Origin of the sequence: Shewanella sp. 8A, from assembly GCF_023475945.1 — a bacterium.
GTDB lineage: Bacteria > Pseudomonadota > Gammaproteobacteria > Enterobacterales > Shewanellaceae > Shewanella > Shewanella xiamenensis.
Window position 1 is genome coordinate 1 of the sequence record NZ_JAMDJP010000008.1, and the last position, 57,671, is coordinate 57,671.

Sequence of the window (57,671 nt, forward strand, 5' to 3'; positions counted from 1 at the left end):
CGCCTAATTTAAAGGCTAAGGTGTAATCTCGTTGTGTGCGCTTACGGCTTGAGTTAATTGATGTTGTCATAAAGAAGTCCTCTTTATGTCAACGTATTTCAGGACGAGACACTCCATAACAATAAAGCTGGATTATCAAACACCTCGAGTTCCTCTGTGATTAGTGTTTAGCGCCGACCTGTTACTGTGCCATTTTGGTCAAACGATGAGCTAGTGCTGCGCCGCTGAATTGAGTCTACTGCTAAATATCCCTTGGCGTAATTAAGCTTTATTCATCTTAATCGTTGTGTGAATCCGCTATTTTAGTGCGCTGTTTTATTTACATTTTAATACAGCGAGGATTCAGGTTATAGCTCATATAACTCTAGGGGTAAGTCGTCTGGATCGCTAAAGAAGGTGAACTTTTTGCCTGTGTATTCGTCGATGCGGACGGGTTCGACGGCGATATCATGGGCCGTAAGATGCTCGATCGCCGTTTCAATCGATGCGACGCGAAAGGCGAGATGCCTAAGACCGCAGGCTTCGGGATAGCTAGGGCGCTTGGGAGGATTGTCGAAGGAAAACAACTCGATTTGGCTCATATCCGGCAGTTGTAAATCGAGTTTATAGGACTGGCGCGCCTCACGATAATGCTCTGCAAGCACGCTAAGGCCAAGAATCGTCACATAAAAGTGTTTGGACTTTTGATAGTCACTGCAAATAATCGCCGCATGGTGAATGCCGAGTAACATGGCTTGCCTCTGTGCTGTTTAACTGATGTTTACGCTAGTGTGTTTTAAAAAAGCCAGAGTCACAACTAAGTGTGACTCTGGCGCTAACCTAAGATTTTTATCTTACTTTGCTATCTGGCTAATGGACGAGTTCAAATATCGCAGAGGAGAGAGGTGCTAGCTGCAATTTAACTTGTCCTTCACCTTGTTCGACAACCAACTGCGCCTCATAGTCTTCCAGTAAATCCTTAAGCGGATAGGTTGCATCGGTTAACTGCCATTGCGCAATCAGAGATTGGGGCAGTTTAAGTGAAAATAACTTGGCTTGGGTTTGACTAAAGTTACTGACAATAATCAGCTTTTGGCCTTTGTTAGCGGTGGTATTGGCCTCAAAGCGGACAAAAGCGAAGGTTGCGTCATCATAACTCGTTGCGCTGCCATTGATTGTCATATTGTTGGCCTTATTGCTAGGCTTTGCGGCCGATACCGCGCTACGGTTGGCTGCATCTAGCGAGTAATATTGCCCCAAGAGCGCGGGCGCATTTTTCCCCGTGCTGAGGTTCAATAGTTTTTGATAGTAGGTGCGCAGCGCGGCTTCTGTTGTTGTCGATTGGCCGCCATCAAATTTACCTTGATTCATCCAGCGCTGATGGGCGGGGACGCCCGCATAATCAAAAATACTGGTGCGCGAAGCATGGCCAAAGCCTAGGTTTTGCGTCGCCGCTTCTCCTACTTCTTGACCAAAATAAATCAAGGTAGGTGAGGTACTTAAGGTTGCTGACACCACCATCGCGGGCAGGGCGTAGCGGGGATCGACCGCATCCGTTGAGGTGTTACCAGTTAAGGCGCCTAAGAAGGCGGCATTAGCGATGCGCTGCTCGTCGTGGTTTTCTAAAAAATGCAGCATATGCGAGTCGATATCTTGCACTTTGGCCTGATCTGCGGCGATCTGCGCGGTACTTTTTTGCCCTGCCATAATGGCTTTGAGGGTGTCGTAAAGATCGACCTTGTCGTAGAGGTAATCCATTTTGCCGAGCTGAATATAGTCGCGATACATCGCTGGGTTATAGACCTCAGCTAAGATAAAGGCTTCGGGATGGCTATGTTTTATATGACTATTTAAATAGCTCCAAAACTCGACGGGCACCATTTCGGCCATATCGTAACGAAATCCATCGACTCCCATCGCTAACCAATACTGGGCAATTTGATTGAACTTGATCCAAGAGTTAGGTAATTCACGGGTTCGTTGTTGCCAGAAATCGTAGTGCTGCTCGGCGCCGAGGGTGGCATAGCGTAGTGGCAGTGCGGGGAAATCATGGCTGCCATCGGGGCGGACACCGTAATTGATTTTAACGGTTTCATACCAGTCGTTCATATCTGGCTTGGCAAGGCGTGAGCCATTGCCCGTCGATTTGGCGGGGATCTCTTCAAATTGACCATCACTTAGGGGATGCGATTCGCCGCCTAACGGTTTGAGGCTCTCTGGTAAATCTGGCACTTGAAAGCCAGAGGATTGCTTTTTATCAGTCACATAGTAAAAGTTATTATGCTTTGCATATTCAAGGGTTTGGTTATCGTCTTCACCAAAATCGCGCACGCCCTCGGGCTTAGTGATGGAATGGTAATTACGCGCCACATGGTTAGGGACTATATCGATAATCACCTTTAAGCCTTGCTTGTGGGTGCGCTCGATAAGTGCCTGAAACTCCTGTAAACGCTTGGCGGGATCGACCGCTAAATCGGGGTTTACGTTGTAATAATCTTTAACCGCATAGGGCGAGCCGGCGCGACCTTTAACCACATCGGGATCATCGTGACTAACGCCAATCGCACTGTAATCGCCAATTAAGGCATGGTGTGGTACACCCGTATACCACACATGGGTAACGCCTAAGTCTTTGATACTTTTGAGCGCTGTGTCATCAATATCATTAAATTTACCCACACCGTTTTCGCTAATCGTGCCCCAAGGTTTATTGGTGGTGTTTTTATTGCCATAGAGTCGGGTAAAAATTTGATAAACAACGGGTTTAAACTTGTTTGCTTGCTCAGCATTATGATCGGCTGGCAGGATTTCACCTTCGTCGGCATTTAGATTGGCAGGCACAGTTTTAGCCGCCACTGCATCTAACGCCGTTACTTGAGTGCTGATTGCTGGTGTGGTCATGGTGCAAAAGGTGCTAATGCTGCTGAGTGCCAGTATGCTAAATCCCTGTTGCCAGCGATAAGCGCGACGTTTGCTGCTGTTAGATAATATAAAATTCAACCTAGGTTCCTTTACTGACTTGGCGGCCAAACTGTGGTTTGGCCGCGCTGTTAGCTAAGTTTGCTATTGAGTATGGGTTATTGATGATTGAGTTCAAGCAGCATAACGCCAGCATTGGGCAGAACAAGTGATTGATTCAGCTTGAACTTATCCTCCGAGAAGACAGAAATAGCAGAGCTCTTACCCGCCAATACCTTGTTAAATCGGCTTAAATCCAGGGTTTGCGCTTGGTCATTCTTGTTGTAAATCACCATCACTTTATCTGCATCGGCTTGGTAGCAGGCATTGCCCGCGAGGGCATGTTTTGCAGCACACCGAAATTGCACATAAATGCCGTTTTGCGGCACAAAGTGCAGTAAATCGCCCGTTTGCAGCGCGGCTGAATGCTTACGGTAATTGAGTAGGGTGCGCACAAACGCAAGTGCTTGCTGCTGTTTTGCATTTAGCCCTTTACCGCTAAAACCGTTGACTTTGCTATTGGTAAAGCCACCCGGAAAATCACTACGTACTACACCGTCGTGGCGATCTTTGGTCGGGCTGGTCATCAATACTTCGGTACCGTAAAACAGCTGTGGAATGCGTTTGGCCGTTAACACATAGGTGAGGGCCATTTGATACAGCGGCAGGTTTTCTTTAAGCAGACTATAAATCCGATTTGTGTCGTGGTTACCTTCAAAGAGGACTAACTGGCTTGGGTTTGCATACACCACATCATTCGCTAACATCTCGTAAAGCTTGATAAAACCAGTATCCCAGCCTTCTGGCTCGTTCAGGCTTTCAACCAGCTTTTCATAGAGCGGAAAATCCATCAGGCTCGGTAAATCTGAGGTATAGCCATCGGCATTGATTTTGCCTTTTTGCCAATAGGAGACGGTAATGGGATTGGCGGTCCACTCTTCACCGACAATATTAAAATGTGGGTACTCTGCCATTAATGCCTTAGTCCATTGGGTTAAAAAGGCTTTATCGGCGTAGGAGTAGGTGTCTTCACGAATGCCCGAAAGCCCCGCGTATTCCACCCACCAAATGCTGTTTTGAATAAGATAAGTGGCAAGCTTCGGGTTGCGCTGATTGAGATCGGGCATCGAATCGACAAACCAACCGTCGACAAAATCCTGTTTATCCTGCGTGTCGGCGTAGGGATCTTGCACTGTGGTGCGTCTATGGCTGGTAAAACTCGGACTGGTAAAGCTCGGGCTGGTAGAACTGGCCGCAGGGGACGTTGTGGCGTTTTTTGCATCGGGATGCTGCGGGACATTGAGCCAGTCACTGCTCGGTAAATCCTTTAGCCACCAATGATTTGAGCCAATATGGTTAAGCACTACGTCTTTAATCACCCCTAGGCCACGTTGTTTGGCCTCAGTGACTAACCTTTGGTAATCCTGATTACTGCCAAAACGCGGGTCGAGCCGATAAAGATTGGTTATGGCGTAACCATGGTAGGAGTACTGGGCTTGGTTATTTTCAAGCAGTGGGTTGATCCACAGCTGAGTGACGCCCAATTTGACTAAGTAATCTAAGTGCTGGCGAATACCTTCGATATCGCCGCCATGGCGACCATCGGAATTTTCTGGCGCCGCATGCTCAAGCATATCGGCTTGATTATCATTGCTTGGGTCGCCATTGGCGAATCGGTCAGGGGTGATCAGGTAAATCACATCTTTATTGCTAAAGCCTTGGCGCTCACTGCTGCCATCAGCCCGTGCAGCTAAAGTGTAGGGCAGTTGGAAGAGCTGCTTGTCGCCAGCGAGAATGCGGATGTCAAAGGTCTGCGGTTTGGCTTGGCGCAAATCTAAATTGATAAACAAATAATGGGGATTATCCGTCTGCTCAATCCCTTCAAACACCACATCTTGGCCAGCTATCTCAACCTTAAGCAGCGTTGCATCCGCGGGCAGTGCATCGCTGTGGAGCATCAGTTGCAACTTAGGATTATGCATGCCCGCCCACCAAGAGAGCGGCTCAAGATGCAAAGATGCTGTACTGCTGACGGGGCTATGGCTGGCCTGTGCTAGAGCATATAAGGGAGAAGAGGCGGTTAACACAAGGGCGAAGAGTAGACTGTGACGTATCATACTATGGGCCTTTTATCGGGTGAGGTTTTAAGAGTGACTTTTGAAATGAATGTCGGCGTGTCATCTCACTTTTGTTATACATAAAAAATGAAAAGCCTGCTTCAGTGTGAAGCAGGCTTTTTTTACTCTGTCTTACAGAGAGTAGGTTAAACCAAGGAAATATTGTCTACCGAAGTATTGAATCGTCCCGGTTTGATGTTCTTCACCAAAATAGGTTTTGCTTGGTTCATCAGTGAGGTTATTGATTTGGAATAGGAATTTAAGGCCATTATCCAGCGCATAAGAAGCCTGATAATCCACAACTGTTTCCGCATCGAAGAATGCCAATTGAGATTCAACAGCAACTTGTTCTGAAACATAGCCACTACGATATCTCATGCTGACTCGAGTATCGAAGCCATCCAGGGTGTAGAATAATGTGGTGTTTAACACATCTTCTGAAAGTCCTGGCAATGGAATGGTCAGGTTTGAACCACTTAAGTCGGTGGTAAATTCCACTTCACTATCGGAGTAAGAGTAGCTACCCGTGAAGCCTAAGCCATCCAATGGTGATGGTAGGAAATCAAACACTTGGGTATAGCCTAACTCGATACCACGGATATAGCCGCCTTTATCGTTGTTGATGGCTGTTTGATATTGACCTTCATTTTTTACAACTGGGAATTCAACACCATTATCGATAATGGTATCAGGTACGATAAATCCATTCGCTTCAAAATCAAACGGTTGAATAGTGAAGTTGTTGATGAAAGATTTAATATCTTTATAGAACAAGGCTACAACGACCGCACCTTCAGATTCTTCAAAGTAGTGCTCGTAGGACAAGTCATATTGATCCGCATAGAAAGGATCTAATAACGGACTGGTGTTACCCCACGCATTGTACTTTTTATATCCTGGTGTTGCTGAATCGTCGTACCAAGAACCCATACCAGACTTTAACTTATCGATAGGTGGACGTGACATTACAGATGCCGCAGCAAAACGCAGTTGATCGTTTTCTGTCAGGTGGAAGGTTAAGTTTAATGATGGCAGGTAATCAGTATAAGTTTTGCCGACCTTGTTACGGATATAATCTGTGCTCACAACACCCAGTTCATCGGTAATGGCCTCACCTAAACCATAACCTACTTGCTGTAAGCCAGTACTGCTTTGATCGGTATTAACAACACGAACACCTAGGTTACCAGTTACCTTAATATCAGCGATATCAAAGTCCAAGTTAGCTTGCACGTAGCCTGCCAATACATCTTCATTGACCGCGCCGCTTTGGATCATGGTCCAGTTATTTGACCAGTTAGCTGTTGGAGTAAAGGGTGATTGACCCGTTGCGGCTAACTGCGCATTGACCAGCTCGACAGCTTTGTTAAAGTCAATAGCGAGGAAACTTGGGTAACCTGAGAGTTCTCCTCCAAAATCAACCACTTTTGCCATATCGCCGTTGAGGCTAAGCACCGGTTGGTTGCTTGGGTTTTTACCAAATTCAAAGCCGTAGCCTGCTTGTGAGCGTTGAGCGTTAAACTCACGCTCAGCATAGCGCACACCAAAATCAACAGAAGACACAACGCCCATGTCTAAGACATAGTTAAAGTCGAGTTTGTAGGCAACCAGATCGTTTTGCTGATTATAAGGCCACATTCCCACTTCTTTTAAGCCCAAAGAGGCTGTATTGGTATAGTCGTTGGCAAAACTAATATCGGCAGGACTTAAACCATTAAGTTGGTATGTTATCGATTCTGCTGAGCGTACTTCATTACCAATGTCATCATACAACACGGCGCGGGTGCCGCCGTTAACGAATTCACCATCGGCTTTTGAATAGCTCACATCAGCTGCAACTGTCAGTGCGCCGCCGTTGTTCCATTCAACATTAAAAGAGCCAGAGGTCAGCTCTGAGTATTTGGAGTCATTATCGTTGATCACGAAAACCGCAAAGTTATCCGTGCCGTCGGTAGAGACGGTACCACCTGTCATAGAACCATTTTCGACAACGGCATCACTGATAGTGCCATTTTTCAATGATTTAACACGGAAACCACGGGCAAAGTTTTCTGAGGTAAATTTAGAGTGGAACAGATCACCTTTCAGGCTCAGATTATCGGTCGGTTGCCAATGGATAGCAGCCATATAGCCATCACGGGTATCGTCGCCGCCTTTTTGTTGTAGTTCAAAACCTTCGCTAATTGCTTCCTTGATACTGTCAGCGTTAACGTCTTTTTTATCATCATTAAAACGTAAACCAATGAACTGACTCGCAACGTAAGGCTGATACAGGTGGGCATAACCCACTGCAACCCCTAAGGTGTCTTCGAGGAATTTACCTTGATAAGCAAGGCTTAACCGATTGCCGTATTGCTCTGCATCAGAGATTTCATCAGCACGATCGTTAAAACTGCCACGGGTGTTGATATTGAATGATTGGTCTTTGTCACTTTTAAGTGGGTCGGCGGTTTTTAATTCAACTGTACCAGCAACACCGCCTTCGATCAGCGAGGCTTTTGGAGATTTATAAACAGCCGCTTGACTGATTAATTCGGATGGATATTGGTCAAACTCAATGGCACGTTTACCGCCAGTGGTGACTTGTTCATGACCATTTAGAGTAGCAAACACGAAATCGCCATCGAGACCTCGGATGTTCAGACCACTGGCTTGACCGCCAGTACGAACAGCTGTGACGCCTGGTAAACGGGTTAACGCATCGGCGATAGATTGGTCGGGCAGAGCGCCGAGATCATCGGCAGAGATAGATTCAGCGACGGTATCGCCAAAACGTTTATCATTGAGCGATTTGATTACACTGGTTCTGAAGCCTTTAACTTGGATTACTTCAATTTCTGCATCTTTTTTAGCTTTTACATCTTTATCTGTTACCGCATCTGCTGCGTAGGAGTGCATACTGGCGCCTGCAGCAACAAGTGCTAAGGTCAGCAAGCTGGGTTTAAATCGCATCATTTCTATCTTCCCCTTGAAGTCGCTTTTAACCGCTTATGTAGAGCGTTTTATCGTTATTACCGCATTGTATTTACGGCATTTTTTGGTATTTCGGCGCTTAATTGACTGCATAAGTGCTGCGTTTATGACCAAAATGTTATGCAACGGTGAAGATACTACTCCCGGTAATCTTGACGTAACAATATTGTGCATACGTATTCAATAGGCTGAAGACAGGATCAAAGTCGGATTTTGTATAAAAAATGTATTAGCTAAATCATAAATGGATATGCGTAACTCTATGTTAATAAAAATTAAATTCTTACCTGGTTGAAGCTTAGTATCTCTTGTCTCCTTTGCATACGTATGCAGATGTATTGAACCTTATTTCCTTCTTCACGTATGCTCGCTGTCACAAATACAAGCCGTAGCGCCTTTACTCCGCAGTAACATTGCTGTAACTGCCTGTTAGTGAGTTCTTGGGTTAGCTCGCTGAAGAATAAGGATAAAGGGGCATTATGAGTGAGTTAACCTGGTGGCGTGGCGCCGTAATTTATCAAGTCTATCCACGCAGCCTTTTAGATACCAATGGTGATGGCGTAGGCGATCTTCGCGGGATTATCACTAAGTTGGATTATATTGCCAGCCTGAATGTGGATGCCATTTGGATTTCACCCTTCTTTAAATCCCCTATGGCCGACTTTGGTTACGATATCAGTGATTATCGCGAAGTCGATCCCTTATTCGGTTCGATGCAGGATTTCGATGAGCTGATTGAAAAAGCCCATCAACGCGGTATTAAAGTCATTATCGACCAAGTGTTAAGCCATACCTCGGATCAACATGCGTGGTTTATCGAGAGTCGTGAGAGCCGTACCAATCCTAAGGCCGATTGGTATGTGTGGGCTGATCCGAAGGAAGATGGCACTGCACCCAATAATTGGCTAGCGATCTTTGGTGGTTGCGCTTGGGAGTGGGAACCGCGCAGGCAACAATATTATCTGCACAACTTTTTGCGCAGCCAACCCGACATAAACTTCCACAATCCTGAAGTACGTCAAGCCGTGTTAGATAATGTGGAGTTTTGGCTGAAGAAGGGGGTCGATGGTTTCCGCTTAGATGCCATTACCTTCTGTTATCACGATGAGCTGCTTCGAGATAATCCGGCAAAACCCAAGGATAAACGCCAAGGGCGGGGATTTAGTGAAGATAATCCCTATGCCTATCAGTACCATTATTACAATAACGATCGCCCACAAACGATTCAGTTTATTGAAGAATTACGCCAACTTATCAATCGTTATCCAGGCGCTGTGACCTTAGGTGAAGTTTCTGCTGAAGACTCACTCGCTGTAATGGCTGCCTATACCAAGGGCGAAGATCGGTTACACATGGCTTACAGTTTTGAGTTGCTGACCGATGACTACAGTGCCACTTATATTCGCCAAACGGTAGAAGCGCTGGAAGGCAGTATTGGCGATGGCTGGCCCTGCTGGGCAATAGGTAACCATGATGTGCAGCGGGTAGCGAGCCGTTGGGGGCGCGGTAAGCAAATACCCGATATGGTGAAAATGCTTAATGCGATGCTTTGTTCGCTGCGTGGCAGTGTCTGTAGTTATCAAGGGGAAGAGCTTGGCTTAACCGAAGCGCCAATTGAATTTCACGAGTTACAAGACCCTTTCGGCAAAACCTTCTGGCCGATGTTTAAGGGGCGAGATGGTTGCCGTACTCCCATGCCATGGGAGCAACATGCAGATTTTGCAGGCTTTAGCCAAGTAACCCCTTGGTTACCTGTGACGAGCGAGCATCGAGCTCTGGCAGTTGATGTACAAGAAGCTGACCCCGCATCTATGTTACATGGCTATCGTCAGTTCCTTGCATGGCGCAAAGGTTATCCTATTTTGATTGAAGGGGAGATTGAGTTTCTCGATGCGCCAGAGCCGTTATTGGTGTTTGTGCGTAAACTTGGGGAACAGAAGCTATTGGTTTGCTTCAACCTATTAGACACTGAGACTCAGTTGTTGCTAGCAGGGCTTAAGTTACAGCAAGAATTAACCGGACATGGTTTAAAAACCGCACACTTGCAGGGTGATAACTTGATATTTTCAGCCTATGCCAGCTTCTATGCACTATTGGTCTAGTTGGTTGTATAAGTTAGCGGTCTTCCTGCTATGACCTCAAACAAGCAGTGACAACTCGATTGTTACTGCTTGTTGTTTTACGCAAACGCCTAAGGGACATACCCTTTAGATAATAAAAACATGATTAGAGAGCACAACTATGGCGTCATCTATTAACACCAGCAGCCACACGACCAGCGTCAGCGGATCGGATAATGGCAACTACCGTTTTGCGCTAGTATCACTGACTTCACTGTTTTTTATGTGGGGATTTATCACTTGTTTAAACGATATTCTGATCCCCCACCTAAAAGCAGTTTTTTCACTCAATTACACCCAAGCGATGTTGATCCAGTTTTGTTTCTTTGGGGCTTATTTCTTGGTGTCTATTCCCGCTGGTCAACTTGTTAAACGACTTGGCTACCAAAAAGGGATTGTCACAGGCTTAGTGATTGCCAGTATCGGCTGTGGCTTGTTTTACCCTGCCGCATCCCTTGCAACCTACGGTTTATTTCTCGGCGCACTTTTTGTGCTTGCCTCAGGCATCACCATTTTACAGGTGGCAGCCAACCCCTATGTCAACGCCCTTGGTAGCGCAGAAACTGCATCGAGCCGTTTAAACCTGACACAAGCTTTTAACTCACTCGGCACCACAGTTGCGCCGTTTTTTGGCTCGATTTTGATTTTATCGGTGGCGGCAACGGCGTCTTCTGAATTAGCGCAAGCCAATGCCGAGGCGGAAGTCGTTAAACTGCCTTACTTGTTGCTTGCCGCAGCTCTTGCCGTACTTGCCATCATTTTTGCTAAGTTAGATTTGCCGGTGATCCGTGAACATACTGAAACAACTGGTGGGGTTCAAACCCATTTAGGTAAAACCAGCGCACTACAAAGCACACATTTAGTGCTGGGCGCAGTGGGGATTTTTGTCTATGTGGGCGCTGAGGTTTCTATCGGTAGCTTCTTAGTCAACTTCCTTGGTGAATCACACATAGTCGGTATGCCAGAAGAACAAGCGGCCCATTACATCGCCTATTACTGGGGCGGCGCCATGGTCGGACGTTTTATCGGCTCGGCTGTGATGCAAAAAATTCCCGCAGGCACAGTGCTTGCCTTCAATGCCTTTATGGCGGCATTGTTAGTGTTGGTGGCCATGACAACCAGTGGCAGCATTGCCATGTGGGCGATTTTGGGCGTGGGATTATTTAACTCAATCATGTTCCCGACCATTTTTAGCTTAGCACTGCGAGATTTAGGTCCCCATACTTCTCAGGGCAGCGGTATCCTCTGTTTGGCCATTGTGGGCGGTGCGATTGTGCCATTATTGCAGGGCGTGTTAGCCGATAACTTAGGCATCCAACTGGCATTTATTCTGCCTGTGGTGTGCTACGGTTTTATTCTATTCTATGGTGCTCGGGGCTCTAAAATGTAAGAGCATTTGAGTGTTTTATGAAAGCGATCCCTGTGGATCGCTTTTTTATTGGGCTTTTGCAGTGCTTAATAGCAACTGAGCATCTGTTTACTTGCGTATTCGTGCCTGACCTCCTATGATCCCTCGGTTTTATTACTCACGGTGACCTGTAAATGTTGAATTCTCCGCTTTCTGCCAGCTCGAATGAATTAGTGATCAATATCTTAGCTATGGTGCTAAGCGAAGGAAAACCCTTAGACCGGGCTTATTCTCAGCATTTTTCAGGATTAAAGTTAGTACCCGCCGAGCAGGCGCGGATCGCGACTGTAACGGGCGATATTCTACGCCGCTTAAATCTTTACTGTTTCTTAGCCGACATCAAGCCGGAAGAAATGGCGCGTTTAGGCTCAAAGCTACTTAATGTGTGGCACTTATTTCACGCGCTGGAACTGCCTAAAATGCAGTACTCACTGCCAGTGGATACTGATGATTTAGCCGCGCGTATTGAACAGGCTAAAACTAACCCCGTACTTTGGGACGGTTGCCCGGAATGGTTAGATACCATGGGACATGAGCAGTTGGGGGCTTCGTGGGAAAAAGAGCGCGCGGCCTTAAGCACGCCACCTAAACGTTTCCTGCGGGTTAATGGTTTAAAAGTCACCCGTGATGAATTAACGCAAAAATTAGCGGCCGAATTTGTCTCAACTCAAGCGGTCGAAAGCGTTGATTCTGCCCTTGAAGTGACATCGGATTCGGCACTGTTTCGTACTAATAGCTTTAAAGATGGCTTATTTGAGCAGCAAGATGCGGGCTCACAACGGGTAGCCGCTGCGCTCGATGCCAAACCGGGTATGCGAGTGATTGATGCCTGCGCTGGTGCTGGCGGAAAAACCTTGCATATTGCTGCACAAATGCAAGGTAAAGGGCGTTTGTTAGCGATGGATGTGGAGCAATGGAAACTCGACAATCTGAAAGAGCGCGCCCGTCGTAATGGTGCCCACAATATCGAAACACGGTTAATTGTCGGTTCTAAAACCATTAAACGCTTAAAACTTAGCGCAGATCGCGTCCTGCTCGATGTGCCCTGTTCTGGCCTTGGAGTATTAAAGCGTAATCCCGACGCCAAATGGCGTGATACCGCTGAACGTTTACCTGTGTTGATGGAACTGCAAAAGCATATTCTCAGCAGTTACAGTCGCATGGTGAAGGTCGGTGGCATTGTGGTGTACGCTACTTGCTCGATTTTCCCCTGCGAAAACCGCGGTCAAGTGGATGCCTTTTTAGCTGAAAATCCCAATTTCCGTTTACTCGAGGATGAAACGATCAGTCCAGCCGATACTGGTTTTGATGGTTTTTATCTCGCAAAGCTTGAACGCATTCAAGAATAAACCGCAGTATATTCGCCTAATTTCCAAGAGGGTTGACGCTTCGAGATTACATGAATGTGACCTTGCTAGGGCATGCTCGCGAAATACGCTGTGATGTATGGTTGTTCCTATAGGAGGTCGAGTGGTTTTAAAAGACTTTTAGTGTAGGGACTTGCAACCCAATTGCGGCAAAAATAATCCTTTAACGTCAATATTCCTTAGACTAAAGCAACCTTTGGTTACACATCGAAAGGTTGCTTTAGCTTGTTTATACTCCTAAAATTCACTTCTAATTTACAAAGGTTAATCACCTTAGTAATGTCGTTAACTTACACGCTAACTGACAAGGGTACTATGGACGAAGGAATGCAGGTTGTAGGTGCGGTTGGTAAGTTAAGTGCCCCGTTTAATCAAAACGTTAGCCTCGAGTGTTACAACGGTATTCTTTCAATGCTGCTCAATGGTGCGCCATTGGCAGAAATTCTCCATGCCTTAGTGTTAAAAATTGAAGATCAACGCCTTGGCACCCACGCCTCGGTCTTATTGCTCAGTGAGGACGGTAAAAGAGTGCTCATGGGGGCCGCGCCCCATTTACCTGATAGTTATAATCAAGCTATCCATGGCGTCGAAATTGGCCCTGAGGCCGGTTCCTGTGGTACCGCGGCCTATACGGGGGAAAGGGTGATTGTTGAGGATATTGAACATCATCCTTATTGGGCCTTGTATAAATCCTATGCACTTGTTCATGGATTAAGAGCTTGTTGGTCTGAACCTATTAAAGATTCTCAAGGTAAGGTGCTTGGCACCTTTGCAATGTATTACAAAGTCATTAAATCCCCAACGGCTGCGGATTTAACCTTAATCGCTGAGGCAGCAAGATTAGCGAGTTTAGCGATAGAACGTAGTCGATCGCTGGAGTTTCAGCGTCTTGCAGTGAAAATATTTGATCGTTTACCCCTAGCACTGGTGATTACTAATGAAAAGCATTCGGTACTTTATGCCAACGATGCTTTTAAACTGATGGTTTGGCCACAGCCTGACCCTATTTTAGATTTTAATCCTGAGCTGTTTTTCTCTCCCTCTGAGCCCCATGAAATTGCTTCCCTCTTTAACCATCTCTCTGAGGGGAAGATGTGGCAGGGTGAATTGGTCGGTCTGCGGAATAATGGTGAAACCTTTTATCTAGATTTAACTGTAACGGTTTTTCGTGAACCCCATAGTACAGATAATGGGTTTGCGTGGTTATTTTCTGACGTCAGTGAGCGTAAAAAAGCGGCTCAGTTAATCAAATATCAAGCGAATAATGATTCCCTGACGGGACTTGCTAACCGTAATGCCCTGTTTAGACAAATCCAAGAGCTTATTTGTGCCGATAGCCTAACGCCTGGCTTTAGCTTTATGTTGATGGATTTGGATAACTTTAAACAAGTAAACGATACCTACGGTCACGACAAAGGCGATGTCCTCTTAGTGCAGATGGTGGAGCAGGTTAAAACTTGTTTGAACGAGCAGGCGGTGTTTGCACGTTTAGGTGGTGATGAGTTCGCCATCCTACTGCCAGGGGTTGTGACTCAAAGAGAGTTGTCGCAACTCGCTGATAAGATCAATAAGCAAGTTTATCGACGTTATGAATTATCCCTCGATAAAGGCGTTTATAGCTCTGTGAGTATTGGTATTGCGCGATTCCCTGAAGATGCCCTCGATTTAGAGCAACTGTTAAACTGCGCTGACCAAGCGATGTATATCTCTAAGGCGAATGGCCGTAATAGATATCATTTTTTTACCGAACAAATGCAACAAAATGCAGAGCGTATTGCTAATTTACACACGCTACTCAAGCAAGCATTAGAGCAAAAAGCTTTCGAGTTGTACTTTCAACCGATAGTCGATGCGACAACGGGGCTCATTGTGCGTGCTGAGGTGCTACTGCGCTGGCAGCATGAAGGACAGTTTATTTCCCCCGATGAGTTTATCCCCATTGCTGAAAACAGTGGTTTAATTGTTAATATTGGCCGTTGTGTACGCCAAGCGGTGATGCAAACCATTATTGAAATGCAAGCGCTCGGTTGGCCGATGAGTTTAGCGATTAACGTGTCGACCTTTGAATTTTGGTCTCATGAGTTGCAGGATGAGTTTTGTGATTCGTTCGCCGATATTATTGAAGGTTTAGGGATAGAGGATTTTCCCTATGAGTTGATCACCTTGGAGATCACCGAATCCCTGTTAATGAAAAAACATACTCATTTAATTCAAGTGCTTAATGAGTTACGCGGTCGAGGTATTAGCATTTCCCTCGATGATTTTGGCACGGGTTATTCTTCGTTGTCTTATTTAGCGAATTTCCCTATTGATCAAATTAAGATCGACAAGAGCTTTATTGACAGGCTCGCGGAAGGTGAGCGACATCTTGCCTTGATTGAAGCGATAGTACGCTTAAGTCATGCACTTAATCTGCGAGTCACGGCGGAAGGGGTTGAAACTCAAGAACAGCTTAAGGTAATGATGGATAACCATATTCAAGAAATTCAGGGTTATCTATTTTATAAACCCATGCCCAAGGCAGCGTTTTTTGAATTACTGGCGAAACAAGCGGCCATGTCGCCGCGTTGATCATCATCACGATGTATCATCTCAAACAATAAGAGCGCCATTGGCGCTCTTATTGTGACTAAACCTTTCTCTGACTAAGGTGGTTACTTTGCCGCTAACTGGCTGTTAATCACTAAACTTAAGTATTGGGTGAAATCATGCCCATGATTTTGCAGCATCTTAGGGAACATCGAAATGGGCGTCGAACCTGGGAAGGTATTGATTTCGTTCAGCAGGATTTCATTGTCCGCGGTTAAGAAAAAGTCGATACGGGACAGGTGACGTAACTTCATGCCTTTAAAGGCTTTAATCGCATAGGCTCGGATCTGATCGCTGATTTCAGTCGGTACATTTTGCGCGACGACATCGGTTCGCGCCTTACTGTTTTTCGCGTACTTTTCATCGAAGGTGTAGAAGGTATTGCTATCGCAGATGATTTCACCGGGTAGGGTGGCGATCACTTCACCTTGATATTCGTAAACTGCGACTTCAAGTTCACGGGCTTTAATGGTTTTTTCAACAATCACGTAGGGGGCATAACCAAAGGCATCTTTGAGTACTTCGCTCACTTTGCTAGCCTCATCCACCTTATAGCAACCGACCGATGAGCCTTGAGATGCAGCCTTGACGAAAATTGACCCCCAATTTTCAAGTGCCGCTTGGGTTTGAGCAATGGCTTCATCATCGTATTGATTTAAAAAGATATAAGGTGTGTTGGGAATGCCTAAGGCGCTGAACCACATTTTGGCGGTGATCTTGTTAAAGCAGTTACTGCTCGCTTCAGATTCGCAACCAAAGTAGGGCAGTTGGATAAGATTAAAGTAAGACTGAATGTCGCCTGTCTCACCTGGGTAACCGTGAATGCAAGGGATCACATAATCAACGGGCCAAGGGGCTTTGCCCTCGTCACGAAAGCGGATCTCACGGTTATTGGTCAGCTCGCAGTTATCGCCTGCGGCGGTTTGGTATTGGCCAAATTTATCCAGTACCACACGTAGTACATTGAACTGTTCTGATTTTGCTAACGAGGTTTCAAAATAATTAGCCGACAGTAGGGAAATATCGTGTTCCGCACTTCCACCGCCGCACAGCAAAAGTAAATTGATCTTTGACATTATGATTCCTCGATTGAGCAAAATGCTGTTGAGTTGCTTCGTGCAACTACGCCACTAACATGCAACTGGGCTAAAAAATAACGACACTGTATTAGCCGCTGCCATCTTAGATTTCTTCGCCCCTAAAGCGCAAGGACTCTGGCTAAGCTGTTTGATTGAGTGATGAATTTTAGCGCAGTTTGACAGCAATAAAAAACGCGCTGTTAGCGCGTTTTAAGGACAAATTTCTAAGAAACGATATTAGAAGTTCGCGGTACGTGGTGCACGTGGGAAGGGGATCACGTCACGGATGTTCGATACGCCAGTGACGTAAGACACTAAACGCTCAAAGCCTAGACCAAAACCTGCGTGTGGCACTGTGCCATAACGACGAAGATCGCGGTACCACCAGTAATCCTCTTTGTTCAGATCCATTTCTTCTAAACGCATATCCAGCACGTCTAAACGTTCTTCACGTTGCGAACCACCGATGATTTCACCAATGCCTGGAGCCAATACGTCCATCGCGGCAACAGTTTTACCGTCTTCGTTAAGGCGCATGTAGAAGGCTTTGATATCTTTTGGATAGTTCTTCACAACCACTGGGGCTTTAAAGTGCTCTTCGGCCAGATAACGCTCGTGCTCAGAGGATAAGTCGATACCCCAAGACACTGGAAATTCGAACTCACGGCCACATTTTTGCAGAATATCTACTGCATCGGTATAGTCCACTTGGGCGAAATCGCTCGAGACGAAGGATTGCAGACGCTCAATTACGGTTTTATCCACGTGTTGGGCGAAGAATTGCAAATCGTCCATACGCTCAGCTAATACCGCGTTGAAGGCGTATTTCAGCATGCCTTCAGCGAGACTGGCGATATCGCTTAAGGTGGCGAAGGCCACTTCAGGCTCAACCATCCAGAATTCCGCTAAGTGACGGCTAGTGTTTGAGTTTTCAGCACGGAAAGTCGGGCCAAAGGTATAGATTTTTGACAGGGCGCAGGCGTAGGTTTCGCCGTTTAATTGGCCCGATACGGTTAAGAAAGCCTCTTTACCGAAGAAATCTTTGTCGTAGTCTACTTTGCCATCACTGGTGCGTGGCAGGTTTTCCATATCCAGTGTGGATACACGGAACATTTCACCCGCGCCTTCACAGTCAGATGCGGTGATCAGCGGTGTAGATACCCACACGAAGCCATTTTCGTGGTAGAAACGGTGAATGGCTTGAGATAAACAGTTACGTACGCGAGCAACGGCACCAATGATATTAGTACGTGGGCGTAAGTGCGCCAATTCACGTAAATGCTCAATAGAATGACGTTTAGCCGCCATTGGGTAAGTGTCTGGATCTTCTACCCAGCCAGTCACTTCAACTTGAGTCACTTGCAACTCATAGGCTTGGCCCGCGCCTGGCGATTCAACAATCTCACCGGTTACGATCACCGAGCAGCCAGCAGTTAGCTTTAACACTTCGTTGTCGTAATTTTCTAAGCTATTTGGCACGACACCTTGAATAGGATTGAAGCAGGAGCCGTCATAGACTGCCAAAAAAGAGATGCCAGCTTTAGAGTCACGACGAGTTCTTACCCATCCACGTACGGTGACTGTAGAACCGACTGCGTGCTCACCTTTAAATACAGAAGCGACTGATGCAATACTCATTGTTGCTTAGTTCTCCAACGAAACGTTTTATATGAAAATTTTGGAGGTTTATATTACCTTGCTGGTGGCTTTTCTCAAGCTGAAAAAGGTATCCTGAGGTGAATATTACCGCTATTAAGCAATATATACCCAATCAACCACAATCCGACATCTTTAGATTGTTTGGTTATCGTGCGTTAAACGTTTGGAGGCGATATGAGAAAAGTTAAAATATTCCAGCTCATCCTCGCGACATTATCTATTTTGGGTTGGACATTGGCGGTGTACGCGCTGATGGTGTTTGGCGAGGCTCGCCCCGAACGAGAGGTCGGGTCCTACTTGAGTCGCGGTGAAACCTTCAGGCACTATTGGGACCCAAGCGAAACCGAATTACTGCAATATATCATCTGGGGCTGTGGTGCGATCAGTCTGATAAGTCTGGCGTTTAACTACTATGTTGCCCACCACAGTAAACTGGGTTATTGGTTTAATATTCCCTTGCTGCTGTTAACGTCGTTAGTGGCGGGCTTATATGTACATTTTGTGATTTAAATTATCCAAAAGAGCAATGCGGCTTTACAGCATCTCCTCGGGCAGACTCACATGCCGACAGAGGTGATCGATGATCGCCGCTGTCGCTCCCCAGATAAAACGCTGTTGATACGGGATAAAGTGTACGCTGTAATAACGGCCTTTGCGTAAGAATGCGTTACGATGCCGATGGCTTGGTTCGATAAAAAAACTTAAAGGCACGGTAAAACAATCGGCAACCTCGCCTGGATCGAGCCTTAAGGTAAAATCTTGCTTGATGATCCCGACCACTGGGGTAATTTCAAACCCAGTAAAGGTATTGTGGGCAGGGAAAGTACCTATCACATCCACATTTTCTCGGCAAAGACCAATTTCCTCTTCGGCTTCTCGTAATGCCGCCATAATCGCACTTGGATCACTGGGTTCAATCTTTCCTCCCGGAAAACTGATTTGCCCTGGGTGCGCCCGAAGATGCATGGGTCTTTGGGTTAAAATCAGATTGAGCTCACCACGGATTTCCTGCAAGGGAATTAACACCGCCGCTTTTCGCAGTCCTTGGTGAGGGAGCGCCGCCGGATCTTGCTTAGCTAATGGGTGTAGATTGAATCTGAGTCTAAATTCCGCTTGATCCATAGGTTTCCCACTCATTCCTGTCGATTATTGAGGGCTATCTAACAAGGGTAAGATTCGACTGACTTTATCGAAGCTTTCTTGATATTCGGCATCGACATTGGAGTCGGCGACGATCCCTCCGCCAGCCCAACAATAGAGCTTGCCGCGCTCGGCAACAATAGTGCGGATGGTAATGCTCGTATCCATTTGCCCATCTTGGCTGATATAGCCTATTGAACCACAATACAGACTGCGGCGTGAGGGTTCCAGTTCTTCAATAATTTCCATGGCGCGAATTTTGGGGGCGCCGGTAATTGAACCGCCGGGAAAGGCTGCCCGCAGTAAGTCACTGGCGTGGTATTGTGGATCGAGTTTAGCGGTGACGGTACTCACTAAATGGTGCACAGCCGGAAAACTTTCTATGGCAAATAAGTGTGGTACTTGCACTGACCCAGGCGCCGCGACTTTGCCGATATCATTACGTAGCAAATCCACAATCATTACGTTTTCGGCGCGATCTTTAGGGGAGTTGGCGAGTGTTTGTGCCACCTGTTTATCCCGCTCCGGATCGGCATGACGTGGCAAGGTGCCTTTAATCGGTTTGGTTTGAATATCATCCCCGCGCAGCTGAATAAAACGCTCAGGCGAAATCGATAAAATCGCGTTGGCCTCAAGCCGCATAAAGGCAGAGAAGGGCGCCTGATTGGCACTGCGCAGTTTGCAGTAGGCGAGCCATTCATCGCCTTGATACTCAGCTTCAAATCGCTGAGTTAAATTAATTTGATAGCAATCACCGCTTTGTAGATATGCCTGTACTTGATTAAATTTTGAGGTGTACTGGGCTTTGGTGAGTTGCGCCGACCAAGGGCTTGTGAGACTAAACTCAGCCTGTTTTGTGGTGTTGGCTATTTTTGCTTCAATTATGTTCAATTGAGTATCGAGCGCGGCATCGCCTAAATAGTGCACCATAAACCAGCTTTGCTGCTGATAGTCAAAAATCAATGCCCAGTCGTAAAAGCCAATATTCATCTCGCCGAGGTGAATATCCTTAGCCGCTGTGCTGGGTAACTGTTCAATTCGGCGGCCTAAATCATAACTAAAACTGCCCATAGCGCCGCCACTAAAGGGCAAATCGCAGGCAAAGGATTGTGGGTACCAATGGCGCAGCAACTGATTAACTAGCGAAAAAGGGTCATCCTGCGGGCTGAGGTGAGTCGGTTTGGTTAATTCAGGCTGATGAACTTGAATGTCAGTCTGCTCGCCTTGGGTGATCAGGGTGGCGATGGGACCTGCGCAAATCATATCGAATTTAGCGTCCTGATGGGGCGCATTGGCGGAGTCGAGCAAGATGGCCCAAGGCTCGGCTGCAAAGTGTTTGAAGATTGCTGCAGTGCTGAATGTCCAGTCAAGTTGGCGTACTGCCAGCGGTAATGCCGCCCTATTTGCCATCAATTAACCCTATCTAAAAATGTGATGTAGCCCAAAAAGATGGGAAAGAGTATCATATTGGCCCAGAAAGAATTACACAAAAAACAAGTAAGGCCCTAAAGGCTGCTGGAGCGCACCTACTATGTCATCTCACCATGAAACGTCTGAAAATGTAGTGATTAAACAAGCCGACTTCATTGAAAGTGTGGCGGATGCCCTGCAATACATCTCCTACTATCACCCCAAAGATTTTGTCGATGCCATGAGCGAAGCTTATGAGCGTGAGCAGAGTGCGGCGGCGAAGGATGCGATTGCGCAAATTTTGATTAACTCGCGTATGTCTGCCGAAGGTAAACGCCCACTGTGTCAAGACACGGGTATCGTGACCACCTTCGTTAAGATTGGTATGGGGGTTAAGTGGGACAAAACCGATATGACCGTGCAGCAAATGGTCGATGAAGGAGTGCGTCGTGCTTATACCAACCCTGATAACCCATTGCGTGCATCGATTGTGGCTGATCCTGCGGGTAGCCGTAAAAACACCAAAGACAACACCCCATCCGTGGTGCATATCGATATGGTGCCAGGCAACCATGTTGAAGTGGCTATTGCTGCCAAAGGCGGCGGCAGTGAAAACAAAGCCAAGATGGTGATGTTAAACCCATCTGATGATATCGCTGCTTGGGTTGAAAAAACGCTGCCAACCATGGGCGCGGGCTGGTGTCCTCCAGGTATGCTCGGCATCGGTATTGGCGGCACCGCTGAAAAAGCCGCGGTGCTGGCGAAAGAAGCGCTGATGGAAAGCGTAGATATCCACGAGTTAATGGCGCGCGGTGCACAAACCAGCGAAGAAAAACTGCGTTTAGACATTTTCGAACGTGCTAATAACTTAGGTATTGGTGCGCAGGGGCTTGGCGGTTTAACCACAGTGTTAGACGTGAAAATCAAATCTGCGCCGACTCATGCAGCATCCAAACCTGTGGTGATGATCCCGAACTGCGCGGCAACGCGCCACGTTCACTTCCATTTAGATGGAACTGGTCCTGCTGATCTTACTCCACCATCACTCAGCGACTGGCCAGAAATCACCCGTGAAGTGGGCAGCGATGTGCGCCGTGTTAACTTAGACACTGTCACACAAGCGGATATCGAGCAGTGGAAGAGCGGTGAAACCATTCTGTTAAGCGGTAAAATGCTCACCGGCCGTGATGCTGCCCATAAGCGTATCCAAAGCCTGATTGAAAGCGGCGAAGGTTTACCAGAAGGCGTCGACTTTACTGGTAAGTTTATCTACTACGTGGGCCCAGTTGACCCAGTGGGTAATGAAGTTGTGGGTCCTGCTGGCCCAACAACCGCGACCCGTATGGATAAGTTCACCGATCTGATGCTAGAAAAAACGGGCCTGATGGGCATGATTGGTAAGGCTGAGCGTGGTCCTGCGACCGTTGAGTCTATCAAGAAGCACAAAGCGGTGTACCTGATGGCTGTGGGCGGTGCGGCTTACTTAGTATCGAAAGCCATTAAGAAATCCCGCGTTGTGGCTTTTGCCGATTTAGGTATGGAAGCGATTTACGAGTTTGACGTTGAAGATATGCCTGTGACTGTAGCGGTTGACTCAAACGGCGTGAATGCCCATGAAACGGGGCCAGCGGTTTGGAAAGTGAATATCGCTAACGCTAAAGCCTAAGCAAATGGCCTTCTTGCAAAAGTGTCGTTTTTTTAAGCGGGATTTGAGCAAGATAGCAAGGCGAGTGGTACTCAATCAGACTATTCTTGATTGACTGACAATTTGTCACAAAAAAATCCGCTCAAGTACGCCTTTTGGCTTGCTTGAGCGTTTTTGTTTCGTTAGTGTGGCAAACTTATCTTCATAGAGACGATTGATGTTCGTTTTGACCGTTCATTCGGTACAACTACCGAATGTGTTTAACAAAAGATGGATATAACAATGAAAATAGCTCCTCTCCTATTGGCGCTTGGCGCGGCAGGTTTGGCCTGCTCTGCCCATGCGGCCGATCCTAAGCCTTTTACTGTGCAACAGCTGGTTAAACTCAACAAATTGCATTCAGCCGTGGTATCTCACGACGGTACAAAACTGGTTTACGGCCTGAAAACCGTTAATGACAAGGGAGAGGCAAGCTCGGATTTATATCTTCTCGATCTGACGCAAGCAGACGCGAAACCGCTGCAGCTCACCTCTGCCGCCGGTACAGAGCACGATGTCAGCTTCGCAAACGATGACAAATCGATTTATTTCCTCGCCAGCCGCAGCGGGTCAAGCCAACTGTTCCAACTGCCATTAACCGGTGGTGAAGCGCAGCAAGTTTCTGATCTGCCACTGGATATCGATGGTTACAAACTGTCAAACGATGGCAAGCAAATCGTGCTTAGTATGCGCGTCTTTCCAGAGTGTAAAGACTTAGCGTGCTCAAAAGACAAATTTAAGGCCGAAGAAGAGCGTAAATCGACGGGCCGTGAATACAAGCAGTTGATGGTACGTCACTGGGATACGTGGGAAGACCATGCCCGTAACCACTTATTTGTCGGCGCCCTCAACGGTGAAAAGCTGACTAAAGTGGTTGATATCACTCAAGGCTTAGACACCGAAACGCCGCCTAAACCGTTCTCAGGCATGGAAGAAGTGACTTTCACCCCAGATGGCCAATATGTGGTGTACAGCGCTAAGGCGCCAAGTAAAGATCAAGCTTGGACCACCAATTACGATTTGTGGCAGGTGAGTGTGAATGGCGGCAAAGCCACTAACTTAACCGCCGATAACATCGCTTGGGACGCGCAGCCAACATTCTCAAGCGATGGTCGTTATATGGCGTACCTCGCGATGACTAAACCTGGCTTTGAGGCCGATCGTTACCGCATCATGTTGCGTGATACCAGCACCGGACAGTCGAAGGAAGTGGCACCGCTGTGGGATAGAAGCCCAAGCTCGCTGATGTTTGCACCGGACAACCGTACTCTGTATGTGACGGCGCAGGACATTGGCCAAGTGTCTATTTTCAAAGTGAATACTCAGTTTGGTGATGTGCAGTCTGTCTACAGCGACGGCAGCAACAGTCTGATTGCGATCGCCGACGATCAACTGATCTTCGACAGCAAAACCTTAGTTGAGCCGGGCGATCTGTACCGCATTAACACCGACGGCCAAGGCCTGAAGCGTCTGACTGAAGTCAACAAAGACAAGCTGGCCGAAATCAAATTCGGTGAATTCCAACAATTTAGCTTCAAGGGTTGGAATAACGAAGATGTTTACGGTTACTGGATCAAACCTGCTAACTACCAAGAAGGCAAAAAGTATCCTATTGCATACTTAGTCCACGGTGGTCCACAAGGTTCATTTGGTAACGCCTTCAGTGGTCGTTGGAATGCTCAGTTATGGGCAGGCGCGGGTTATGGCGTTGTGATGGTGGATTTCCACGGTTCAACCGGTTATGGCCAAGCCTTTACCGATTCTATCAGCCAAGATTGGGGCGGTAAGCCATTAGAAGACTTACAAAAAGGTCTGGCTGCGGTGAGCCAGCAACAAAAATGGCTCGATCCACAAAATGCCTGTGCCTTGGGTGGCTCTTACGGCGGCTATATGATGAACTGGATCCAAGGCAACTGGAACGATGGCTTTAAGTGCCTCGTTAACCACGCGGGTCTGTTCGATATGCGCTCCATGTACTATGTGACCGAAGAAGTATGGTTCCCAGAGCATGAGTTTGGCGGCACTTACTCAGATAACAAAGCCTTATATGAGAAGTTCAACCCAGTATACTATGTGGAAAACTGGAAGACACCAATGCTGGTTATCCATGGCGAGAAAGACTTCCGCGTGCCTTATGGCCAAGGTTTAGCCTCATTCAGCTATATGCAGCGTAAGGGCATTCCATCAGAGCTGTTAATTTTCCCTGATGAAAACCACTGGATCTTAAAGCCAGAAAACCTAGAACAATGGTACGCGAACGTGTTCCGTTGGATGGATAGCTGGACGAAAAAGTAATCGAGGATGATGGACTAAATACTCGTGTATTTGGTTCCTTTATCTTGTTGCCTAAGCCAGAACTCTGTTCTGGCTTTTTAATCATCGTATTATTTATATCCAGCTAATCACACCCTTGAACGAATGGGGTTAAATACTGGCTACTGTTATCTATCAAGGAATGAAGATGCTGATCAGAGCGGCGAGTACAACAGATATTGAGGCGATAAGCGCGTTAATTACGCAGCTTACACAGGTTTATATCGCTCCTACGTGCACAGATGATGGCGCTGAAACCTTAGTTAACGCCATATCGGTTGAGTCGGTGGCTCATTATTTTGCCTTAGGTTATCAATATCATGTTGCAATGAATGAGGCTGGCGAACTCGTCGGTGTGGTGGGGATGAAGGATAACAGTCATCTTTATCATCTATTTGTGGCGGATATTGCCAAGGGGCAAGGCCTGTCGCGTCAGCTGTGGGAGCATGCTAAAGCTGAGTGTCTCGCGAAGGGTAATCCCGGCTGTTTTACCGTTAATTCGGCGGTGAATGCGCTGCCTGTCTATCAGCGCTTTGGCTTTATTGCGCAAAGTGATATTCGTGAGCGTGGTGGGATCCGCGATATTCCGATGCAACTCGTGCTTTGAGCTATAACAATCTTTAACCATAAGACCAAAACATAAAATCAGAAGAAGAGAACCTATGGCGAATGTGAGTTTTTACCCAATCGGGACAGTCGGTGAAAAATGGGGCGATGAAGAAAAGGCCGCATGGTTTGCTAGCACGCAAATTAAACGTTCTTACCAAGACAATGTTGTCGCGCCACTAAAAGCGATGGAGTCACAACTGGCCGAATTAGGGCTGAATGTGGTGCAATATGGCGCTTTATCGATTGATCCAGCGCGTTACCCGTTATTTGCGGTCAAATCAGCAAGCTTTGATCCGAAAAAGATAACGGTATTAGTAACAGGGGGCGTACACGGCTACGAAACCAGTGGCGTGCATGGCGCCTTGGCTTTTTTGGCTAACAACGCGGCTCACTATGCTGAGCGGGTAAACTTAGTGGTGGCAGTGTGTGTAAGCCCTTGGGGTTATGAGACTATTAATCGCTGGAACCCGAAAGCTATCGATCCAAACCGCTCGTTTTATGCTAATAGCCCAGCAGAAGAGTCTGCAGCACTGATGGCACTGGTGGCAAGCGTTCCACAAGGTTTTGATGTGCATGTGGATTTACATGAAACCACCGACTCGGATGAGGATGAATTTCGTCCAGCCTTGGCCGCGCGTGACGGCAAAGACTTTATTCCCGGGACGATTCCTGATGGTTTTTATGCTGTAGGCGATACCGAAAATCCGCAGGATGCGTTCCAAAAGGCGATTATCGATGGCGTTAGCAAAGTGACTCACATCGCGCCTGCCGATGACAAGGGCGAGATTATCGGCTCAACGGTAGTGCAACACGGGGTGATCAACTACCCGTTGAAAGCGCTAGGTTTATGCAGCAGTGTGACGGGGTGTATTTATAACACCACCACGGAAGTGTATCCCGACAGCCCATCGGCCACGCCTGCTGAGTGCAATTTAGCTCAAGTTGCGGCGATTACCAGTGCCATCGACTATGTGTTAGCACTGAATTAATTGAGTTTGTTACTTATTTGATATCAAGCTCGCAAGTCAATCGTAACGTTGTGTACTGTGTCATCAATTGATTTTGCTTAAGTTAAAACGATAAAAGCCCTCAAACGAGGGTTTTTGCATTTAACGATTTTTTATTGCCTAGACTTTATATCTATTGAGCACTATTGCTCGGTAAAAGGGCGGCCATAGTAGCTATCGAGTAGTAGCTGTTTTAGCTCGCTAATTAGCGGATAGCGAGGGTTGGCACCAGTACATTGGTCATCGAAGGCATCCTCGGCAAGCATATCTACTTTGGCGAGGAAGTCGGCTTCGTTAACGCCGGCTTCTTGGATTGACGCAGGAATGCCCAGCGTCTTCTTGAGCTGCTCGATTTTCTCCAGCAATTTTTCAACTTTTTGCGCATCTGAGTTGCCACCTAGGGCTAAATGATCGGCAATGGCCGCGTAACGACACAGGGCTTTTGGTCTGTCGTATTGGCTGAATGCAGCTTGCTTAGTCGGTAAGTCCGTCGCATTAAAGCGGATAACGTTACTGATCAGCAGCGCGTTCGCCAGCCCGTGGGCTAAGTGAAACTCGGCGCCCAGCTTGTGAGCCATAGAGTGGCAGATCCCAAGGAAGGCGTTGGCAAAGGCGATACCGGCTATGGTGGCGCCATTATGCACTTTTTCACGGGCGATGGGGGATGCGGCGCCGAGCTGATAAGCATCAGGCAAATATTTGCACAGCAGGTCAAGAGCTTGCAGGGCTTGACCATCGCTGTACTCGTTCGCCATCACGCTGACATAGGCTTCGAGCGCGTGGGTGATCGCATCGATTCCGCCGAAAGCGGTTAAGGATTTCGGCATATCCATCACCAGATTTGGGTCTACAATCGCCATATTAGGGGTGAGTTGATAGTCGGCAATGGGATATTTTTTGCCGGTTTTTTCATCGGTGACCACAGCAAAAGGTGTGACCTCAGAGCCAGTGCCGGAAGTGGTCGGTATCGCCACCATAGTGGCTTTGACGCCCATTTTAGGGAATTTATAGATACGTTTACGGATATCCATAAAACGCAGCGCTAAATCGGCAAAGTCGACATCTGGATGCTCGTACATCACCCAAATAATCTTGGCTGCATCCATGGGCGAGCCACCGCCTAAGGCAATAATCACATCGGGTTTAAAGCTATTGGCCACTTTGGCACCTTGGCGCACTGTGGCTAGTGTGGGGTCGGCTTCCACTTCGTAAAAGACTTCAGTTTCAATACCTTGGGCTTTTAAAATCTTTAAGGTTTCGTCGCAATAACCTTGGTTAAACAGGAATCTGTCGGTCACTATCAGCGCGCGCTTTTTATCACTCAATTCTTCAAGCGCAATAGGTAAGCTGCCGCGGCGGAAGTAGATAGATGAAGGAAGCTTGTGCCACAGCATGTTTTCAGCCCTCTTAGCGACGGTTTTTTTATTGATTAAATGGCTTGGGCCGACGTTTTCAGAAATCGAGTTTCCACCCCAAGAGCCACAACCTAAGGTGAGTGAGGGGGCGAGTTTAAAGTTGTACAGGTCGCCAATTCCGCCTTGTGATGCTGGAGTGTTGATTAGAATTCGCGCGGTTTTCATTCTAAAACCAAAGGTTTTTACCCGCTCGGTTTGGGTATCTTGGTCGGTATATAAGCCTGATGTGTGGCCAATCCCGCCTAAGGCGACCAAAGCTTCAGCCTTATCGACGGCGTCATTAAAATCGGCTGCGCGGTACATGCCAAGTAAAGGAGATAGTTTTTCGTGGGCAAAGGCTTCTGTCTCTGTGATATCGGTGACTTCACCAATCAAGACCTTAGTGGTGTGGGGGACATCAATGCCCGCCATTTGCGCTATGGTCGCGGCGCTTTGGCCGACGATGTCGGCATTTAAGCCGCCATTTTTAAGGATGACTTGTTGCATCGCAGCGGTTTGCGCCGCATTTAAGAGATAACCACCATGGGTGGCAAAGCGCTCTTTGACTTGCTCGTAGATGCTATCGACGACAATCACCGCTTGCTCTGAGGCGCAGACGACGCCGTTATCGAAGGTTTTAGACATCAAAATCGAGCTGACCGCGCGTTTGATGTCGGCGGTTTCATCAATCACAATCGGGGTATTACCTGCGCCGACACCAATGGCAGGTTTGCCTGAAGAGTAGGCGGCTTTCACCATACCTGGGCCGCCCGTAGCGAGGATAAGATTCACTTTGGGGTGCGTCATTAACTGGTTTGAGAGCGCCACACTGGGCTCATCAATCCAGCCGATAATATCCTTGGGCGCACCGGCGGCTATGGCGGCATCTAACACCAGTTTAGCCGCTGTGGTGGTCGAGACTTTCGCCCTTGGGTGAGGGGAGAAAATAATCGCATTACGGGTTTTAAGACTGATTAATGCTTTGAAGATGGCGGTAGAGGTGGGATTGGTGGTGGGAACAATCCCACAGATAATGCCCACGGGCTCGGCGATAGTGATAGTACCGAAGGTGGGGTCCTCGGATAAAATTCCGCAGGTCTTTTCATCTTTGTACTTGTTGTAAATGTACTCGGAGGCAAAGTGGTTTTTAATCACTTTGTCTTCAATCACCCCCATTCGGGTTTCGGCGGCGGCCATTTTCGCAAGTGATATGCGTGCATCGGCGGCGGCGAGTGCGGCGGCGCGGAAAATCGCATCGACTTGGGCTTGACTGTAACTGGCATATTCGGCTTGCGCTTTGGCGACGCGCTCGACCATGAGATCCAGTTCTTGGGCATTGGTTACTGTCATGATTAAGACTCCTAAAAAGATTTAGGGAATGCACGATTCGCTAACTCTTCTTTATGGTGAAAAATTACACCTAAAGCCTAAGGTAAAGTGTGATCTTGCGGTCAATTTAGGGTTTTTATGTAATAAAAATACGTCAATTGCGATCTTATGTGTCTTTTGTGTCTAAAATAAGCCGAGTACAGTAAACAGATATTACTCAAACTTGTGATTTAACCTCAAAAATCTCATTTTTCAGTCATCTGTGCTTAAGCTACTATACTTGCCCTTAAGTTTAGTTTGATGAAATTGGCGTGACACGCTCAATAAGGATAGTCACTTGGAGTTAACACTTTACGTTAAATTTTTTCTTGGCCTGGTTGCCATTATCAACCCTATTGGTTTGTTGCCAGTGTTTGTGAGCTTAACCAGCCATCAAACTGAAGCCGAGCGTAACCATACGGGTAAAGTGGCTAACTTTGCGGTGGTGGTGATCCTGTTGGTGACCATAGTCGCGGGACAACATATTTTGAATATGTTTAGCATTTCACTTTCGGCTTTCAGGATCGCGGGTGGCACGCTGATCGCGATTATTGCGATGTCGATGTTGCAGGGTAAATTGGGCGAAGTAAAACGTAACCAAGAGGAAGACCGCGAATCTTCGGCTATGGAGTCCGTGGCGGTTGTGCCGTTAGCCTTGCCGTTAATGGCTGGTCCAGGGGCTATTAGCTCGGTGATTGTGTTTGCCGCTGAGCATAATTCATTATCCAATTTTATTGCGATGTTTATTACCGTGATTATTTTTGGTTTGGTGAGTTTCGGCCTGTTTCGAATGGCATCTATTATCTATAAAATTCTAGGTAAAACAGGAATTAACGTGATTACCCGTCTTATGGGATTATTAATGCTCTCGATTGGTATCGAAGTCATTGCCGCTGGGATTAAAGGCTTATTCCCACAACTTTTTAGCTAAAAATCGGAATGCGGGAGGCCATTTCCTCCCGCTGTTGCGGTTGCAGTTTTCATTTGTTTTTATCACACGAAATTTTCTCCCTTGGCCTTATTTATAGCCTTATCTCGAAAAGCCGTTGTAGCCTTGTATTGTCGCAACCATTTGTTTTTAAATAATTAGTATTTTCTAAATTAGCGTTATTCTATCGTTATCATTAACATCCTGTGCTATATAATAGGTTAACAATTTAGCCCTAAGTCGATTAAGGATATCCCTATGAAATGGCAATGGATTGGCAACCTCAGCTTAAAGCAAAAATTACTCATGGTTGTATTGCCCCCTTTATTTGCGTGTTTTTTATATGGCGCGCTATTTCTCATCGAAAAGTATGAATATCGTCAAGAGCTGAAAGTCGTCGTGCAGCTAAGCGAATTGGCGGTGACAAACAGTAACTTTGTCCATGAGTTGCAAAAAGAACGGGGCATGAGTGCCGGATTTATAGGCTCAGCGGGCAAGGCATTCGCAGGCAAAATACCCAGTCAAAGGCAATTGACAGATACTCAGCTCAAATATTTCCAATCTTTTATTGAAAACCACAATTTACCCGCAGTGTTTGCGCCGAAACTGCGCGATCTAAATACTCAACTCAGTAAATTAGCTTCAATTCGCTCGCAGGTTGATAACCTGTCAATCAGTGTTGCCGATGAAGTAGCCTATTATACGGCGCTCAACCGAGAGCTACTTGCGATTGTTGATGAGACTGCTAAAACGGGTGCTAATCAAGAAATTGCCATCAAAGCAGCTGCATTTAGTGCCTTCCTACAAATGAAAGAACGGGCAGGGATTGAGAGGGCAGTATTAAGTTCGACATTTGGACAAGCAGGGTTTAAGCCTAAGGTTTACGCAAAGTTTATTACCCTAGTTTCTGAGCAAAATAGCTATTTAGAGCGTTTTATTGCATTGGCAACACCTAATTTGGTTGATGCCATTAACCGCATTCAAAATTCTAATGAAGTCAAAGACGTTGAATCGCTAAGACAAATTGCATTTGACCAAGATAACCAGAAAATTCAACAACAAAATCCAGAAGACTGGTTTGCTAAATCATCAGCTCGGATTGACAGCTTGCGGGATTTTGAGCAGCAAGTTTCAGCTGATCTTTTGAATATCACCCATGAACGCCTTGCATCTGCCAATCAACAAATGTTTTTTGTGTTGGCGACGTTAAGCTTGGTGCTGATCATTGTACTTTTGCTCAGTTTATCGGTGATCCGATATTTACATACGAGTGTTCATCATCTTTATTCCACGGTTACACAAGCACGAAAACACTACGACCTCAGTGTTCGGTTAAACCACAGCAGCCAAGATGAATTTGGTGAACTTGCCTTAGCTTTCAACGAGATGATGAGTGATTTTGAAAACGTTATCTTACAAGTTCGCGCTAGTGCTAGCAAACTACAGCAGGCGGTTGAACAAATGGATGTTTGCACCCATGCTATGGAGCAAGATGTGATGGCTGGCCACAGTGAGGCTGAGCAAGTGGCATCGGCGATGACAGAAATGAGTGCAACCGTTGCCGAAATTGCGAGCAATGCAGTACAGGCATCAGAAGCATCAAATTCGGCTAACCAAGAGGCCAAAACCGGTAACCTTGAAGTTGGCAGAACCAGCAAAGCAATTAAAGCACTAGCGGATGATATTAATGGTGCTTCACAGGCCATCAATGAACTCGATAGAGAAATTCACGGTATTGTGGTGGTATTAGATGTAATTAACAGCATTGCAGAACAAACTAATCTGTTAGCACTTAACGCCGCAATTGAGGCCGCCAGAGCTGGTGAGATGGGTAGGGGTTTTGCCGTGGTAGCCGATGAGGTCAGAAGCTTAGCGCAGCGTTCGCAGACATCGACGTCTGACATCAAGAATATGACTGACAGATTAAAGTCCAGCGCTAATTTAGCGGTAAAAGCCATGGATCGCGGATTAGCACAGGCCAATACCAGCGTCCAAGAAGCGGAGCAAGCAGGCATTGAACTTAAACGTATTGTTGAACAAGTCGATATCATTAACCGCATGAATGAGCAAATTGCGACAGCCACCCATGAACAATCCGCAGTGTCTGAAGATGTAAATCGTAATGCGTTAAAGATCAGCGATATTTACTTAAACACTCAACGTATCTCCGATGAGCTAAGGGAATTGACTAAAGCATTGACCTATGACTCCGAACTCATGTCTAAAGAAGTCCATAAATTTACTGTAAAATAGTGCGTTGGTTAATTTTAGCGCCTTGAACGAGGGCGGTTTGTCTAGCAATTGTGCAACCGCCTGAAATCGATTCTTTTTTACTTGACCATACAAAGGCTTTTGCGTACAGTACCGCTCCGTTAACGATGAAAGCTTACACGTTAAGCACTATTTAACTCGATTAACCGTGTTCATTGGCACGTAAAAGTTAATGATAACAATCTGGTGAGATGTCCGAGTGGCCGAAGGAGCACGCCTGGAAAGTGTGTATACGGAAACGTATCGAGGGTTCGACTCCCTCTCTCACCGCCAAATTCAAGTTTAAAGACGTCCTAGGACGTCTTTTTTCTTACCTGTATTTTATTAAAATCAATAACTTATCATCCTATATTGTTTGATGACATCCTACTGCATCCGAAATTTTTAGTAATGCCAAAAGTAATGCCAAGAAAATTTGGTAAATTTTGGCATTACTTTTGGCTTCAAAAACACCCTTTTTTTATGCCGTTTTTTAACTTGATTTTCTCGATTTTATGGCCCAAATTTAACTTGGCAATATCCTGATTTGTCTGAACTTATTCAGTTATAAGTAATGCTTGATTTTCGAGTAAAAAATGATGCCAAAATCAAGCATTACTTTTGGGTTTAATTTGAGAGGGTAAAACGGTATGGGAAGGAGTACAAATAAGCTGACTGCAAAAGCGGTGCTCAATGCTAAAGCGGAAGCAAAGCCCTATAGATTGTCAGATGGTGGCAATCTCTATCTCTATGTGCGCACTGCAGGGAAAACTTGGGAATTTAGATACATACGTCCCTCCACCAGCAAACCCACCTATTTTGGTTTAGGCTCATATCCTGACGTATCCTTAGCTGAGGCGCGAGATAAAGCGCTAGAAGCGCGAAAAAACTTGGCCGAAGGCATCGACCCTCAATTACTTAAAGTTGAAAACAAATTAAAAGCGGCAACAGAGAACGCTCAAACTCTCAAGCATATTGCGCAAATGTGGATGGACTCTAAGCAGGGAAGCATTAAGCCTAAAACCATCGAAGGCAATTGGCGTAAGCTTGAGCTGTATGCCTTCCCTAAACTGGGGAGTATTGCGATTAGCAGACTCACGGCTCCCATAGCCATTGCCGCGCTAAAGCCCCTAGAGCAGAAGGGGCATCTTGAAACGGTTAAGCGTACCGCTCAGTTGCTGAATGAAATCATGAACTTTTCAGTTAACTCTGGTTACATTCACGCCAATCCGTTGTCAGGTATTCGAGAAGTTTTTAGAAAGAGCAAAGTAGAGCATCTGAAGGCATTAAAACCAGCAGAGCTAGCTGAGTTGCTGCAGACTATTGCAAACGCCAATTTATTGTTAACGACCCGGTGTTTGATTGAATGGCAATTGCACACAATGACCAGGCCAAATGAAGCGGCCGGAGCCCGTTGGGAAGAAATCGATTTTGATGCCAAACTTTGGACTATTCCTGAATCACGCATGAAAATGAATCGTGAGCATATTATCCCGCTTACAGAGCATACCCTCGCGATACTCGAAACTGTTAAGCCGATTAGTGAACACAGCCAATTCGTTTTTCCGTCATCTAAAGATCCCAAAAAGCACACAGACTCAGAAACCATCAACAAAGCATTAGGGCGCATGGGATTAAAGGGAAGAACAACGGGTCATGGTTTACGCTCGCTGGCGAGCACTACCTTAAACGAGCAAGGCTTTGATGGTGATGTTATTGAGGCCGCGTTAGCCCATGTTGATAAAAACCAAATCCGCAGTGCCTATAATCGCACGACCTACCTAGAGCGACGGACCAAGTTAATGGAGTGGTGGAGCAATCATATTGCCACTGCAGCAGTGGGCTCTTTGTCAGTAACAGCGGGTTCAAGAAAATTAGGGGCATGACCTGTAAGGCCGAATAGAGATTATCTCCCTGAGTCAAAACGTTAGGGGACGTGACAAACGAATCTAACCTGTTAAGTCCGACTCAGGGTTGGTACACTTACATCATGACTAACCTAAAGCCAAACTAATGACTATCGAGCAGAGCCAGCATTTGCACCAACTAAACGCTTTAGCTGCAAGCCATCCTGAGGTGGCGGTATTATGGCTTTATGGTTCGCAGGCGAAAGGAAATGCTAGCGAGCATAGCGATTGGGATTTAGCCGTCGCATTCGATCCGGTAAAGGCGGACAGTGTGCTTGATACTCGTATTAGAGCTGAACTGCTTGCTATGGATTGGCAAAGAGCATTGGGGCTAGCCGAAGGAAAGCTTTCCGTTGTCGATATCAACCTTGCACCAATCCCTTTGGCCTTCGGTATCATTAATGCCAACAAACTTATTTTTAGTCGAGATGAAGGTCGAAGAATGCAAGAAGAGTCCCGCATTATGTCGCAAATGGAACTCGATTATTCTGCCCAAAGTCTATAAAGGAATAGTTGTATTATGTCGGATAATGCCTATATCACGTCATTGCGTTTAAGCCTTAGCCGGTATCAAGCCGAGCTTGGAGAGTTACGTCAATTACTTAGTCAGCGTTCCTTATCTAATCTCGAATATCGAGCAGCAGAGCGAACACTACAGGTCTCTATTGAAGCTTGCATTGGCATTGCAAAACATTGGGCTAAGGCACTGGCTGGACATAGTCCGCAGGATGCCTACCAAGCATTTGAGATCCTGTGTCAACGAGGAGCACAACCAGCTGATGAATTAAATGGCTGGCGTAAAGTGATAGGCCTGCGTAATGCACTGGTACATGATTATCTGAATATTGACCCTGAGATCATCCGTAGTGTGATCTCTCAAGGTTATATTGATAGATTATTTGTCTTTGCAGAGCAGGGGTTAGAGTGCTTATCACTGAAGAGTGACTAAAATGGGCCTCCTTACCTTTATATGTGCCGTGAAAAACTCTCTTGCCAAGTAGGAGCTTTTCAATATATTTTCGCAAAATTTGTCTTATGCTTGCTCTGCTCTAATGCTTTTGTACATTTTCGCCTATTCACTGAAGTCAATTCATACAGAATGCCTAATACTTGCCATGATCTCCAACTCATCATTATGCTGGGTTCGTCCCAATACCTTTTTAAATGTCCATCGGGTAACTCATGGGATTTGTGATGCAATGCTGGTTTTTATTGTTGTCTAATCATGATTTTCCAATGAACAGGTATAGAAATTTGTCTCATTTTTTAGAATTAGAAGTGATTTTTGATGCTATTCCTGCTATTAGTAGCAGAAATAGCAGTTTATTTGAGTGGAGTACCAATGGACAACATCGTAAATCTATCACTTTTAGACGCAGGGAATAAATTAAAAATTTCTTTATCTGAGATACTCAAAAACCTGAATGAAGATAATAAACCGGTATTGGCTAGTTTTCATCCAAATGTAAATGTTTGGGCTCTTCATAAAATAAGTAAGAACTCTTCAGTTGGTTTTAAGGAATTTATATCTATTAAAGATGCAAATGGTAAAGATAAAACAGAAGTTTATAAAAATGAGGTGGTTTGTGATGTGGAATTGATTAAGGATATTAACTTTTTAAAATTATCAGGGGCCTGTGTTAATGCTATTGCTCGGCATGGGAATTTTGAAATAAATACATCAGACGCCATTTTTTGGTTAGATTCTGATGGTGAAATAAATGAAATTAACTGTGTTGGAAAGCGTAATGATTTTTTGAGGTTAGGTAAGTATGAAAATGCAATTAAATATTCGCCACAGTATATGATTAATAATTTCGTTAAAATTGACGGTGAAGTTGATTTTGTTTTCACTGATAAAGCAGTTAGTGTGTGGTTGCCAGACAATAGTACTTTAAATAAATTGACAAGTATAAAGGTTGGTGTTGATTCAATATATGTGTTTGAAAGTGATGTTCAAGAGTTTATGGTTGATGATGTTGACTTAATTCCTAGTACTAGTCCCTATTACGTTGATAAATCTATCCGAAATCAATCTGATCTTGATAAGTTGGCCTTTAAAGGTTTTTGTTTGTTTGAAATGCAAAATAAATCTGATATTGCAATTATTGAATTGGAGTCGTGGATGGAGAAAGAACAGGGTTATCCTGTAAAGAAAGCAAAGACTGCTGCTTTCTGTCTTCGTCCAAAAACAAGGGCAAATAATGATGCTAGTAAAGAAAATTCACAAATTTGCAAATTTAAGTTTTTAACTGAAGCACTTAGTAAATTTTGGCAAGGAGAATTTCCAGAACCTAACGACAAAAAGAAGCTAGATCCAGAACGTGACCATAAATTGATCTCTCAAGTTAACGCTGTGATTTGTGAGGTATTCAAATTTTTAGTGAGCAAGCATTTTTCAGAGGAGAATGCCAATTACGCAGAACAAATTTTAAGGCCAAACGTTTACAAGAGTATGAAAAGTGCAGAAACTCTTAGAAAAATTTAAAAATAAATTCGGGAGATAATTATTCTTTAAAACCCTGTGCTGCCGTAGATTTGGGAGAAAATGGTCTCGATTTTCTCCCTGGAAAACGCTAAAGACAGGCGCATATCATTGCAGCTTCTTACACAACAAAGAGGCGCATATGGAACTGATCATCACTAACAATTCAATCATTCGATTGAAGACATTAACCCAGTTAACAGGGCTTTCACGCTCTACCATCTATGACAAACAAAACCCTAGTTCTCCGCGATACGATCCGACTTTCCCTAAAAAATTGACACTTGGGGCCAGAGCCGTAGGCTGGTACATGCAAGAAGTCGAACAGTGGCTGCAAGGTAGAAGATTTTGCTGATCTTAAAAAGTCACTAACTTATAGAATAGAGGTTAATTATGAATTTTTCTCGATATCCATATTATTTTCCTATCTCGGATGGCAATGTTCCAAATTTATGTGCTGCTCCGCTAATGCGCGATGCTTTGTTTGAAACTTTTGAATCTGTTCAGGCTCCAGAGAGTATGATCGTGTTAGTTCAGCTAAGCACAATATCAACTGCTTTACAGGGTGCAATTAATGTATCGCTACCAATTAATAAAATATGTCCTGTGTCAATATTGGCAATTACGATAGCCGAATCTGGTGAGCGAAAATCAACTGTTGAAAGCCAATATATGGAAGGGCTTAAGGCAGTACAAAAAGAATTGCTGATAGAATACAGAAGCATACTTAATAAATATAAAATAGAAAAGGAAATTCATGATGAAGAAACGGTAAGGCTAAGAAGACGCCTATCAAAGGAAAAAGATGATGAAAGTTATGAGTTAGCACTTAATGAATTGCAAGCACATCGAGATGCTGAACCGATAAAACCAAGAACACCCAAATTTCTTTATGAGGATATAACCAAAGAAGCATTGCTTTTGGGATTATATGAAAACTTACCAAATGCATTTCTAGGTTCAGATGAAGGTGGGGTTTTATTTAAAAGTTCTATTATGCGAAATTCCCCAGTTATTAATTCATTATGGAGTGGAGGGGATGTTAATATAGATAGAAAAACATTAGAGTCTTTTGTGGTGTCTGATGCAAGACTGACGATACATATCATGACTCAATGGAGTGCATTACAAGATTTTCTTGGCCGGTCGAAAGATGACTTGAGGGGAAATGGTTTTTTTGCTCGAGCAATAGTGACTAATCCTATTTCTTTATGTGGTTACCGACAAGTTAGTGGATATGAATATTCTAAGAAAGCGACTGAAAAATTTAATGATAGAATAAAGCAGTTACTATTAAATGCCATTGCTATGGAAGATTATAGGAACAGGATCACTGTCACATTCTCAAATGAAGCTAAAAATGTGTGGTTAGATATTGCTAATGACATTGAAACTAAAATGGCCCCCGGTGGCATGTATGAATATGCAAAAGACCACGCATCTAAGGTGCCAGAGAACATTGCTAGGGTTGCAGCCTTGATCCATTGCTTCGAACATCCGGACGATTTTGAAATATCTGTAGAATCCTTGTGGTTAGCCGTTGAGTTGTTAAGTTATTTCTCAAGAGATTTTTTGCGAGTCTTTTGTCCTCCACCTAAATATGTGCTGGACGCACAAGAGCTGTTCGAATGGCTGAAGCCATTTATTGATTCTGGAATAAGATATATGATGAAAAATTATATTTTACAATACGGTCCAAAATGCACTCGTAAAAAATCCGACTTACAAGCTGCATTAGATTACTTAAAACAAAGCTACCCAATGGCGGAAATTATGAAAGGTAAGACTAGAGTGATAGACTTTTTTTACTCTCTACCTCCTAACGATGTTCAATTAGCTGAAAATCTGGCGCGCTATTCATGAACGTGCTTTTTAAATTACAATAAATCGCTTTAATTTTTATTATGCTATGCATATTAATTCAGAGTGGTGATAACTGTTAAATATAGTGATTTTCTTGTATAAACTTAAAATATTGTTTTAATCTGGTTGGTTTTGGATAATTTTCATTTAGGGTTTAAGTAGTATTATATCTGTGTTTTATTTATTGCTTTTTTAAAGTTTTAATTAAGTTGTCTGGTGTTCTACATGGGTGTTTTTATTCATCGGAATTAATGTGTTAATTTCGAGTGGTTAACTACACCCTTAAAATAGTGATTGGGAAAGGAGAGTTAGAAATGGGTAGTATTTTTAATAGAAATTTAACGGTGATAACAACACCTCAATATGATGGATTGCAAACACTTTCTTTTAAGAATGGTGCTATTGAAGAATATCTGAATAAAATTACAAAGGTTATAAATGGCGTGGTTATGGAGTATTCAAAGGTATTTGCGGTAAGAGTTGATCTACGATTTCCTGATACGTTTGAATCGGCTGATACAGCAGTGATCACCCGTTTCTTCGAATCGTTGAAGGCTCAGTTAAAAGCAGATCATCTGGCAAAATTACGAGATACTTCCTTAGGCCAGGTCCACGAAAGTGAACTATTTTACATCTGGGTTAAAGAGATCAGCGGAAGGGATAAGTGTCATTACCATGTCTGCTTGTTCTTCAATGGCCATGCGTATAAAAGTTTAGGAAAGTTTGAATTGGGCCGGGCTAATATGTATAACCGCATACATAAAGCTTGGGCGAGTGCACTAAGGTTAGATATTTTCAATGCTCAAGGGTTGATCCATTTCCCAGAAAATGCTCAATATTTACTGTGCCGTAACCAAGCTGATTTCACTTACATTTACCAAGACTTGTTTAAAAGATTAAGTTATTTTGCTAAAACTGACACGAAAATTTATGGGAATGGCAATCACAACTTTGGTTGTAGTCGCGTATCAGCATGATTACCAAGTGATTCGCTTACTAAATGAGGTTGCTGGTGGAGTGAGTCAAAATAAAGGAGTGATGAGCAAGGGATTAAGCCCCCTTGCTTTAGCGTTCATATAGAGCAATGGCATTTTCACAATGCAGACTTGAGACATAGTTCACTAAAATACTCCGTAGCGCAGCCAGATCAATAGCCGGCTTCCTTTTGATGTCGAACACACAATACGGTCAATCGCTCGCCGCCATTATAATGGTACATTGCCAAATAACCCGTGTCACCAAAGTCAATCAGCAGTTCCCTAAAGCTAAAGTCATTGTCATCGATAGGCCGGCCAATATCTGGATAGCTTTCCAGTTTTCTAATGGTATTGATTATGGCGCTGGCAGCCCGTTGTGCGGCAGGGGGATTTTTACTGCGAAGAAACTCACGTAAGCGTTCTAAATCACGTAATGCAGTGGCAGTGAAGATTATTTGTGGCATGTAGGGGCTGCCTTTTCATTTTCACTTCCCCAGGACTCCAGCCAACTCACCACTTCGTCACCGGTAACGTGCAAGCCAGATGTCTGGTGTTCTTCCCATGCGCGTAACGCTTCTTGCTGCAACGCCTCGCGTTTCTCTTCTCTCTCAACGTATTCACGGATCGCTTCACGCATCATCCAGTGTGATGAACGTTTACGCGTTTCGGCTAAATGCTCGACTCTGGCTTTAATATCGGCATCTAATTTAACCGACACGGGTTTGATTGTGCTCATCTGTTACTCCATAGGTAATGCTTAGTACTACTAGGTAATACCTTAGCATAACGTTGTACAAAAAAATAATGATTACACGGTTTACTCGTCAGCTCGAGCAACGCCATAAAGCTCAAGGATGATAGAAGATAGTTTGTATCGCTTAACTGGGCAAACCTGTTACGCCTTTATCACGCTAATCTTCAACGTAATCGCAATAGGGATAAAAACGATAGCGGCGAGTGATGCCGCTTCGTTTATAGGGGGGGCTAATGGTTGACTTAGCACTCAATACCGTCGCAGAAGCATCATGACCTTAACCAATGCCATGCATCGGCTATCAGCTCAGCACCGGCTTTTACACCATTGATGCCCACTTCTGCTGTCGTCAACACGGTGTTTAAGCCCGTTTCTACACTGCCGGTGACGAGTTTGATCCCAGCATTAGTTATTTCACCTTGGCGTAAGCAAGCATAACTCTCACCCAGAGTTTGGCTAGTGCCTTTTACTAGGCATTCAGCAGGTTTAGCCACAAGATCTCCAGGCGTCCCTAGCAGCGTGTTGACGTTATCGGGTAGCCCTAGGTACTCACCGGTCATTTTGATGGCGGTAGAGGCTAACACGACGTTTGCGACAGTCCCCGTGGCCAGCTTTGACGCAGTACTTCCCAGTAAGCCTGCTCTGGCAGAGCCTTGCAGGGCAACGTGAGTGAGATTACTGACTTGATTGGAGGTACTACTTCCCGCTAAGCATTCATTAACGAAGTGCTCGCAATTATTGGTAGCTACGCCGTATGGACTGTGACCCAGCTGACTGCGTGCAAGTTCAATGGCCTGATGGGGATACAGGCTGGACTTTTTCACTCTAACGCTATGGCCACCAGCAAATTGCTGCAGATCGATTTCTTCGATGATGCCCTGTTTAGATAAGTGGATCACATGGCCATGACCCACATACAGGCCATGGTGTTCGGTTAAGCCAAGCGGATCGATATTGGTGACCAGATGATCACCGGGTTGAAATGTATACATGGTATGGACTCCAAGAAAAATAACGCAGATACCCCTAGGTCTCATCTGCTAATGGGTTGCATAGGGTGAAATGGACGTGCTGATTGACTTAGATTTCCAACTCGACAAAGTCCTTATCGATTTGCTGCTGAGTAATGCCGATATAACGCAGGGTGACCGCTTCCGATTGATGCCGCAGCATGCGCATCACCCGGCCAATGTCTTTGCAGGCTTGATACAGGTGATAGCCGCGGGTTTTACGCATCGAGTGGGTGCCCAGGGCTAACTTGATATCGTCACCGACAAAGGCAAACGCTTTGGCGACTGCACGCCGTGTCAGTGGTTTCGCGGGGGCCTGCCGGTCTTTGGCTTGGCTCGAGCGGTGGGATTGGAACAGGTAGATATGTTCAGGGTGACGCTGGTGAATAGTCTCAATCAATGCCAACGTCTTAGGGTTGAGTTTGATGCTGGCGCGTTTACCGGTCTTCTGCTCAATGATATTTAAGCGGTCGCCGTCGATATCGCTGAACTTGATGGCCAGTAAGTCAGAGATCCTAAGGGCCAGGTTAAGGCCGATATTCCAGACATCGGCCATCTGCTCACCAAAGTGACGTTCGAGCAGGTAACTGATAAGCTTGATGGTGTCGCGGTTCTTGACCGCTTCGACTTCGTTCATGCTTGGTTCCCTCAATTGGCTATGTGATGAATGTGGGCACCAGCACATCGCAAACCCGCATCGGGCCTGCGTTGCTTGGTTCCCAAAATACCTTTGTGGGCACCAAGTTCAGTCGGCGCTGATCTGAACCTGGTACACCTCCATCTCGATGTAGTTACAGAAGTTCTCCAGTAACAGTCGTACTAGGCTGTCGGCATGCTCGAGGTAGCTACGGCCAAAGAAGCTGTTGTAGACCTGCTTCTCCTGAAACAGCACTTCCATTTCTTTCTCAAGCTCAGGAAAGGGGTCGCCACAGTAAGCAAAGTCGGTAAAGTAATTGAGATACCAGCAATCATCTTGGCGGTAGAGGTTGAACTCCACTGGGTGATAACCGCCGCTCTCTGCGTTGTAGTCGGGATCGCGGTAGTTAAAAGTGACGCTGTTTAGGTTAGGGTTATTGAGTGCTGCCAGTTGTCGTTCTAACACTTCATAAAAGTGCTCTGGCAGTGGCAGGATGGTTTCGCGGTGTATTTTCATGGTGGACTCCAAAACAAAAAGCCCGCTAACGACGGACGTTGCGGGCGAGGTTGGTTGTTAACGATATGGGTTTGACGCAATGAATTAGACTGATTAGCGCGGGTGTGATGCGCTTGGCCTGTTGCTGGCGATAGAACTGAAACCGGTAGATAGGATAGGATGTTCGCGCGAAATGACGGCGAGGCGAGTTAATCCAAGCTCACCTGCACTTGATAGGCTTCCATCTGGTAGTAACTGACAAAGTTATCGCTAAACAACTTAATCAGCCCCTGTGATTCCCGCTCAGTAATCCAGCCACTAAACAGGCTATAGACCTGCTTGCTGTTAAAGCAGATATCGATGTCTTTAACCAGTTCAGGGAAGGGATGGCCACGAAACGCAAAGTCGGTGACGTAGACGAAACGCCAGTGATCTTGCTGTTTCTCAAGTCGTACTTCGACGGGATGAAAGCCACCATCTTCGGCGCTGTAATCTGGATCTCGAAAATTAAGGGTGATGGCGTTGGCGTCTTTTGGTGTGACTTCAGCCAGTTCCTTTTCGATCACTTGGTAAAAACGATCAGGCATCGCTGGCAGTTGATTACGCTTGATAGTTAATGTCATGGAATATTCCTTATTTAAAAACGGGCATACGCAAAAGCCAAGGCGCAGTCACGCCTTGGCTTTTGCTGTCTATGTGGTTTGGTTAATAAAACGGGTGTTTGCTAAGCGGTTTAATGTGAGTCGCTAAGGGCTACTTGCTAAGGCTTTTGAGCAGGGAGATTAAAGTTTGGTGGTTATGTTTAACGGATTAGTACTGGCTTACGATAATGAATGGGTTATCGAGGCAGGACGAAGTTGCTGGTGGTCAGTGGCTCAGTGGCTCAGTGGCTCAGTGGCTTAGCTTTGGTTTAGTTTCGGTTTGATAAATCGTAATATACAAATAGCCATGGCTGCCTAATGTGTCGGCCTCACAGGTAAAGCCAACGTGCTCAATGGTGACGCAGTGCTGCTCAGTGGCATCAATATCGCCGGTGGCCACCAGCCGTTCAAGCTGTTTAACCATGGCGGGAAAGGCCTCGATAAATTGTTGTTTAATTGCTGGTGGAAATTCACCGACAAAGCTTGAACGGTCATTGAGATAATCCAAGTGCAGACCACGTAAAATCAGCCTTGCACCAAAGCGGGGAGACACTTTACGGGGCAAGCCCCAGGCGTGCTCAATATCGAAAAGTTTTAGCGTTGTCATAGTGACCTCAATGGTTGAAAAGAACTTTAGGGAGTAGGGGGCTCATTAGCTGACTAGCGAGAGCAGTGATAAATACCTGTGCTAGTTAGAGCGGTTAATACAGCCGACTAGTGGAGTGGGTGATGACATGAAACGGTCTTTAGGTGTGTACGCTCCAATTAGGTTGCTCGTTGCTGCCATGGTTGAAGTACACACCGTTGATCACACGCTGCCATTCACCTGTAGGCACACCATAACTGTCACAGGGGCAAACATAGCGGCAGAAGCTGATCTCCTTGGGTAAGTGCTCAACCACATCACGGTGAAACACACTCAATACGGTTTTATGCAGCTTTGGATTTGGTGCCACAATCGGCTTGCCAATCACTTGGCCCATGGCATTAAGTGGTCTCACAAACATCGGCAAAATGAGTTCAACCGCTAAACGGTTACGCAGTTCAGGAAACGCGGCACAGGCCTCGGCGACACAGGACTGTGAAAAGCTATCGGTAAATTCGATCATGATGGACTCCTTGATTTGGCGTGGTAGGTTTATACGCTGGCTAGAGTAAGCCGCGCTCAGCAAAGGACACTGGCGTGCGGCCAACCACGATATGGTCAAGCACGCGCACATCGATAAGTGCTAATGCATCGGTTAACCGTTGAGTGATGTTCTTATCTGCAGCCGAAGGTTCAGACTCGCCAGACGGGTGGTTATGGGCAAAAATCACCGCAGCGGCATTGGCGGCCAATACAGCCTTAACCACCTCCCGTGGATAAACACTGGCGGCATCTAAAGTGCCAAAGAACAACTCTTTAAACTCGAGTAATTGATGCTGATTATCGAGCAGCATCACCGCAAACACCTCCCGCTCATAACCACCGAGTTTGTAAGTTAAAAAATCCTTAGTGGCTTGAGGGTTGGTATAGGCGTCTTTCTTTACATAGCGCTCGGCAATGATATTGGCGGCAGAGGCAAGGATCGCTTCGGCAGTCTGCGGCCACTGATTGATCGGCTGATTTATCGAGTCGTTAGGTTCAGCTTTGGTGGGTATCGCTTTTGTTGACATTTCTGGCTCCTTGAAAGCGTTAATGGGCTTATGCACAGGAGTGATATATATCTGAAAAGATTTGGAAAAGTTGAAAGTTACTGGCATAGCTATTCGAATAAAAGACGTGATTGACACAACTGGCTTAGCCCGTTCAACCATTTACAAGTACCTTGATAAAGGTATTTTCCCAAAGCAGTGAAACTGGGCAGTAGAGCTGTTGCATGGGTAGAAAGTGAAGTAAAAGAGTGGATATTGGAAAGGATCGTGCAGAGAGGTCAGAGGGAATAGCGCTAAAGCTATGAATACACCACTGAAATTTCAACTCATCAAAGAATACAAAATTTCTGCTTCAAATCACAATCTAACATTCGATAGCAGTAGCAGAACAATAAACTTCTTGTTAATATCAACCTACTTTAATTCAGTAGGCAGTGTAACAAATCTCAGTTTGTTGTACCGTCAGCATGAGTAAACTAAGGATAGCTTTTGACTCAACTGCCTTCGATTCCGCTTACATTGGACAGTTTAACGCTTGCACAGCGCGAGCGACTGGCTCACATTGATTTTGTGTTAATGTTCAAAGGTGAAGCCCGCCGAAGAGATCTTATCGAGCGCTTCAATATTGCCCCTTCCGTTGCGACCCAAGACTTTGCCCGTTACAAAGAAATTGCGCCGCAAAATGTGGTTTATGATGAAAAGCGTAAGCAACATCTCAAGGCTGCGTCCTTTATATCCCTTTTCGATTTTGACGTGATCAGAACTCTAGCTACCTTAAGCCAAGGGTTTGGAGATGGTTTTTTACGGCAAGGCTTTCCGACTATTACCTGCGAAAGTCCATATCGTCTTAATCGTCCTGCTATCCAAATTGTCGCGGCAATTAGTGAGGGCATTTACAAAGCTTCTTCGCTAAAAATCACTTATCACTCCTTATCATCGGGTAAATCGGTGCGTGAGATAGTTCCCCATACACTGGTCGATACGGGCCTTCGCTGGCATGTTCGTGCATATGACAGAACGAGCAATGAATTTCGTGATTTTGTACTCAGTCGTATTGAGGCGGCTATGCCGTATGGTGATGAGCCAGTGGACCATGAGCTGCAAGCCAAGGACAAACAGTGGAACCGCATCGTGGAATTGGAACTGATCCCTCATCCCTACATTAGTCATAAGGAAGCGATTGAACGGGATTATCAAATGCAGCAGGGCGGGTTAAAAATTGATATCAGAGCCGCCTTGGCAGGTTACTTACTCAGATTATGGAATGTTGATTGTAGCCAAGATCATACCCTTAAAGGGCCAGAGCTACATCTGGCGCTCAAAAATCATCAGGCGCTCTACGGCGTTGAAAACCTCGTATTAGCACCTGGGATGAACTCCCATTCTGGAAGTCCAATTTTATGAATGCAAAAGCATACTTAGGCGACATTATCGGTGGCAGCATCATGCTTCGTGAAAGCAGGGTTATCGCCAAGCTACTTAAGTCGTACCCAGATGATCAGCAATGGCTACAGGCCATTGTTGATGAAAATATATTACAAAAACCTTCAGTTCACAGCGCAAAACGGATGGCAAGCACAGTCCGAAAACGTATTGAACCCTTAGGGGAAGCGTTTTGGGCGGACCTCGAGGTTGCTCAAGATGAGCTAGCGAATCAGCTCCTGTTATTTTCAGTGATGAAACAATCACCAGTGCTATCAGATTTTATGATGACAACCGTTTCTGACGCGCGTCGCATGTACCGCGAAGTGCTCAGATTAGATGATTGGCAGGAATTTATTGACTCAAGATTTAGGGTAATCGAGGGGCTTGAAAAGTACTCAACTGCCTCGATCCAAAAAATTGGCTCGAATATATTCAAAATCCTTGCGGATGCAGGCTTTCTCGAGTCTGGCCGCAGTAAAAAACTCAAAAATGTTTATCTGCAACCCGAGCTTACTGATTGGTGTAATCAGTTCGATTGCACCCATATTCTTAATGCCATGGAAAGTGCACGATGAACTTGCAACAGGAAAGCAAAACCTCGCTGATAACGCGATTAGATGCGATAGAAGAGCGCCTCAAAAGTGACAGCTTTTTAAACAACCAAGAACTGGGTGGTGAGATTGGTTTTTATATTTTCGATTACCCACCCCAGTACGAGTTAATGATAAGGGATCACCTTGCAAGCACTTTAGGCAAGCTTGAGCGTCAGAGTTATCGATTACTACATCTGAACCTGTTTGAAGAAATCATCGAAATGCTCCGAAGCCGAAAACTTCTAGATAAAGCCTTTGAAATGGAAATACAAAAGGGCACCGAAGCACTGGCAAAAGCCCTCAAGGGCCCACTGGAGCAAGGCAAGGTCGCGAGTCAATTATCCGAAAAAATTCAAGCCCTGCAGCCTCAGTTTGTGGTGCTATCAGGCCTTGGGCAATGTTGGCCATTACTTAGAGGTCACAGCCTATTAAATGCACTGCACGCCAAAATGGCACACACACCTTTGGTGCTGATGTACCCAGGGCGTTATACGGGGCTTGAGTTATACCCCTTCGATTTTGATTCTGCTGAGATCTCACAGGCAAACTACTATCGGGCATTTCCGTTGGTGCCTAGAGCAAAGCACTATTAACCAATGAATGTAAGTAAACAGACTAAACCATAAAAACCAGCAACGGAATGCCAGATAAAAATCTGAGCCGTCATTTTCGGGAAGACATTATGCAATTAAAAGACTTATTCAACAAAGAGCTAGACCGTCCAATCAATGGCGTTGTTAAAGCCGATCAGCTCGATGAACAAATTGTTTGGAGCGAACTGGATGAATATGTAGTCACCCGAGAGCTTGACCGTCACTTGCGCCGTTTTTTTGAGTCCTACCTGCCTGGTATAGCCAATCCCGATGATCCTGCTGTTGCCGGTAAAATAGGCATATGGGTATCGGGTTACTTTGGTTCGGGTAAATCGCATTTTATTAAAATTTTGTCTTATTTGCTGGGCAATCAAAAGGCCGTTAACAAGGGTGAAACCCGCGCTGCGATAGAGTTCTTCAAATCAAAAATCACCGACAGCCTGCTGTTTAGCGATATCCACGCCGCAGTAAATCGCGACACCGATGTGATCTTATTCAACATCGATAGTCGTGCAGATACCGAAGATAAAGAAGATGCCATTCTCAAAGTCTTTCTGCGAGTGTTTAACGAGCGCTTAGGGTACAGCGCCGATCACCCCCATATTGCGCACCTTGAGCGCGAGCTCGATGAACGCGGTCAATATCAAGCATTTAAAGACAAGTTTTTTGAGGTCAAGGGCGATCACTGGGAAGATGAGCGTGATGCTTATGGTTTCTGCCGTGACGAAATGGCCATAGCTTGGTCCCATGCCACAGGGCAGTCTGAGGCATCCTCGATACAGAGTATGGAAAACCTCGAGTCGATGTTTACCCTCGACATCGCCAACTTTGCTAAATGGGTGAGGGAGTATTTAGATCGCTGTGGCGATAAGCGCATTCTGTTTTTAGTCGATGAAGTAGGCCAGTTTATTGGCAGCAACACACAGATGATGCTCAAACTGCAAACCATCACCGAAAATCTTGGCACCGCCTGTGGTGGCCGGGCATGGGTTATTGTTACCTCGCAGGAAGATATTGATGCTGTCCTTGGTGATCTCAGTGCTAAAAAGGGCCAAGATTTTTCAAAAATTCAAGGTCGTTTCCATACACGGATTTCTCTCTCATCATCCAATACCAGTGAAGTGATCCAAGCGAGGTTGCTCGAAAAGAGTCCAACAGCCAAAGATGAACTCGCAGCCTTGTATGCAAGAAAGGGCGATATCCTCAAAAACCAGCTCGCCTTTGACAGCAATACCACGGTAGAGCTCAATAGCTTTGAGGACAATGTCCAATTTATCGACCATTATCCGTTTGTACCTTATCAATATTTATTAGTGCAGAAGGTGTTTGAGGCTATCCGTAAAGTCGGCGCCACAGGTAAGCACCTCTCCCGCGGTGAGCGTTCATTGCTAGATGCGTTTCAAAATGCTGCGCGGCAATTTATGCAAGAATCCGTAGGTGTGCTCATTCCGTTTCATGCCTTTTATCCCGCTATCGAGTCGTTTCTAGATACCAACGTCAAACGTATTTTCGAGCAGGCTGCCGAGAAAAAGACCCTAGAACCTTACGATGTATGCATTCTAAAAACGCTGTTTTTAATTCGCTATGTCGATATTCTTAAATCGACCTTAGATAATTTGGTGACGCTGTCTATTGAAGAAATCGACACCGATAAAGTAGCCCTAAAAAGTCGGATTGAAGCCAGCCTTAACCGTTTGGAAAATCAGTTACTGATCACCCGTAATGGTGATGAATATGTGTTCCTCACCGATGATGAGAAAGCCATCGAACAGGAAATCAAACATACTCAAGTAGAGTCTACTGAAGAAAACCGCCAACTGGCGAAACTGGTATTCGACGAGGTCCTCGGCGGCAAGCGTCAGTACCGTTATCCGGTCAATAAACAAGATTATCCCTTAAGCCGGTTCTGTAATGGCCACCCAATTGATGGCAGTTTGCAAACCGATTTAGTGCTCAAAGTGATTTCCCCCTTGGATGCCAATTATGACACTTACCATGAGCAAGCCTGCAAAGCCATGAGTAGTGAAGGGCAGGGTTGTGTGCTATTACGATTACCCAGCGATAAGCGCCTTTGGGATGAGTTTGATACCTGGCTTAAAACTGAAAAATTCCTCTCAGGGATCCGCGGCCAGCGCCCAGAGCAAGAAAAATTGCTCGCCGAAAAAGCCATGGAAAACACCAGTCGTCGCAAACGCTTAAGCTTGGCCTTTGAAGATCTGGTTAAGCAAGCGCCTTGCTATGCCCTTGGCAGCGAACTCAATGTTAAAGCCGCCAATGTGGTGAGCATTATTGACGAGTGTTTTGCCTATGTAATTGAAAACTCATTCCAAAAACTTAACTTGCTTAAAAATTCAGGCAACGCACCATTGCAAGAGCTTAAGGCCGTCGTCACCGCCGATGATCTGGCTCAGCTCAATCTCGGCCTTGGTGAGCAAGATCCTAATGCGGGCGCTAAGCAAGAAATTGCGCTTTTCTTGGATGTGGCAGATTCAGCCAATAAGCCAGTGTATTTAAAGGATATGCTGGAGCGATTTACTGGCCGTCCTTTTGGCTGGAACCGTGACGAAGTGATACTGCAACTTGCGTACCTAGTACTGCAAGGTAAGGTGGCGCTGTCAACGCCTGCGGGGGATTTACCCCTTAAACGCAGTTATGAGCAATTTACCTCAGTTCGCAGTTTTGCCACCTTGCGTCTACGGCGCGTGAGGCAACACTCCGAGCTGCAAATTAGCAAAGCGGCAAAGCTTGCCAAAGAGATTTTTAACAAACCCTTTGATGTGAGCGAAAAAGAACTAGCCAAAAAACTGTTGGAAGAACTTAACAGCTGGCAGGCGCTGCTCAGAGACTTCACCCAAAAAGCCAATTTATCCGATTGCCCCGGCAAAACGGTATTAGAGCAGGGCACCCGTTTAGTGGCTACCTTGCTGGAGCAGCAAAACAACAGTTTTAGCCTAATCGAACAATTACAAAGCCACAGCAATGATCTGCAAGACTTTGCCGAGGACTTTGAAGAAGTCGAAGAGTTCTTTACCCGCCAATTTGAGACTTGGCAACAGCTCAAGCGCGCGATAGGCGAGCAATTTGCCGCTAACCGCCATGCCTTGGAACAAGATACCGAAGCCGTCAATGCCTTCAATGAGCTTGAGCTTATCGTCAAGGCGGCCGCGCCCTACGCTAAGCTGCGTACGGTCGCAACTCACATTGATACCCTAAAACGCGTCAATCAGCGCTTGATCGAGACTCGCCGTTACGCCGCAGTGGTTAGCATTGATACCGTTAAGCAAAGTTGTGTCAGTTTACTGGCAGGTTTACCGGATGAGCTTTGCAATCGCGCCCTGCATCCCTTTGAAGACCTAAAACAAAAGGTCGCCCAAAGCCACTCGCTGCATGAAATGTTGAGTTTTGAGAAACAAGCCGATGAACTCGAAGATGATGTCATTGAGATCATCAACACGTACAGCGCTGCGCAGCAGGCGCAGTTAGACCAGGCACAGTTAAAGCAGGCGCAAGCGCAGCAGGGCTCAACGGTCACTGAGCCAGGCGCACAGGTCGCAGCGGGCGGCGCTGCAATAGGCACAGCAACCACTGGCACAGTAGCAATGGCGCCGTCGGGTTCAACCGTGACACCGCCGTCAGTTAAACCTGTGCCTGTTAAACCAGAGCCTGTTACACCACAGCCCGTTAAACCCGCGGCCCCTGTCGCCAAGCCGATTGAAATAGTCTCGCCCACCGAGCTGTTAGGTGCCAGTCATATGTTTATTGAAACTCGAGACGATATCGAAGCTTATCTTGATAAGCTGCGCAGCCGCTTAAACGATGCCATCAGCGCTGGTAAGCGGGTACGGATTAAGTAACGGATAGCTCATAACGGATAGCTCATAACGGATCCCCTGTGACGGTTCCTTGTAATGGATGAAATATGAACACCAATAACCTTAAAAAAGTCGCGCCTCGGGCCCGCACTGCGTTTATCAAGGCCATCGAGGCGCGGGCCGGGGAGTTTGGCTTAACCGCCAAGGGCATCACAGCGCCCAGCATCAGTGGCGATGTGCTGCAGGTCGCGGGTTACACCCATTCGGCCCGCTACAGCACGCCGCTCAAGCGCTTGAGCCAGCGGATTGCCGATGAGGGCTTTAGCGCCGTGATCGAGCAGATGGCCTACACCTGGTTTAACCGTTTTTGCGCTATCCGTTTTATGGAGCTCAAAAGCGAAGAGGGCTATCTTGAGCACGGCGTGCGTATCTTATCGCACCCCAGCCAGCCCCAAGGCTTCGAAGTGCTGGATCGCGCCACCGAGGTGATCGACTCGTTAATCAGCGAAGGCGTTGCGCTTGATAAACCTGCGCTGCTCGACTTACTGCTGGCCGGTAATCAGCAAGAGACCTTGTTCCGTGAATTGCTGCTCGGCCAGTGCCACCGCTTACATGGCGCCATGCCGTTTTTGTTTGAGGCCATCGACGATGAAACCGAGCTGCTGTTGCCACTTGGCCTCACCCGTACCGATGCCTTTTGGCGCGAATTGATAGACGCCATCCCCGAGGCCGATTGGCAGCAGGTGGAGGTTATCGGCTGGCTGTATCAGTTTTATATCAGCGATAAAAAAGATGAGGTCATCGGCAAAGTCGTTAAATCCGCCGATATTCCCGCCGCCACCCAGCTGTTTACCCCCAACTGGATTGTGCAGTATCTGGTGCAAAACTCGCTAGGGCGCTACTGGCTGCAAACTTACCCAGGTTCGCCCTTGGCTGGCGATATGCCCTACTATGTGGCGCCGGGCGAGCAGCCCGCCGAAGTGCTGGCCGAGCTGGCAAGATTAACGCCCACCAGCATTGAGCCCGAATCCATCACAGTGCTGGACCCTGCCTGTGGCTCCGGCCATATTCTGGTCGAAGCCTATAACATCCTTTATCGCATTTACGAAGAGCGCAGTTACCGCAGCCGCGAGATCCCCGAGCTTATCCTCAGCCACAACCTCTATGGCCTCGATATTGATGACCGCGCCGCGCAATTAGCAGGATTCGCGCTTATCATGCGCGCCCGTCAGGATGATCGCCGGCTCTTTTCTCGTGAAATCCAGCTCAATATTCATGCTCTGCAGGAGAGCCGAGCCCTCAATATCCCTAAGCTGTGGCAAGCACTAAACCTGAATGCCGACTGGGATAGGGGGCAGGTGCAGGACCTCTTTGCCAGTGCCCCGACAACCCTTGCAAGCAGCGATGCACGGCTAACGCTGCTTGAGGATTTACAGCAGCGCTTTAGTGATGCCAAAACCTTAGGATCCTTGATTACGGTGCCAGCCGATAAGGCCGAGGCCATCGCCGAGCTCATCGCCACCCTGCACAGCTTAAGCCTCAGCGGTGATGCCATGCAAAAACCGGCCGCCCGGGCGTTGCTGCCGCTGCTCCAGCAGGCCAGCGTCCTCGCCAAGCGTTATGATGCCGTGATTGCCAACCCGCCCTACATGGGCAGCAAGTTCCATATTCCGGTGGTGAAGGATTATTTGAAGGCTAACTTTAAGGGCTATGAAAAAGATCTTTTCTCCGCCTTTATCGTGCGCAATCTGGATCTGGCAAAACCGCGCGGTCAGCTTGGGTTTATGACGCCGTTTGTGTGGATGTTTATCTCCAGTTATGAAGAACTGAGAAATTACATCATTAACGAGAAAACAATCACCTCGCTGATCCAATTGGAATACTCGGGCTTTGATGGTGCAACCGTGCCTATCTGTACCTTTACCCTGGAAAATGCCCATAATCCGCACTTTAAAGGCGGTTATGTGCGATTGTCCGATTTCCGTGGGGCGGATCAACAAGGGCCGCGCGCGTTGGAGATTATTCAGGCCGCCAATGCGGTAGGGAAATAGTGATGTCACAACAAACCATAAACAGCATCGGTGGCGAAGTGGTCTCTACCACCGCATTTGTGCTGGCCCAGCCCCATCTGCCCACCTATCAAGGCGCTTATTTCCGCTTAGTGGATGGCAACAGCGAAGCAGAAAAGGCGACGATGTTCAAAGAGGCATCGGCATGAACTACACGCTGCAGGGCTTGGGTCTTGCCTACCGTAAGGCCAAGGTAGATTTGTATTACTCGTCTCATGCCTCTTTAGACATGATTGCCGATTATGAAGAAGCGTTGCACGACAAGCTCAGTGGTTTACTGGCTAAATTGCAGGGTGATGATGAGTCTTGGGTAACTGAACCAGAATTTATTGGGGGTTGGTCCTTGGCCACCAAGTCGGTAGACATGTCTGACTGGAAGGACTATTGCAAAGACCATGGTAACGGTCTGATATTCTCCTCACCGGCCGAAGAATGGACACATATATGTACTCTGCTTGCTAACAGCAATGCTTCGATCAAGCTAAAGGCTGAGTTTAGAGTGATGGCGCTATGCAGCCTGGACTTTCATGTACTGTCTACACTATGGATGTTGGAGGTCGGTCATCTATTTGATGCCAAGCTAACCCCATGTGCCTACGGCAATCGTTTGCGTCGTACCCAAGATGGCAAAAGTATTAATCCGTTCTCGCTCGGCACATTTCAGCCGTACCTCAAGCCCTTCCGCGACTGGCGTGACCAAGGTATCGAGGCCATGCGCGTCGCTCTGCATGATGATAAGAAGGTAGTTGCCCTGACTGCAGATGTCAGTTCGTTTTATCACGAGCTTAATCCTAACTTTATGCTTGACGCGGCATTCGTGACTGATGTCATGGGATTGGAACTGAATGCGGAGCAGACCAAGCTCCACAGACTGTTTATTAAGGCATTACAAGCGTGGGCCGCATCCACACCGCTTAAGAAGGGACTGCCGGTTGGGTTGCCAGCATCAGCTGTGGTGGCGAATGTTGCCCTAACTGAGCTGGATAGAGTCGTTGAGCAACAACTGGTGCCCTTGTATTACGGACGCTATGTGGACGACATTCTTCTGGTCATGGAGAACGGTGCAGGCTTTCGTTCCACCAGCGAGTTATGGGAATGGGTGTTTGCACGCTCCAACGGTAAGTTGAGTTGGGTAGCGGGCGAAGAAAGTAAGCAAATTTGTTTCCAACCCGCATACCTGAGTGACAGCAATATTCGTTTTGCCAATGGCAAGAACAAAGTATTTATGTTGGCGGGTGAACCGGGCAAGACCTTGGTGGACGCGATTGCCCACCAGATCCACGAACGTGCGAGCGAATGGCGCGCAATGCCTCGTTTGCCGCGTTCGGCCAGTCATGTAGGTACCGACTTACTGGCTGCCACGCAAAGCGATGGCGAAGCTGCCGACAATCTGCGTAAAACCGATGCTCTGACCATGCGTAGGGCAGGTTTTGCCATTAAACTTCGCGACTTTGAAGCCTACGAGCGCGATTTACCTCCAATAGCTTGGCACGCGCATCGCCAAGCCTTTTTCCGTGCTTTTGTTCAGCATGTACTAGTGTTACCGCAGTTTTTCGATCTCGCAGTCTACCTGCCTCGTGTTATCAGGCTGGCGACAGCCTGTGAAGACTTTGACGCGCTGCGCAGGATTTTGCGAGCGCTGGAACAACTTTGCACCCAGCTGACACAACACTGCGAGCTTGGCATTAAAGCCTGTTCGACCGGGAACCTACCACCTGCCAATGAGTTAATGACTCGCTGGCAAAAGCAGATTTACACCACCGTCCGTGAAAGTATCAGCGCGGCAATCCCGCCTCGGCTATCCAAGGAGGGCAAGGCAGCTTGGCAAGCTCACATGGCCGACTATCTGCCGACGTTGGACTTTGATGCATTGCTGGACTGGTATCTATCACCAAACGCTTTCCAAGCACAGCAGGCACGTCTTTTTTCATTCGATCTGGCACATATGCCATTTCGTTTTATCGGTTTACCCAAGGAAATGGTGGCTCAACGCGGTATTCCGGCTAAGAAATCGGTGGTACATTGCGATCATGCTGCCGAGTTACTTCCTGATGCCGTGCTCGATGGCAGTCAACAGCTAGCAAGGTGGATCCGCTGCCAAGGCTTGCCCCACGGGCTGCTATTCGCCACCCGGCCCTATAACCTGCCTGAGCTGTTCATCCTGAATAAAGCCGCCTACGACTCGGCAGCTCGCAAGGCCATGCAAGCAGTTGTGCTTGCCGTACGCGGTTTTAAACTGGGCAAGGCAGCGCCATGCTTCGACAAGCAAGGCGTACTGCAGATCCCTGATGGCAAACCGCAGCACAAGCAGGGCATTGCAGTAACGAGTTGGAAAACCCAAATGGCGAGTTGGACGGCATCAGTGATGCGCATGCCAGACCCAGATGCCGAGCGCTATGCGCGCCTGTGTCGATTGCTTGATGGCGTTATCGCACTGCCGTTGCAAAGCCGCTACCTGATTTTGCCGGAACTGGCCTTGCCTGCGCACTGGTTTATCCGTATCGCCCGTAAGTTACAGGGGCGGGGGATCTCACTGATAACAGGCATAGAGTATTTGCATGCCCCAAAAAAACGGGTCAGCAATCAAGTGTGGGCAGCCTTGTCACATAATGGCTTGGGTTTTCCCTCGCTAATGATCTACCGCCAAGACAAGCAACGCCCAGCATTGCATGAAGAGCAAGAGCTGCAACGCTTGGCAGGCTTGGAAATGAAACCTGATAAAGTGTGGAAAATACCGCCAATCATTCAACATGGCGATTTTCGCTTTGCGTTGTTGATTTGCAGTGAACTGACCAACATCAGCTACCGAGCCGCCTTGCGTGGCAAGGTCGATGCGCTGTTTGTGCCCGAGTGGAATCAGGACACCGAAACCTTTAATGCGCTGGTTGAATCCGCTGCCTTGGATATTCACGCCTATGTCATTCAATGTAACGATCGGCAATACGGTGATAGCCGTATTCGAGCGCCTTACAAAGACAGTTGGTTGCGGGATGTGCTGCGAGTTAAAGGTGGCATTAATGACTACTGTGTCATCGGTGAAATCGATGTGCAGGCGCTGCGCGAATTCCAAAGCTGTCACCGCTCACCTGCAAAGCCATTTAAACCCGTCCCTGATGGATTTGATATTGACTACAGCCGTAAAACATCACCGAGATCAGGAAATTAATAATGACACTGCCAACCCATAAACAGCTGATGCTCTCTGAGATTGCAGCGAATGACGCGTTGAAAGTGGCGCACATTCAAGCTGAGCGGCAGCATGCACAAACGCTACAAGAGGCGGGGTTTACTACGGCTGCTTTTCTGCACCTGTGGATCGTTACCGAAGTAGCAGCCAAAGAGCTGATGTGTATCTACAAATACACCAAAGAAACTCAGGCTGCGCTGAAGAAACTCCAGCCAGAGCTTAAACGTGCATTACAGCCTCATCTCACTTTTTCTTCTAAAAAAGAAGCAGATGCACAGGCGCAAACGCTTTCTGCTAAGGCGTTGCCCTCTATGATTGGCCCATTGCAGAGCATCTTCAATGACCATGCTAAAAGCGTTAGTCGTCAACTGGATCTCGCTGTAATTAAGTCAGCGCTTGAATTGTTGGCACAGGACATTGATATAGCGCTGTTGGATTATTTATTGGGCACCACAGAAAAGGCATTACCTGAGGGGATCAGCTTGAGTGGCAAAACTACCGTCCGTAACCGCCGCAATGCGCTGGTGCATACCAATGGTCAAGTCGATGACGCAACCATGGCGCAGTTACGGCCCGTTTTTGAGTATTTTTTTGATTTGTTAGCGCAACTACAACAGTTGGTGAACACCAGTATACAACCCGATTTAAAACATGAGGTGGCCCAATGAGCCAGCAACAGAATAACGACATACAACAACACTTTTACCGCGCCTCGGCAGCGGATTTTGCCAAGATCCCAGGGCGTCCTGTTGCGTATTGGATTAGTGAGAAATCGATAGCAGCATTTAGCAATTCCCCCTTAAGTGAAAAAGCAGTTTTTAGAGCTGGCTTGCAAACTGGGGATAATGATACTTTTTTAAGATATTGGTATGAAGTGTGCTCGAGTAAATTTGTACCTAATTGTAAGTCTCGTGAAGAATCCGCGCATTCTCAGGGGAAATGGTTCCCGCATAACAAGGGCGGTGGTTTCAGAAAGTGGCACGGAAATAAAGAGTATGTAATTAACTGGGAAAACGATGGTTCAGATATAAAAGAAAAAAAGAAAGCAGACCTATTGTCAGGAAAAATTACGGCCAATAATTCAAAGTGTTGGAACCAAGATTATTATTTTCAAAATGGTTTGACATGGTCTTCATTATCGTCTGCGGATTTCTCTCTACGTTCGAATGGTTGTGGTTTTTTGTTTGATACGAAAGGACAAATGCTTTTTCCAAATAATGAGTTAGATGCAAATCA

The 57,671-nt window shown here is 46.3% G+C and carries 45 protein-coding genes, 1 tRNA gene and 2 pseudogenes (1 of these 48 running past the window's edge); 29 read left to right on the plus strand and 19 right to left on the minus strand.

Features of this window, described 5'->3' with window-relative positions:
* The 5 genes and pseudogenes from M0413_RS07855 to M0413_RS07875 all read right to left on the minus strand — a co-directional run.
* Positions 1-70, minus strand: a pseudogene (locus M0413_RS07855) (valyl-tRNA synthetase); the annotation flags it as partial.
* Between the two features lie 277 nt (positions 71-347).
* Entirely contained in the window at positions 348-731 is a 384-nt protein-coding gene (gene gloA2 / locus M0413_RS07860; protein WP_172590125.1) for an SMU1112c/YaeR family gloxylase I-like metalloprotein, read from the minus strand.
* Positions 732-849: 118 nt separating this feature from the next.
* A complete protein-coding gene (locus M0413_RS07865; protein ID WP_249553694.1) occupies positions 850-2,979 on the minus strand; it encodes an alpha-amylase family protein in 2,130 nt (709 codons plus the stop codon).
* Positions 2,980-3,056: 77 nt separating this feature from the next.
* The gene (locus M0413_RS07870; RefSeq protein WP_249553695.1) at positions 3,057-5,054 is read right to left on the minus strand and encodes a glycoside hydrolase family 13 protein; all 1,998 of its coding nucleotides are present in this window, start codon (positions 5,052-5,054) and stop codon (positions 3,057-3,059) included.
* A gap of 132 nt (positions 5,055-5,186) precedes the next feature.
* Positions 5,187-8,009 carry a TonB-dependent receptor gene (locus M0413_RS07875; protein WP_249553697.1) on the minus strand — a complete coding sequence of 941 codons (2,823 nt, stop codon included), beginning with the start codon at positions 8,007-8,009 and terminating at the stop codon, positions 5,187-5,189.
* 497 nt (positions 8,010-8,506) lie between these two features.
* Here M0413_RS07875 and M0413_RS07880 point away from each other — a divergent pair, with 497 nt between their 5' ends.
* The 4 genes from M0413_RS07880 to M0413_RS07895 all read left to right on the plus strand — a co-directional run bounded on the left by M0413_RS07880 (position 8,507) and on the right by M0413_RS07895 (position 15,493).
* Positions 8,507-10,129, plus strand: a complete 1,623-nt coding sequence (locus M0413_RS07880) for an alpha-glucosidase (RefSeq protein WP_249553699.1) — start codon at positions 8,507-8,509, stop codon at positions 10,127-10,129.
* 139 nt (positions 10,130-10,268) lie between these two features.
* A complete protein-coding gene (locus M0413_RS07885) occupies positions 10,269-11,537 on the plus strand; it encodes a sugar MFS transporter (RefSeq protein WP_037418202.1) in 1,269 nt (422 codons plus the stop codon).
* Positions 11,538-11,689: 152 nt separating this feature from the next.
* Positions 11,690-12,904 (plus strand): RsmB/NOP family class I SAM-dependent RNA methyltransferase, encoded by a 1,215-nt coding sequence (locus M0413_RS07890; protein ID WP_037418205.1) that lies wholly within the window; start codon positions 11,690-11,692, stop codon positions 12,902-12,904.
* Positions 12,905-13,237: 333 nt separating this feature from the next.
* The gene (locus M0413_RS07895; RefSeq protein WP_241406413.1) at positions 13,238-15,493 is read left to right on the plus strand and encodes a sensor domain-containing phosphodiesterase; all 2,256 of its coding nucleotides are present in this window, start codon (positions 13,238-13,240) and stop codon (positions 15,491-15,493) included.
* A gap of 83 nt (positions 15,494-15,576) precedes the next feature.
* Here M0413_RS07895 and M0413_RS07900 read toward each other — a convergent pair whose 3' ends face one another.
* Positions 15,577-16,587, minus strand: coding sequence for a D-alanine--D-alanine ligase (locus M0413_RS07900; protein ID WP_144374528.1), 1,011 nt, complete (start codon positions 16,585-16,587; stop codon positions 15,577-15,579).
* A 240-nt stretch (positions 16,588-16,827) separates the two neighbouring features.
* Entirely contained in the window at positions 16,828-18,228 is a 1,401-nt protein-coding gene (asnS, locus tag M0413_RS07905) for an asparagine--tRNA ligase (protein WP_037418214.1), read from the minus strand.
* A gap of 195 nt (positions 18,229-18,423) precedes the next feature.
* Between asnS and M0413_RS07910 the strand changes: the two genes are divergently transcribed.
* Positions 18,424-18,759: a hypothetical protein gene (locus M0413_RS07910; protein ID WP_037418216.1), complete on the plus strand. Its 336-nt coding sequence runs from the start codon at positions 18,424-18,426 to the stop codon at positions 18,757-18,759.
* Between the two features lie 24 nt (positions 18,760-18,783).
* Here M0413_RS07910 and M0413_RS07915 read toward each other — a convergent pair whose 3' ends face one another.
* A complete protein-coding gene (locus tag M0413_RS07915) occupies positions 18,784-19,371 on the minus strand; it encodes a CoA pyrophosphatase (protein WP_037425228.1) in 588 nt (195 codons plus the stop codon).
* Positions 19,372-19,395: 24 nt separating this feature from the next.
* The gene (gene pabB, locus M0413_RS07920) at positions 19,396-20,799 is read right to left on the minus strand and encodes an aminodeoxychorismate synthase component I (RefSeq protein WP_249553701.1); all 1,404 of its coding nucleotides are present in this window, start codon (positions 20,797-20,799) and stop codon (positions 19,396-19,398) included.
* 121 nt (positions 20,800-20,920) lie between these two features.
* Here pabB and M0413_RS07925 point away from each other — a divergent pair, with 121 nt between their 5' ends.
* From M0413_RS07925 to M0413_RS07940, 4 genes are all read left to right on the plus strand, one after another.
* The gene (locus M0413_RS07925) at positions 20,921-22,465 is read left to right on the plus strand and encodes a fumarate hydratase (RefSeq protein ID WP_249553703.1); all 1,545 of its coding nucleotides are present in this window, start codon (positions 20,921-20,923) and stop codon (positions 22,463-22,465) included.
* Between the two features lie 261 nt (positions 22,466-22,726).
* Positions 22,727-24,778 carry a dipeptidyl-peptidase 5 gene (locus M0413_RS07930; RefSeq protein WP_249553705.1) on the plus strand — a complete coding sequence of 684 codons (2,052 nt, stop codon included), beginning with the start codon at positions 22,727-22,729 and terminating at the stop codon, positions 24,776-24,778.
* A gap of 166 nt (positions 24,779-24,944) precedes the next feature.
* Positions 24,945-25,403 carry a GNAT family N-acetyltransferase gene (locus tag M0413_RS07935; protein WP_249553707.1) on the plus strand — a complete coding sequence of 153 codons (459 nt, stop codon included), beginning with the start codon at positions 24,945-24,947 and terminating at the stop codon, positions 25,401-25,403.
* 55 nt (positions 25,404-25,458) lie between these two features.
* Positions 25,459-26,394 carry a M14 family metallopeptidase gene (locus M0413_RS07940; RefSeq protein WP_249553709.1) on the plus strand — a complete coding sequence of 312 codons (936 nt, stop codon included), beginning with the start codon at positions 25,459-25,461 and terminating at the stop codon, positions 26,392-26,394.
* A 161-nt stretch (positions 26,395-26,555) separates the two neighbouring features.
* Here M0413_RS07940 and adhE read toward each other — a convergent pair whose 3' ends face one another.
* Positions 26,556-29,156: a bifunctional acetaldehyde-CoA/alcohol dehydrogenase gene (gene adhE, locus M0413_RS07945; RefSeq protein ID WP_249553711.1), complete on the minus strand. Its 2,601-nt coding sequence runs from the start codon at positions 29,154-29,156 to the stop codon at positions 26,556-26,558.
* Between the two features lie 316 nt (positions 29,157-29,472).
* Between adhE and M0413_RS07950 the strand changes: the two genes are divergently transcribed.
* The 10 genes from M0413_RS07950 to M0413_RS07995 all read left to right on the plus strand — a co-directional run bounded on the left by M0413_RS07950 (position 29,473) and on the right by M0413_RS07995 (position 39,584).
* The gene (locus M0413_RS07950; RefSeq protein WP_011072194.1) at positions 29,473-30,105 is read left to right on the plus strand and encodes a YchE family NAAT transporter; all 633 of its coding nucleotides are present in this window, start codon (positions 29,473-29,475) and stop codon (positions 30,103-30,105) included.
* A gap of 255 nt (positions 30,106-30,360) precedes the next feature.
* Positions 30,361-32,355, plus strand: coding sequence for a methyl-accepting chemotaxis protein (locus M0413_RS07955; RefSeq protein ID WP_169547702.1), 1,995 nt, complete (start codon positions 30,361-30,363; stop codon positions 32,353-32,355).
* A gap of 203 nt (positions 32,356-32,558) precedes the next feature.
* A tRNA-Ser gene (locus tag M0413_RS07960) sits at positions 32,559-32,646 on the plus strand.
* Between the two features lie 356 nt (positions 32,647-33,002).
* Positions 33,003-34,238 carry a tyrosine-type recombinase/integrase gene (locus tag M0413_RS07965; protein ID WP_249553713.1) on the plus strand — a complete coding sequence of 412 codons (1,236 nt, stop codon included), beginning with the start codon at positions 33,003-33,005 and terminating at the stop codon, positions 34,236-34,238.
* A 127-nt stretch (positions 34,239-34,365) separates the two neighbouring features.
* On the plus strand, positions 34,366-34,764 hold the full coding sequence (gene mntA, locus M0413_RS07970; RefSeq protein ID WP_028760130.1) for a type VII toxin-antitoxin system MntA family adenylyltransferase antitoxin: 399 nt from the start codon (positions 34,366-34,368) through the stop codon (positions 34,762-34,764).
* Between the two features lie 15 nt (positions 34,765-34,779).
* A complete protein-coding gene (gene hepT, locus M0413_RS07975; protein WP_249553715.1) occupies positions 34,780-35,208 on the plus strand; it encodes a type VII toxin-antitoxin system HepT family RNase toxin in 429 nt (142 codons plus the stop codon).
* Between the two features lie 393 nt (positions 35,209-35,601).
* Positions 35,602-36,747, plus strand: coding sequence for a hypothetical protein (locus tag M0413_RS07980; protein ID WP_249553717.1), 1,146 nt, complete (start codon positions 35,602-35,604; stop codon positions 36,745-36,747).
* 139 nt (positions 36,748-36,886) lie between these two features.
* Positions 36,887-37,099 carry a helix-turn-helix transcriptional regulator gene (locus M0413_RS07985; RefSeq protein ID WP_249553719.1) on the plus strand — a complete coding sequence of 71 codons (213 nt, stop codon included), beginning with the start codon at positions 36,887-36,889 and terminating at the stop codon, positions 37,097-37,099.
* Between the two features lie 38 nt (positions 37,100-37,137).
* On the plus strand, positions 37,138-38,607 hold the full coding sequence (locus M0413_RS07990) for a YfjI family protein (protein ID WP_249553721.1): 1,470 nt from the start codon (positions 37,138-37,140) through the stop codon (positions 38,605-38,607).
* Positions 38,608-38,921: 314 nt separating this feature from the next.
* Complete coding sequence (locus M0413_RS07995) at positions 38,922-39,584, plus strand: inovirus Gp2 family protein (RefSeq protein WP_249553723.1); 663 nt, start codon at positions 38,922-38,924, stop codon at positions 39,582-39,584.
* A 170-nt stretch (positions 39,585-39,754) separates the two neighbouring features.
* Here M0413_RS07995 and M0413_RS08000 read toward each other — a convergent pair whose 3' ends face one another.
* From M0413_RS08000 to radC, 9 genes are all read right to left on the minus strand, one after another.
* Complete coding sequence (locus tag M0413_RS08000) at positions 39,755-40,048, minus strand: type II toxin-antitoxin system RelE/ParE family toxin (RefSeq protein WP_249553724.1); 294 nt, start codon at positions 40,046-40,048, stop codon at positions 39,755-39,757.
* The gene (locus M0413_RS08005) at positions 40,036-40,320 is read right to left on the minus strand and encodes a CopG family ribbon-helix-helix protein (protein ID WP_011920070.1); all 285 of its coding nucleotides are present in this window, start codon (positions 40,318-40,320) and stop codon (positions 40,036-40,038) included. Before M0413_RS08005 ends, M0413_RS08000 begins: the two co-directional genes overlap by 13 nt.
* 287 nt (positions 40,321-40,607) lie before the next feature.
* A complete protein-coding gene (locus M0413_RS08010; RefSeq protein WP_249553726.1) occupies positions 40,608-41,330 on the minus strand; it encodes a lecithin retinol acyltransferase family protein in 723 nt (240 codons plus the stop codon).
* An 88-nt stretch (positions 41,331-41,418) separates the two neighbouring features.
* The gene (locus M0413_RS08015) at positions 41,419-41,985 is read right to left on the minus strand and encodes a site-specific integrase (RefSeq protein ID WP_249553727.1); all 567 of its coding nucleotides are present in this window, start codon (positions 41,983-41,985) and stop codon (positions 41,419-41,421) included.
* 108 nt (positions 41,986-42,093) lie between these two features.
* Complete coding sequence (locus M0413_RS08020) at positions 42,094-42,501, minus strand: DUF2787 domain-containing protein (RefSeq protein WP_249553728.1); 408 nt, start codon at positions 42,499-42,501, stop codon at positions 42,094-42,096.
* A 188-nt stretch (positions 42,502-42,689) separates the two neighbouring features.
* Entirely contained in the window at positions 42,690-43,103 is a 414-nt protein-coding gene (locus M0413_RS08025) for a DUF2787 domain-containing protein (protein WP_249553729.1), read from the minus strand.
* A 268-nt stretch (positions 43,104-43,371) separates the two neighbouring features.
* Positions 43,372-43,728 carry a type IV toxin-antitoxin system YeeU family antitoxin gene (locus M0413_RS08030; protein ID WP_249553730.1) on the minus strand — a complete coding sequence of 119 codons (357 nt, stop codon included), beginning with the start codon at positions 43,726-43,728 and terminating at the stop codon, positions 43,372-43,374.
* Between the two features lie 139 nt (positions 43,729-43,867).
* Complete coding sequence (locus M0413_RS08035) at positions 43,868-44,230, minus strand: hypothetical protein (RefSeq protein ID WP_249553731.1); 363 nt, start codon at positions 44,228-44,230, stop codon at positions 43,868-43,870.
* Between the two features lie 40 nt (positions 44,231-44,270).
* Entirely contained in the window at positions 44,271-44,777 is a 507-nt protein-coding gene (gene radC / locus M0413_RS08040; protein WP_159075002.1) for a RadC family protein, read from the minus strand.
* Between the two features lie 85 nt (positions 44,778-44,862).
* Between radC and M0413_RS08045 the strand changes: the two are divergent.
* From M0413_RS08045 to pglX (M0413_RS08090), 10 genes and pseudogenes are all read left to right on the plus strand, one after another.
* Positions 44,863-45,047: pseudogene (locus M0413_RS08045) on the plus strand (helix-turn-helix transcriptional regulator).
* A 198-nt stretch (positions 45,048-45,245) separates the two neighbouring features.
* The gene (locus M0413_RS08050; RefSeq protein WP_249553732.1) at positions 45,246-46,160 is read left to right on the plus strand and encodes a WYL domain-containing protein; all 915 of its coding nucleotides are present in this window, start codon (positions 45,246-45,248) and stop codon (positions 46,158-46,160) included.
* A complete protein-coding gene (locus tag M0413_RS08055; protein WP_249553734.1) occupies positions 46,157-46,756 on the plus strand; it encodes a DUF1819 family protein in 600 nt (199 codons plus the stop codon). The genes M0413_RS08050 and M0413_RS08055 overlap by 4 nt, the downstream gene beginning before the upstream one ends.
* Positions 46,753-47,367 carry a DUF1788 domain-containing protein gene (locus M0413_RS08060; protein ID WP_126513123.1) on the plus strand — a complete coding sequence of 205 codons (615 nt, stop codon included), beginning with the start codon at positions 46,753-46,755 and terminating at the stop codon, positions 47,365-47,367. The genes M0413_RS08055 and M0413_RS08060 overlap by 4 nt, the downstream gene beginning before the upstream one ends.
* Before the next feature lie 47 nt (positions 47,368-47,414).
* The gene (brxC, locus tag M0413_RS08065) at positions 47,415-51,221 is read left to right on the plus strand and encodes a BREX system P-loop protein BrxC (RefSeq protein ID WP_249553736.1); all 3,807 of its coding nucleotides are present in this window, start codon (positions 47,415-47,417) and stop codon (positions 51,219-51,221) included.
* Positions 51,222-51,286: 65 nt separating this feature from the next.
* The gene (gene pglX, locus M0413_RS08070; RefSeq protein WP_249553738.1) at positions 51,287-53,230 is read left to right on the plus strand and encodes a BREX-1 system adenine-specific DNA-methyltransferase PglX; all 1,944 of its coding nucleotides are present in this window, start codon (positions 51,287-51,289) and stop codon (positions 53,228-53,230) included.
* Between the two features lie 2 nt (positions 53,231-53,232).
* The gene (locus M0413_RS08075) at positions 53,233-53,397 is read left to right on the plus strand and encodes a BREX-1 system adenine-specific DNA-methyltransferase PglX (RefSeq protein ID WP_249553740.1); all 165 of its coding nucleotides are present in this window, start codon (positions 53,233-53,235) and stop codon (positions 53,395-53,397) included.
* On the plus strand, positions 53,394-56,414 hold the full coding sequence (locus tag M0413_RS08080; RefSeq protein WP_249553742.1) for a reverse transcriptase domain-containing protein: 3,021 nt from the start codon (positions 53,394-53,396) through the stop codon (positions 56,412-56,414). The genes M0413_RS08075 and M0413_RS08080 overlap by 4 nt, the downstream gene beginning before the upstream one ends.
* A gap of 2 nt (positions 56,415-56,416) precedes the next feature.
* Positions 56,417-57,103, plus strand: coding sequence for a hypothetical protein (locus M0413_RS08085; protein ID WP_249553744.1), 687 nt, complete (start codon positions 56,417-56,419; stop codon positions 57,101-57,103).
* Positions 57,100-57,671, plus strand: partial view of a BREX-1 system adenine-specific DNA-methyltransferase PglX gene (gene pglX, locus M0413_RS08090; protein WP_249553746.1) — the 5' portion only. The gene runs 1,231 nt beyond the window's last position; only the first 572 of its 1,803 coding nucleotides appear in the window; its start codon is at positions 57,100-57,102; its stop codon lies beyond the right edge, outside the window. The genes M0413_RS08085 and pglX (M0413_RS08090) overlap by 4 nt, the downstream gene beginning before the upstream one ends.

What these genes read in the sequence shown, in the direction of transcription:
- M0413_RS07990 (WP_249553721.1), top strand. Translation starts at nt 37,138, where the DNA reads ATGAATTTTTCTCGATATCCATATTATTTTCCTATCTCGGATGGCAAT.
- M0413_RS07940 (WP_249553709.1), top strand. Translation starts at nt 25,459, where the DNA reads ATGGCGAATGTGAGTTTTTACCCAATCGGGACAGTCGGTGAAAAATGG.
- pabB (WP_249553701.1), bottom strand. Translation starts at nt 20,799, where the DNA reads ATGGCAAATAGGGCGGCATTACCGCTGGCAGTACGCCAACTTGACTGG.
- M0413_RS07965 (WP_249553713.1), top strand. Translation starts at nt 33,003, where the DNA reads ATGGGAAGGAGTACAAATAAGCTGACTGCAAAAGCGGTGCTCAATGCT.
- M0413_RS07985 (WP_249553719.1), top strand. Translation starts at nt 36,887, where the DNA reads ATGGAACTGATCATCACTAACAATTCAATCATTCGATTGAAGACATTA.
- M0413_RS08075 (WP_249553740.1), top strand. Translation starts at nt 53,233, where the DNA reads ATGTCACAACAAACCATAAACAGCATCGGTGGCGAAGTGGTCTCTACC.
- M0413_RS07910 (WP_037418216.1), top strand. Translation starts at nt 18,424, where the DNA reads ATGAGAAAAGTTAAAATATTCCAGCTCATCCTCGCGACATTATCTATT.
- M0413_RS08020 (WP_249553728.1), bottom strand. Translation starts at nt 42,501, where the DNA reads ATGAAAATACACCGCGAAACCATCCTGCCACTGCCAGAGCACTTTTAT.
- brxC (WP_249553736.1), top strand. Translation starts at nt 47,415, where the DNA reads ATGCCAGATAAAAATCTGAGCCGTCATTTTCGGGAAGACATTATGCAA.
- mntA (WP_028760130.1), top strand. Translation starts at nt 34,366, where the DNA reads ATGACTATCGAGCAGAGCCAGCATTTGCACCAACTAAACGCTTTAGCT.
- asnS (WP_037418214.1), bottom strand. Translation starts at nt 18,228, where the DNA reads ATGAGTATTGCATCAGTCGCTTCTGTATTTAAAGGTGAGCACGCAGTC.
- M0413_RS07885 (WP_037418202.1), top strand. Translation starts at nt 10,269, where the DNA reads ATGGCGTCATCTATTAACACCAGCAGCCACACGACCAGCGTCAGCGGA.
- M0413_RS08030 (WP_249553730.1), bottom strand. Translation starts at nt 43,728, where the DNA reads ATGACAACGCTAAAACTTTTCGATATTGAGCACGCCTGGGGCTTGCCC.
- M0413_RS07935 (WP_249553707.1), top strand. Translation starts at nt 24,945, where the DNA reads ATGCTGATCAGAGCGGCGAGTACAACAGATATTGAGGCGATAAGCGCG.
- M0413_RS07980 (WP_249553717.1), top strand. Translation starts at nt 35,602, where the DNA reads ATGGACAACATCGTAAATCTATCACTTTTAGACGCAGGGAATAAATTA.
- M0413_RS07955 (WP_169547702.1), top strand. Translation starts at nt 30,361, where the DNA reads ATGAAATGGCAATGGATTGGCAACCTCAGCTTAAAGCAAAAATTACTC.
- hepT (WP_249553715.1), top strand. Translation starts at nt 34,780, where the DNA reads ATGTCGGATAATGCCTATATCACGTCATTGCGTTTAAGCCTTAGCCGG.
- M0413_RS08035 (WP_249553731.1), bottom strand. Translation starts at nt 44,230, where the DNA reads ATGATCGAATTTACCGATAGCTTTTCACAGTCCTGTGTCGCCGAGGCC.
- M0413_RS08010 (WP_249553726.1), bottom strand. Translation starts at nt 41,330, where the DNA reads ATGTATACATTTCAACCCGGTGATCATCTGGTCACCAATATCGATCCG.
- M0413_RS08060 (WP_126513123.1), top strand. Translation starts at nt 46,753, where the DNA reads ATGAACTTGCAACAGGAAAGCAAAACCTCGCTGATAACGCGATTAGAT.
- pglX (WP_249553738.1), top strand. Translation starts at nt 51,287, where the DNA reads ATGAACACCAATAACCTTAAAAAAGTCGCGCCTCGGGCCCGCACTGCG.
- M0413_RS07930 (WP_249553705.1), top strand. Translation starts at nt 22,727, where the DNA reads ATGAAAATAGCTCCTCTCCTATTGGCGCTTGGCGCGGCAGGTTTGGCC.
- M0413_RS07895 (WP_241406413.1), top strand. Translation starts at nt 13,238, where the DNA reads ATGGACGAAGGAATGCAGGTTGTAGGTGCGGTTGGTAAGTTAAGTGCC.
- M0413_RS07915 (WP_037425228.1), bottom strand. Translation starts at nt 19,371, where the DNA reads ATGGATCAAGCGGAATTTAGACTCAGATTCAATCTACACCCATTAGCT.
- M0413_RS07890 (WP_037418205.1), top strand. Translation starts at nt 11,690, where the DNA reads ATGTTGAATTCTCCGCTTTCTGCCAGCTCGAATGAATTAGTGATCAAT.
- M0413_RS07870 (WP_249553695.1), bottom strand. Translation starts at nt 5,054, where the DNA reads ATGATACGTCACAGTCTACTCTTCGCCCTTGTGTTAACCGCCTCTTCT.
- M0413_RS08000 (WP_249553724.1), bottom strand. Translation starts at nt 40,048, where the DNA reads ATGCCACAAATAATCTTCACTGCCACTGCATTACGTGATTTAGAACGC.
- M0413_RS07875 (WP_249553697.1), bottom strand. Translation starts at nt 8,009, where the DNA reads ATGATGCGATTTAAACCCAGCTTGCTGACCTTAGCACTTGTTGCTGCA.
- M0413_RS08015 (WP_249553727.1), bottom strand. Translation starts at nt 41,985, where the DNA reads ATGAACGAAGTCGAAGCGGTCAAGAACCGCGACACCATCAAGCTTATC.
- M0413_RS07925 (WP_249553703.1), top strand. Translation starts at nt 20,921, where the DNA reads ATGTCATCTCACCATGAAACGTCTGAAAATGTAGTGATTAAACAAGCC.
- M0413_RS07900 (WP_144374528.1), bottom strand. Translation starts at nt 16,587, where the DNA reads ATGTCAAAGATCAATTTACTTTTGCTGTGCGGCGGTGGAAGTGCGGAA.
- M0413_RS08025 (WP_249553729.1), bottom strand. Translation starts at nt 43,103, where the DNA reads ATGACATTAACTATCAAGCGTAATCAACTGCCAGCGATGCCTGATCGT.
- M0413_RS08085 (WP_249553744.1), top strand. Translation starts at nt 56,417, where the DNA reads ATGACACTGCCAACCCATAAACAGCTGATGCTCTCTGAGATTGCAGCG.
- gloA2 (WP_172590125.1), bottom strand. Translation starts at nt 731, where the DNA reads ATGTTACTCGGCATTCACCATGCGGCGATTATTTGCAGTGACTATCAA.
- M0413_RS07995 (WP_249553723.1), top strand. Translation starts at nt 38,922, where the DNA reads ATGGGTAGTATTTTTAATAGAAATTTAACGGTGATAACAACACCTCAA.
- M0413_RS07880 (WP_249553699.1), top strand. Translation starts at nt 8,507, where the DNA reads ATGAGTGAGTTAACCTGGTGGCGTGGCGCCGTAATTTATCAAGTCTAT.
- M0413_RS08005 (WP_011920070.1), bottom strand. Translation starts at nt 40,320, where the DNA reads ATGAGCACAATCAAACCCGTGTCGGTTAAATTAGATGCCGATATTAAA.
- adhE (WP_249553711.1), bottom strand. Translation starts at nt 29,156, where the DNA reads ATGACAGTAACCAATGCCCAAGAACTGGATCTCATGGTCGAGCGCGTC.
- M0413_RS08055 (WP_249553734.1), top strand. Translation starts at nt 46,157, where the DNA reads ATGAATGCAAAAGCATACTTAGGCGACATTATCGGTGGCAGCATCATG.
- radC (WP_159075002.1), bottom strand. Translation starts at nt 44,777, where the DNA reads ATGTCAACAAAAGCGATACCCACCAAAGCTGAACCTAACGACTCGATA.
- M0413_RS08080 (WP_249553742.1), top strand. Translation starts at nt 53,394, where the DNA reads ATGAACTACACGCTGCAGGGCTTGGGTCTTGCCTACCGTAAGGCCAAG.